The sequence below is a fragment of the Bacillus sp. AFS031507 genome, from assembly GCF_002584635.1.
Classification (GTDB): domain Bacteria; phylum Bacillota; class Bacilli; order Bacillales; family Cytobacillaceae; genus Neobacillus.
This window is the reverse complement of the sequence record NZ_NUOW01000015.1, coordinates 173,014-230,684: the sequence shown is the minus strand read 5'-3', so window position 1 is coordinate 230,684 and position 57,671 is coordinate 173,014. Positions and strand designations below refer to the sequence as shown.

The 57,671-nt window shown below is 39.4% G+C and carries 57 protein-coding genes, 1 tRNA gene, 1 riboswitch and 2 other annotated features (2 of these 61 only partly in view); of the genes, 6 read left to right on the top strand and 52 right to left on the bottom strand.

Going from position 1 to position 57,671, the window contains the following annotated elements; all coding sequences use genetic code 11:
• The 11 genes from lonB to COE25_RS16765 form a co-directional block, all read right to left on the bottom strand.
• Positions 1–1,643, bottom strand: the 5' portion of a protein-coding gene (gene lonB, locus COE25_RS16815) for an ATP-dependent protease LonB (protein WP_088089167.1). Its footprint begins 25 nt before the window's first position; only the first 1,643 of its 1,668 coding nucleotides appear in the window; its start codon is at positions 1,641–1,643; the stop codon falls past the left edge of the window.
• Between the two features lie 150 nt (positions 1,644–1,793).
• On the bottom strand, positions 1,794–3,053 hold the full coding sequence (gene clpX, locus COE25_RS16810) for an ATP-dependent protease ATP-binding subunit ClpX (RefSeq protein WP_088089168.1): 1,260 nt from the start codon (positions 3,051–3,053) through the stop codon (positions 1,794–1,796).
• 397 nt (positions 3,054–3,450) lie between these two features.
• Positions 3,451–4,728 (bottom strand): trigger factor, encoded by a 1,278-nt coding sequence (tig, locus tag COE25_RS16805; RefSeq protein WP_088089169.1) that lies wholly within the window; start codon positions 4,726–4,728, stop codon positions 3,451–3,453.
• Positions 4,729–4,886: 158 nt separating this feature from the next.
• Complete coding sequence (locus tag COE25_RS16800; protein ID WP_098933396.1) at positions 4,887–5,936, bottom strand: tetratricopeptide repeat protein; 1,050 nt, start codon at positions 5,934–5,936, stop codon at positions 4,887–4,889.
• Positions 5,937–6,269: 333 nt separating this feature from the next.
• Positions 6,270–6,343, bottom strand: a tRNA-Arg gene (locus tag COE25_RS16795).
• A gap of 110 nt (positions 6,344–6,453) precedes the next feature.
• Complete coding sequence (locus COE25_RS16790) at positions 6,454–6,969, bottom strand: metallophosphoesterase family protein (protein WP_088089171.1); 516 nt, start codon at positions 6,967–6,969, stop codon at positions 6,454–6,456.
• A complete protein-coding gene (locus tag COE25_RS16785; RefSeq protein ID WP_098933395.1) occupies positions 6,969–7,577 on the bottom strand; it encodes an XTP/dITP diphosphatase in 609 nt (202 codons plus the stop codon). Before COE25_RS16785 ends, COE25_RS16790 begins: the two co-directional genes overlap by 1 nt.
• A 13-nt stretch (positions 7,578–7,590) precedes the next feature.
• Entirely contained in the window at positions 7,591–8,346 is a 756-nt protein-coding gene (gene rph / locus COE25_RS16780; RefSeq protein ID WP_098933394.1) for a ribonuclease PH, read from the bottom strand.
• A 133-nt stretch (positions 8,347–8,479) separates the two neighbouring features.
• On the bottom strand, positions 8,480–9,532 hold the full coding sequence (locus COE25_RS16775) for a GerMN domain-containing protein (protein ID WP_098933393.1): 1,053 nt from the start codon (positions 9,530–9,532) through the stop codon (positions 8,480–8,482).
• A 225-nt stretch (positions 9,533–9,757) separates the two neighbouring features.
• Entirely contained in the window at positions 9,758–10,552 is a 795-nt protein-coding gene (racE, locus tag COE25_RS16770; RefSeq protein WP_098933392.1) for a glutamate racemase, read from the bottom strand.
• A gap of 14 nt (positions 10,553–10,566) precedes the next feature.
• A complete protein-coding gene (locus COE25_RS16765; RefSeq protein ID WP_088089176.1) occupies positions 10,567–11,016 on the bottom strand; it encodes a MarR family winged helix-turn-helix transcriptional regulator in 450 nt (149 codons plus the stop codon).
• A gap of 208 nt (positions 11,017–11,224) precedes the next feature.
• Between COE25_RS16765 and COE25_RS16760 the strand changes: the two genes are divergently transcribed.
• Positions 11,225–11,527, top strand: a complete 303-nt coding sequence (locus COE25_RS16760) for a HesB/YadR/YfhF family protein (RefSeq protein ID WP_088089177.1) — start codon at positions 11,225–11,227, stop codon at positions 11,525–11,527.
• Positions 11,528–11,605: 78 nt separating this feature from the next.
• Here COE25_RS16760 and COE25_RS16755 read toward each other — a convergent pair whose 3' ends face one another.
• From COE25_RS16755 to COE25_RS16725, 7 genes are all read right to left on the bottom strand, one after another.
• Complete coding sequence (locus tag COE25_RS16755) at positions 11,606–12,751, bottom strand: ATP-binding protein (protein WP_098933391.1); 1,146 nt, start codon at positions 12,749–12,751, stop codon at positions 11,606–11,608.
• A gap of 105 nt (positions 12,752–12,856) precedes the next feature.
• Complete coding sequence (locus COE25_RS16750) at positions 12,857–13,558, bottom strand: DUF2294 domain-containing protein (protein WP_256942462.1); 702 nt, start codon at positions 13,556–13,558, stop codon at positions 12,857–12,859.
• Between the two features lie 503 nt (positions 13,559–14,061).
• Entirely contained in the window at positions 14,062–14,286 is a 225-nt protein-coding gene (gerE, locus tag COE25_RS16745) for a spore germination transcription factor GerE (RefSeq protein WP_026563391.1), read from the bottom strand.
• Between the two features lie 142 nt (positions 14,287–14,428).
• Positions 14,429–15,010: a class D sortase gene (locus COE25_RS16740; protein WP_098933390.1), complete on the bottom strand. Its 582-nt coding sequence runs from the start codon at positions 15,008–15,010 to the stop codon at positions 14,429–14,431.
• Between the two features lie 175 nt (positions 15,011–15,185).
• Complete coding sequence (gene sdhB, locus COE25_RS16735; protein WP_088089180.1) at positions 15,186–15,947, bottom strand: succinate dehydrogenase iron-sulfur subunit; 762 nt, start codon at positions 15,945–15,947, stop codon at positions 15,186–15,188.
• 15 nt (positions 15,948–15,962) lie between these two features.
• Positions 15,963–17,711, bottom strand: coding sequence for a succinate dehydrogenase flavoprotein subunit (gene sdhA / locus COE25_RS16730; protein ID WP_098933389.1), 1,749 nt, complete (start codon positions 17,709–17,711; stop codon positions 15,963–15,965).
• A 57-nt stretch (positions 17,712–17,768) separates the two neighbouring features.
• Positions 17,769–18,377: a succinate dehydrogenase cytochrome b558 subunit gene (locus tag COE25_RS16725; protein WP_088089182.1), complete on the bottom strand. Its 609-nt coding sequence runs from the start codon at positions 18,375–18,377 to the stop codon at positions 17,769–17,771.
• A 441-nt stretch (positions 18,378–18,818) separates the two neighbouring features.
• Between COE25_RS16725 and COE25_RS16720 the strand changes: the two genes are divergently transcribed.
• Positions 18,819–19,262, top strand: coding sequence for a YslB family protein (locus tag COE25_RS16720; RefSeq protein ID WP_098933388.1), 444 nt, complete (start codon positions 18,819–18,821; stop codon positions 19,260–19,262).
• A 49-nt stretch (positions 19,263–19,311) separates the two neighbouring features.
• On the opposite strand, the gene COE25_RS16715 is transcribed toward COE25_RS16720, so the two are convergent.
• From COE25_RS16715 to zapA, 13 genes are all read right to left on the bottom strand, one after another.
• Positions 19,312–20,529 carry an aspartate kinase gene (locus tag COE25_RS16715; protein WP_098933387.1) on the bottom strand — a complete coding sequence of 406 codons (1,218 nt, stop codon included), beginning with the start codon at positions 20,527–20,529 and terminating at the stop codon, positions 19,312–19,314.
• A gap of 111 nt (positions 20,530–20,640) precedes the next feature.
• Positions 20,641–20,818: riboswitch (Lysine riboswitch) on the bottom strand.
• Positions 20,819–20,888: 70 nt separating this feature from the next.
• Entirely contained in the window at positions 20,889–22,661 is a 1,773-nt protein-coding gene (gene uvrC, locus COE25_RS16710) for an excinuclease ABC subunit UvrC (RefSeq protein ID WP_088089185.1), read from the bottom strand.
• Positions 22,662–22,803: 142 nt separating this feature from the next.
• Complete coding sequence (trxA, locus tag COE25_RS16705) at positions 22,804–23,118, bottom strand: thioredoxin (RefSeq protein ID WP_098933386.1); 315 nt, start codon at positions 23,116–23,118, stop codon at positions 22,804–22,806.
• A 283-nt stretch (positions 23,119–23,401) separates the two neighbouring features.
• A complete protein-coding gene (locus COE25_RS16700; protein WP_098933385.1) occupies positions 23,402–24,379 on the bottom strand; it encodes an electron transfer flavoprotein subunit alpha/FixB family protein in 978 nt (325 codons plus the stop codon).
• A 38-nt stretch (positions 24,380–24,417) separates the two neighbouring features.
• The gene (locus tag COE25_RS16695) at positions 24,418–25,191 is read right to left on the bottom strand and encodes an electron transfer flavoprotein subunit beta/FixA family protein (RefSeq protein ID WP_098933384.1); all 774 of its coding nucleotides are present in this window, start codon (positions 25,189–25,191) and stop codon (positions 24,418–24,420) included.
• Positions 25,192–25,294: 103 nt separating this feature from the next.
• Complete coding sequence (locus tag COE25_RS16690; RefSeq protein ID WP_098933383.1) at positions 25,295–26,068, bottom strand: enoyl-CoA hydratase; 774 nt, start codon at positions 26,066–26,068, stop codon at positions 25,295–25,297.
• 25 nt (positions 26,069–26,093) lie between these two features.
• Entirely contained in the window at positions 26,094–26,678 is a 585-nt protein-coding gene (locus COE25_RS16685; RefSeq protein ID WP_098933382.1) for a fatty acid metabolism transcriptional regulator FadR, read from the bottom strand.
• Positions 26,679–26,874: 196 nt separating this feature from the next.
• Positions 26,875–28,581 (bottom strand): AMP-binding protein, encoded by a 1,707-nt coding sequence (locus COE25_RS16680; RefSeq protein ID WP_088089191.1) that lies wholly within the window; start codon positions 28,579–28,581, stop codon positions 26,875–26,877.
• A 265-nt stretch (positions 28,582–28,846) separates the two neighbouring features.
• On the bottom strand, positions 28,847–29,254 hold the full coding sequence (locus COE25_RS16675) for a DUF350 domain-containing protein (protein WP_088089192.1): 408 nt from the start codon (positions 29,252–29,254) through the stop codon (positions 28,847–28,849).
• 19 nt (positions 29,255–29,273) lie between these two features.
• Positions 29,274–31,631: an endonuclease MutS2 gene (locus COE25_RS16670; protein ID WP_098933381.1), complete on the bottom strand. Its 2,358-nt coding sequence runs from the start codon at positions 31,629–31,631 to the stop codon at positions 29,274–29,276.
• 13 nt (positions 31,632–31,644) lie between these two features.
• The gene (gene polX, locus COE25_RS16665; RefSeq protein WP_098933380.1) at positions 31,645–33,363 is read right to left on the bottom strand and encodes a DNA polymerase/3'-5' exonuclease PolX; all 1,719 of its coding nucleotides are present in this window, start codon (positions 33,361–33,363) and stop codon (positions 31,645–31,647) included.
• Positions 33,364–33,438: 75 nt separating this feature from the next.
• Positions 33,439–33,993, bottom strand: coding sequence for a CvpA family protein (locus COE25_RS16660; RefSeq protein ID WP_088089195.1), 555 nt, complete (start codon positions 33,991–33,993; stop codon positions 33,439–33,441).
• A 5-nt stretch (positions 33,994–33,998) separates the two neighbouring features.
• Complete coding sequence (zapA, locus tag COE25_RS16655) at positions 33,999–34,259, bottom strand: cell division protein ZapA (protein ID WP_088089196.1); 261 nt, start codon at positions 34,257–34,259, stop codon at positions 33,999–34,001.
• A gap of 107 nt (positions 34,260–34,366) precedes the next feature.
• Between zapA and rnhC the strand changes: the two genes are divergently transcribed.
• Together rnhC and COE25_RS16645 are read left to right on the top strand one after the other, a co-directional pair.
• The gene (rnhC, locus tag COE25_RS16650) at positions 34,367–35,314 is read left to right on the top strand and encodes a ribonuclease HIII (protein WP_088089197.1); all 948 of its coding nucleotides are present in this window, start codon (positions 34,367–34,369) and stop codon (positions 35,312–35,314) included.
• A gap of 113 nt (positions 35,315–35,427) precedes the next feature.
• On the top strand, positions 35,428–35,718 hold the full coding sequence (locus COE25_RS16645) for a 4a-hydroxytetrahydrobiopterin dehydratase (RefSeq protein ID WP_088089198.1): 291 nt from the start codon (positions 35,428–35,430) through the stop codon (positions 35,716–35,718).
• A gap of 215 nt (positions 35,719–35,933) precedes the next feature.
• Here COE25_RS16645 and COE25_RS16640 read toward each other — a convergent pair whose 3' ends face one another.
• The 4 genes from COE25_RS16640 to COE25_RS16625 all read right to left on the bottom strand — a co-directional run bounded on the left by COE25_RS16640 (position 35,934) and on the right by COE25_RS16625 (position 41,951).
• Complete coding sequence (locus COE25_RS16640) at positions 35,934–36,908, bottom strand: nuclease-related domain-containing protein (protein ID WP_180247519.1); 975 nt, start codon at positions 36,906–36,908, stop codon at positions 35,934–35,936.
• Between the two features lie 267 nt (positions 36,909–37,175).
• Positions 37,176–39,590: a phenylalanine--tRNA ligase subunit beta gene (gene pheT / locus COE25_RS16635; RefSeq protein WP_098933378.1), complete on the bottom strand. Its 2,415-nt coding sequence runs from the start codon at positions 39,588–39,590 to the stop codon at positions 37,176–37,178.
• 51 nt (positions 39,591–39,641) lie between these two features.
• A complete protein-coding gene (gene pheS / locus COE25_RS16630; RefSeq protein WP_088089201.1) occupies positions 39,642–40,679 on the bottom strand; it encodes a phenylalanine--tRNA ligase subunit alpha in 1,038 nt (345 codons plus the stop codon).
• 522 nt (positions 40,680–41,201) lie between these two features.
• Complete coding sequence (locus COE25_RS16625; RefSeq protein WP_088089202.1) at positions 41,202–41,951, bottom strand: TrmH family RNA methyltransferase; 750 nt, start codon at positions 41,949–41,951, stop codon at positions 41,202–41,204.
• Between the two features lie 119 nt (positions 41,952–42,070).
• On the opposite strand from COE25_RS16625, the gene sspI reads away from it, so the two are divergent.
• Complete coding sequence (sspI, locus tag COE25_RS16620; RefSeq protein ID WP_088089203.1) at positions 42,071–42,277, top strand: small acid-soluble spore protein SspI; 207 nt, start codon at positions 42,071–42,073, stop codon at positions 42,275–42,277.
• 358 nt (positions 42,278–42,635) lie between these two features.
• Here the strand turns inward: sspI and COE25_RS16615 are convergent, their stop codons facing one another.
• Positions 42,636–43,721 (bottom strand): M42 family metallopeptidase, encoded by a 1,086-nt coding sequence (locus COE25_RS16615; protein ID WP_088089204.1) that lies wholly within the window; start codon positions 43,719–43,721, stop codon positions 42,636–42,638.
• A gap of 71 nt (positions 43,722–43,792) precedes the next feature.
• Entirely contained in the window at positions 43,793–44,284 is a 492-nt protein-coding gene (locus COE25_RS16610; RefSeq protein WP_098933377.1) for a dUTP diphosphatase, read from the bottom strand.
• Between the two features lie 104 nt (positions 44,285–44,388).
• Here COE25_RS16610 and COE25_RS16605 point away from each other — a divergent pair, with 104 nt between their 5' ends.
• Positions 44,389–44,766, top strand: a complete 378-nt coding sequence (locus COE25_RS16605) for a sigma-w pathway protein ysdB (RefSeq protein ID WP_098933376.1) — start codon at positions 44,389–44,391, stop codon at positions 44,764–44,766.
• Between the two features lie 18 nt (positions 44,767–44,784).
• On the opposite strand, the gene COE25_RS16600 is transcribed toward COE25_RS16605, so the two are convergent.
• The 15 genes from COE25_RS16600 to mutM all read right to left on the bottom strand — a co-directional run.
• Positions 44,785–45,045: a DUF1294 domain-containing protein gene (locus COE25_RS16600; protein WP_098933375.1), complete on the bottom strand. Its 261-nt coding sequence runs from the start codon at positions 45,043–45,045 to the stop codon at positions 44,785–44,787.
• Positions 45,046–45,143: 98 nt separating this feature from the next.
• A complete protein-coding gene (gene rplT / locus COE25_RS16595; protein WP_066258061.1) occupies positions 45,144–45,503 on the bottom strand; it encodes a 50S ribosomal protein L20 in 360 nt (119 codons plus the stop codon).
• 38 nt (positions 45,504–45,541) lie between these two features.
• Entirely contained in the window at positions 45,542–45,742 is a 201-nt protein-coding gene (gene rpmI / locus COE25_RS16590) for a 50S ribosomal protein L35 (RefSeq protein ID WP_066258063.1), read from the bottom strand.
• A gap of 17 nt (positions 45,743–45,759) precedes the next feature.
• On the bottom strand, positions 45,760–46,278 hold the full coding sequence (infC, locus tag COE25_RS16585) for a translation initiation factor IF-3 (protein ID WP_168246258.1): 519 nt from the start codon (positions 46,276–46,278) through the stop codon (positions 45,760–45,762).
• Between the two features lie 134 nt (positions 46,279–46,412).
• Positions 46,413–46,545 (bottom strand) — a sequence feature (ribosomal protein L20 leader region).
• Positions 46,546–46,719: 174 nt separating this feature from the next.
• On the bottom strand, positions 46,720–48,654 hold the full coding sequence (gene thrS, locus COE25_RS16580; protein ID WP_098933374.1) for a threonine--tRNA ligase: 1,935 nt from the start codon (positions 48,652–48,654) through the stop codon (positions 46,720–46,722).
• A gap of 274 nt (positions 48,655–48,928) precedes the next feature.
• Positions 48,929–49,176 (bottom strand) — a binding site (T-box leader).
• A gap of 96 nt (positions 49,177–49,272) precedes the next feature.
• Entirely contained in the window at positions 49,273–50,151 is an 879-nt protein-coding gene (gene ytxC / locus COE25_RS16575; protein ID WP_098933373.1) for a sporulation protein YtxC, read from the bottom strand.
• A 148-nt stretch (positions 50,152–50,299) separates the two neighbouring features.
• Positions 50,300–51,229 carry a primosomal protein DnaI gene (gene dnaI, locus COE25_RS16570; protein ID WP_098933372.1) on the bottom strand — a complete coding sequence of 310 codons (930 nt, stop codon included), beginning with the start codon at positions 51,227–51,229 and terminating at the stop codon, positions 50,300–50,302.
• A 13-nt stretch (positions 51,230–51,242) separates the two neighbouring features.
• Positions 51,243–52,631, bottom strand: coding sequence for a replication initiation and membrane attachment family protein (locus COE25_RS16565; protein ID WP_088089212.1), 1,389 nt, complete (start codon positions 52,629–52,631; stop codon positions 51,243–51,245).
• A gap of 55 nt (positions 52,632–52,686) precedes the next feature.
• Complete coding sequence (gene nrdR / locus COE25_RS16560) at positions 52,687–53,148, bottom strand: transcriptional regulator NrdR (protein WP_098933371.1); 462 nt, start codon at positions 53,146–53,148, stop codon at positions 52,687–52,689.
• Positions 53,149–53,238: 90 nt separating this feature from the next.
• Complete coding sequence (locus COE25_RS16555; protein ID WP_088089214.1) at positions 53,239–53,634, bottom strand: hypothetical protein; 396 nt, start codon at positions 53,632–53,634, stop codon at positions 53,239–53,241.
• Positions 53,635–53,744: 110 nt separating this feature from the next.
• Positions 53,745–54,119, bottom strand: coding sequence for an adenosylmethionine decarboxylase (gene speD, locus COE25_RS16550; protein WP_088089215.1), 375 nt, complete (start codon positions 54,117–54,119; stop codon positions 53,745–53,747).
• 343 nt (positions 54,120–54,462) lie between these two features.
• Positions 54,463–55,494, bottom strand: a complete 1,032-nt coding sequence (locus COE25_RS16545; protein WP_098933370.1) for a glyceraldehyde-3-phosphate dehydrogenase — start codon at positions 55,492–55,494, stop codon at positions 54,463–54,465.
• A gap of 168 nt (positions 55,495–55,662) precedes the next feature.
• On the bottom strand, positions 55,663–56,280 hold the full coding sequence (gene coaE, locus COE25_RS16540; protein WP_098933369.1) for a dephospho-CoA kinase: 618 nt from the start codon (positions 56,278–56,280) through the stop codon (positions 55,663–55,665).
• 19 nt (positions 56,281–56,299) lie between these two features.
• On the bottom strand, positions 56,300–56,935 hold the full coding sequence (ytaF, locus tag COE25_RS16535; RefSeq protein ID WP_088089218.1) for a sporulation membrane protein YtaF: 636 nt from the start codon (positions 56,933–56,935) through the stop codon (positions 56,300–56,302).
• 104 nt (positions 56,936–57,039) lie between these two features.
• On the bottom strand, positions 57,040–57,671 hold the 3' portion of the coding sequence (mutM, locus tag COE25_RS16530) for a DNA-formamidopyrimidine glycosylase (RefSeq protein WP_098933368.1). It continues 196 nt past the right edge of the window; only the last 632 of its 828 coding nucleotides appear in the window; its start codon lies off the right edge, out of view; its stop codon occupies positions 57,040–57,042.

Sequence of the window (57,671 nt, the reverse complement as noted above, 5' to 3'; positions counted from 1 at the left end):
TCAATCGATGCAGGGATTGCATCCATTTTCTGATAGTCATTTACTAGGGCAATCTCAAATACTTCGTGTAGATGGGTAACGGGAATAATATTGATCCCGTCAATTTCTTTAAGGATTGTCTGCATGTTTTCTTCTGGGATGATCACCGTTTTTACTCCTGCTTTTTTCGCAGCCTTCACCTTTGGATAGACACCGCCAATCGGCTTTACATTTCCATGAATGCTTATTTCTCCTGTCATTGCCACGGTGTTATCGATTGGAATTTTATAAATAGCGGAATAAATCCCCGTCGCCATTGCGATTCCGGCGGATGGTCCATCAATGGGAACACCACCTGGGAAATTCACATGGATATCATAGTCATTTGCTGGTACACCCATTGATCGTAAAACAGTAATCACGTTTTCAATCGAACCGCGAGCCATACTCTTCCGACGAATCGATTTCCCTTGTCCGCCAATACTTTCTTCATCTACGATTCCAGTAATATTGATCGATCCTTTATCTTTTGCTGGGATCACAGTCACTTCTATTTCTAGTAATGCACCTGAATTCGGACCATAGACTGCCAGTCCATTGATAAGTCCGACATGAGAAATATCATTAATCCTTCTTTCCATTCTTGGTGACATTTGACTAGCATGAATGACCCACTCAATATCTTCATCCTTGATAAAATTACGGTCTTCCGTAATCGCTAATCCTGCCGCGATTTGAATCAAATTCACCGTTTCACGGCCATTTCTTGCATAGTTTGCGATGGTATTCACACCAAGTTCGCTTATTTGAAGGTTAACTTTTTTCGCGGCATTATTGGCAATTTCCACAATTTCTTCCTGATTTAAGTCCCTAAAGAATACCTCCATACAGCGCGATCGAATCGCAGGCGGGATTTCACTCGGCGTTCTTGTTGTCGCGCCGATTAAACGGAAATCAGCTGGAAGTCCATTTTTAAAAATATCATGGATATGCGTTGGGATTTGGTTATTTTCTTCGTGGTAATACGCACTTTCCAGGAAGACCTTGCGATCCTCTAATACTTTTAACAGCTTATTCATTTGAATCGGATGTAATTCTCCGATTTCATCGATAAACAAGACACCGCCATGGGCGTTGGTAACTGCCCCTTGCTTCGGCTGTGGAATTCCTGCTTGTCCCATGGCTCCAGCACCTTGATAGATTGGGTCATGAACGGAACCAATTAAGGGGTCGGCTATACCTCTTTCATCAAATCGTGCCGTTGTTGCGTCTAGTTCGATAAACACAGATTCAGGTTTAAATGGTGATTTACGATTTTTTTTCGCTTCTTCTAATACGAGGCGTGCAGCTGCTGTTTTTCCAATTCCTGGCGGTCCATAAATGATCACATGCTGCGGGTTTGGTCCACATAGTGCTGCTTTTAATGATTTGATTCCATCTTCTTGGCCGACAATGTCTTGAAAGCTTGTAGGCCGAACTTTTTCAGCTAATGGTTCTGTAAGTGAAATGGATCTCATTTTGCGAAGCTGCTCCATTTCCTTCCGGGATTCCCGATCAATGGATACTTTTTGTGTCCGCTGATTCCTCAGCAAATTCCAAAAATACAGCCCAATGATGATTCCGAAAAATAGCTGTATAAATAAGGCAATCCCCGTCCAACTCATACATTTCCCTCCTGCATTTCAACTTATTACTAAATATATATTAATAAGTATTTCCTGCAGGCGGGTGGAATAAACCACAAATTGTAAGAAACTGTTCGGAGAGACGATATAACTAGAAAAGACCCGGCCTAAGCCGAGTCTTCGATAATTTTATGCAGATTTTTCTTCAGCAACAACAGTTCCATCTTCTAAAAGAAGTTTTGGAACACTATTGTTAATGACCGTTTCTTTAGTAATGACACACTTTGTAATGTCATCACGTGAAGGAAGGTCAAACATAACATCGAGCATAATTCCTTCAATAATCGAACGTAAACCACGGGCGCCGGTTTTGCGTTCAATTGCCTTTTTGGCAATTTCAGTCAATGCGCCTTCTTCAAATTGAAGTTCAACCTCGTCGATTTCAAGCATTTTTTGATATTGTTTAACAAGCGCATTTTTTGGTTTAGTTAAAATTTCAATTAATGCTGCTTCGTCTAATTGCTCAAGACTTGCGATTACAGGAAGACGCCCAATAAATTCAGGAATTAATCCAAAACGTAATAAGTCTTCAGGTAATACTTTTGAAAGAAGTTCTTTCTGTCCCACTTCCTGCTGCTTAATATCTGAACCAAAACCAATTACTTTTTGGCCTAAACGACGCTTAATAATCGGTTCAATCCCGTCAAATGCTCCGCCGCAGATAAATAGAATATTCGTTGTATCGATTTGGATAAATTCTTGATGCGGGTGTTTTCTTCCCCCTTGTGGTGGAACACTTGCAACCGTACCTTCAAGAATTTTTAATAATGCTTGTTGAACACCTTCACCAGAAACATCCCTTGTAATCGAAGGATTTTCGGATTTACGTGCGATCTTATCAATTTCATCAATATAAATAATTCCTTTTTCTGCTTTTTCAACATCATAATCAGCAGATTGAATTAATTTTAATAAAATGTTTTCAACATCTTCCCCAACATATCCAGCTTCGGTAAGGGAAGTTGCATCCGCAATCGCAAAAGGTACATTCAGAATACGTGCCAGTGTTTGGGCTAGTAAAGTTTTACCGCTTCCTGTTGGTCCAATCATACAAATATTACTCTTTGCAAGCTCAACATCATCTATTTTGCTATTAGAATTGATGCGCTTATAGTGATTGTAAACTGCAACAGAAAGAGACTTCTTTGCTTGATCTTGACCAATAACATATTCATCAAGAATTTCACAAATTTCTTTTGGCTTTGGTACATCTTTAAATTCTACTTCTTCTTCTGTTCCAAGTTCTTCCTCAACGATTTCGGTGCAAAGTTCAATACATTCGTCACATATGTAAACTCCTGGCCCGGCAACCAGTTTACGAACTTGGTCCTGCGTTTTACCACAGAAGGAACACTTTAATTGTCCTTTTTCATCATTAAATTTAAACAATCCTTTCACCCCTTAAAACGTGTTAAAATCCTAGTGGTTCTTGCGAATCACACAACCAAAATTCGAGTCTTTTTCTAATAATTGAATAGTATGTATGAAGCATTGTAACACATAAAGCCAATGGACTGGAAATAAAAAGCTTAGGGTAAATATGTTTTTCAGAACTCTCATTTTGTAAAGTGTGATTCATTTTAAAAACTTATGTACTCATTAATCTTAACCAATATGAGGAAAATAAATCTCAAACCTGTCTGGAAATTATTTATTGTTTATTCGCTATGTCTAACTTGTTTTCCTGCCCATTGTTAAAAATGTTCCCACTTCTTATTATAATATGTAATTGAAAAATGTATAAAACAAGGCACGATTCAAATCGTGCCTTGCAATATTTTAAACATTACTTCTTGTTTTCAACAATAAAGTCAACTGCTTTTTTAAGTTTAAGGTCTGATTTGATACCTTCAAGTCCGCCTAATGCTTGTTTAATGCTATCAACGGTCATGTTGTACATTCCAGCCATATTCTCAAGTTCTGCATCAACTTCTTCGTCAGTTACTTCAAGGTTTTCAGCCTTAGCAATCGCTTCTAATGTTAAGTTCGTACGAACGCGAATTACAGCTTCTTCTTTCATTTGCTCACGTAAAGCATTTTCGTCTTGACCTGAGAATTGGAAGTAAAGTTCAAGGTTCATACCTTGCATTTGTAAGCGTTGTTCGAATTCTTGAAGCATACGATTTACTTCGCTGTTGACCATTACATCTGGAATTTCCACTTCTGCATTTGCAGCAGCTTTTTCAACAACTGTATCACGTAAATGATGCTCAGCTTCGTGCTTTTTGCTGTTTTCTAAACGAGTTTTGATTTTCTCTTTAAGTGCGTCTAATGTTTCAACTTCATCATCCACATCTTTAGCAAACTCGTCATCTAATGCAGGAAGTTCTTTACCTTTAATCTCATGAATCGTTACTTTGAATACTGCAGGTTTACCAGCAAGCTCAGCTGCATGATATTCTTCAGGGAATGTTACTTCCACGTCTTTAGATTCGCCAGTAGCTAAACCTACTAATTGCTCTTCAAAGCCAGGGATGAAAGATCCTGAACCAATTTCAAGTGAATGGTTTTCAGCTTTTCCACCTTCGAACGCTTCGCCATCAACGAATCCTTCGAAATCTAGAACTACAGTATCACCATTTTCAATTGTGCCTTCTTCTTTAACTACAAGCTCAGCTTGACGCTCTTGAAGAGTTTTTAGTTCGTTAGCAACGTCTTCGTCAGTAACGTTTGTATCGAGTGCTTCTACTTCTAAGCCTTTGTATTCGCCTAATGTTACTTCAGGCTTTACTTGAACAGTAGCTTTGAAGATAAGTTCTTTGCCTTTTTCCATTTGCTCGATGTCGATATCTGGACGGTCGATTGGCTCGATGCCTGTTTCGTCAATTGCACTTCCGTATGCTTCTGGAAGAAGAATATCTAATGCATCTTGATAAAGTGATTCTACACCAAAACGCTTTTCAAACATTTGACGAGGCATTTTTCCTTTACGGAAGCCTGGAACATTTACTTGCTTAACAACTTTGTTAAAAGCCGCAGTTAGTCCTTCATTTACTTTTTCCGCACTTACTTCAACCGTAAGAACGCCACGGTTACCTTCTAATTTTTCCCATTTTGTTGACATACATTTTCCCTCCAACAATCTATTCTCATATCATTCGTAACGAATTTGAGTTTGGAAATAACTTGTCCATCAAGCTATTATCCTTCTTTTAAATGTGTTTTTTACACAATGCAACCACTACATTATAACATAGGTTTGTTTTCTTTCAACAGCGAAGCCTATATATTAGGATAAGAAATTTTCTCAATTACCTCAATCATCGCGATAGCTTCTTCTATTTCCTCCACTTGAACTTCATATTCTCCGGACAAGTAATGTAGCTCTGTGTCCATGCCAAGGTAATATTCGGCCAAGTGGTGAAAAGCTGCAGCCCAAGCAGCAGTGCTTTTCGGCTGCAATTCGAGAGGATAGCTTATAAAAAAATTTCGCTCTGCCATTCTGAAGCTGTTTTCAAAAAGAACGGGATTTTCACTTTCCAATCGAGCCTCTAATAAGGCCTTTACCTCTTTCAATCTTGGTTCTTCCCTAACTTCTGGAAGATGTGTTGGAATAACTTTTTTCTCCATCTCAAATTTCATGACAGATAATTCTCTATCAATTTCCTGTTCTTTTAAAAGAGATAACAGGATTGTTTTAAGGAATGGATGACCTGCTTCTGCTGCTAAATATTCGGCAATCTCAGGGAGATAGGGGCGAATGTTTTTCTCAGCCAAGCTCGAAACGAGGAGCATTTGTTCGTTTAGATTATCAATCGAAAAAAGGTTTAATTCATAAACGTTTGTTTTCTCAGGGGTGATGTCATATGTATTTGATTCTGTGTCTGGATCTGGGTCTGGTTGACGGTTTTCTGCCATTCTCCGGCTGAATTGCAGGATGGTTAAAAAGTGGTCATATTTTTCAGGCGGAATCTCTTTTTCTTCTAATAAGACTTCAATTGTTGCTACAATTTCCTGGTATTCATGAAGCTGGATCAGGACCGTCAAATAGAGATCGACCATTTGCAAATAGTCCCCAATTCCTTTATGAAGCATTTCTTTGGCAAGTGCTTTTGCTTTTTGAAAAGAAGATGCTTCAAAATAAGCCAGAACCAAACCAATCAAGATTTCGTCATTGTCAGGATCATGTTCTCTGGCTTCTTCCAAAAGGTTTATCGCTTCGTTGAATTTTTTCTTTTCAAGGTTTTCCAGACCTTTGTCAGTTAATCTTTTTTCAAGTCCGGGAAAAAAGATCACATTATCTATTCTTTTCACAGGTTCCCGTTTTTTCATAAAATCCGTCCTTATGATAGTCTTGGAAAATAGTTTAGCATAAATAGAGGGCAAAAAAAAACTCACCAGCAATGGTGACTGATTTCTATTCGTTGAATTTGAATATACGTGACCTTAAACTTGGTCTCATCACCCTTACGGTTACATAGATCCCCTTTATGTGACCGGAATCTAAGTCCCATCACCTTTACAGTCACATAGAGCTCCTTTAAGTGACCGTAAACATAGCTGCAACACTTTACGGTCATATAGAACTATAAATTTGTTTTAACAACTAATAAACAGAAAAAAACTCACTTATAAAAGTGAGTTTTTTTCTACTATGTAGTATAGCGTCCCAGGAGAGATTCGAACTCCCGACCCACGCCTTAGAAGGGCGTTGCTCTATCCAGCTGAGCTACTGGGACATATAAGTTGTTTAAGACAAGATTTATTATATTACCGTAATAACAAAAAGTCAACAGACTTTCTATTATTTTTTTAAAAAAATAAAAGGGAGAGGAAATCTCCCTCTCATTTATCGAAGGGCAAATTCACGGGCAAGCTCTGGAATTTCCCGTCCATCCGCTTCAAACACTGACATCTTAACTTTCTCATCCTGCAAATCAAGAATAACATAGGTTTTTTCTAAGCGTTCCCTTGGCAAACGAATGCTACCTGGATTTAAAAATAAGGTACCATCTATCACTTCCGCACCAAGGACATGCGAGTGGCCAAAACAGACGATATCGGCGTTTACTTCCTGTGCTTTATATTTAATATTCATCAAAGAAGATTTTACTGAATAAAGATGCCCATGAGTAACGAAGAATTTCTTCCCCGCCGCCTCGACTATTGTCTCTAACGGATATCCGCTGCCGAAATCACAATTTCCCCTTACCGTTATATAACCAGATATCGCTTGATCATCAGGCATCAATTCCGAATCGCCACAATGGATCATTAAATCAACATCTTCAGAATGCCTTTCTCTTAAAACATTGAGTTCTTTCGTCAACCCATGGCTATCACTAACCACTAAAACCTTGCTCATTACTTCTCCGCTCTTTCTAAAATAGAATCCAAGACCACATCGAGCTTCTTCAACGCATTCGCACGATGGCTGATTTTATTTTTTTCATCTGATGATAATTCGGCCATGGCTAGACCTTTCTCAGGCACATAAAAAACAGGATCATAGCCAAATCCATTGGTACCTCTTTGTTCTTCAAGAATACGACCTTCACAGGTGCCTGACACCGTTATGGTTTCTTGACCTGGAACGGCGACAGCTAAAGCACAGTAAAATCGTGCGGAACGCTTTTCCTGTGGAAGTCCTTTTAATTCTGACATGACTTTATCTGTATTGTTCTGGTCATTTTTTTGTTCCCCAGCATAGCGTGCTGAATAGATTCCTGGTCTTCCTTCAAGCGCGTCCACCATTAAGCCAGAATCGTCGCCAATCACCATTTTACCAAGTGCTTGGGAGACAGCTTCCGCCTTCAAGATCGCATTTTCTTCAAAGGTTGAGCCCGTTTCGTCTACGTCCGGGATTTCAGGAAAATCAAGCAAGGTTCGGACTTCGATCCCTCTTGATGCAAAGATATGCTCAAATTCCCTCGCCTTTCCAGGATTTTTCGTCGCAATAATAACTTCTTTCACTCACAATCGCCCCTTATTTTTGTCTTCGTGATTCGATTTTTCGGGTAATCTCTTCACCTAGAACCTCTTTTTGTCGTTCAAATAGGTCCGTAAGCCCAGTTTGAGCAGCACTAAGCAGACCTTGAAGCTGCTCGTAGGAGAATGTTGATTCCTCGCCCGTTCCCTGCAGTTCAACAAATTCGCCAGTTCCAGTCATGACCACATTCATATCGACCTGTGCCTTAGAATCTTCGGCATAATTTAAGTCAAGAACAGTTTGGTTATTTTGTAAAATCCCCACACTTGTTGCCGCTAAATAATCCGTAATTGGAAACCTTGCAAACGACTTTTTCTCTGCTAAAGAATTTAAAGCGAGGGTCATCGCCACAAATGCACCGGTGATCGAGGCTGTGCGTGTCCCGCCATCCGCTTGGATCACGTCACAATCGATCCAAACGGTTTTTTCACCTAACGCCCCTAAATCGACAACTGCTCTAAGGGCACGCCCGATTAATCGTTGAATTTCCATTGTCCGGCCAGAGACCTTCCCTTTTGATGATTCGCGTATGTTTCTTGTTTCTGTCGCCCTTGGCAGCATCGAATACTCGGCAGTAATCCAGCCTTTGCCTTCCCCTCTCATAAAATGAGGAACTCTCTCTTCAATACTTGCAGCACAAATTACTTTCGTATTACCAACAGAAATTAGGACAGAACCTTCAGGGTGCATTAAATAATTTGGTTCAATATGTATGGGCCTTAGTTGGAGCGGCTCTCTTCCATCAAAACGCACAAATACTACCTCCTTCAACTTTGAAAAGCATTTTTAAATTGGTACATGAATTTTACTTATACCAAATAAAGAAGAGGCGGGCTTAAAGCCAACCTCTTTCTTGGTCACTATATAGTATAACAAATATTTTTTTTTAAAAACTACCTGTATTGACTTTTTCTGGTCGAGTTACTGGTTCAGTTAATTTTTTGCCACTGTCATTTTTGATGTCTGCCTTGCCATTTACTTGAACAGCTACTTTTTCAACACCCTCTTGTTCCGTTAAGGAAAGCACGAGTGCATCTAGTAAATTTTGTGATATTTCCTTTTCTTCAAAGCTTCCAAAAATATTCTCATTAAAGTTCAAGGTTACTTGTCCGTCCTCGTACTTTGGCGCCTCTAGGAGTTTAACATCTGACATAAATTCAGATACCAGTGGTGATTTCTCACTAGGTCCTTTTATTAATTCATTGACGACAGCTACATAGGGATCTTTCTCAGTGTTGCTAACCCGGCGCGTCACAGGTACATAATAGTAGGAACCTTCTTCACCACCAATAAAATAGACAGTTACTGGTTTGGTATTGGTGATATCAGTTACATCCGCTGTATCATAGTTGATACCGGTGGCTCTTGAGAGGTTTTCACTTATTGGTGTTCCATTAACAGGCATTTCCGTTAAATCATGACCGTTCATTTTTAGCTTAACGGTTTTAACATTATCAAACTGAGTCAGCGTCCAAGTGACCGATTGGAGGATCTTCATCTCATCTTCAGCTTGGTAATTCTTAAACTCTTTTGAAAAATTAACCGTGGCGACGCCATCTTTATCAATATTCACAGACAGATCCGTATCCTCTGGGAGGACTGCTCGAAAATCATTTGGTAGTTGATCTGTAACAGGTCCATTCGCCACTAAATATTCAAGGGCCTGTTTAGCAACTGATGTTGTTTTCGGTAGGTCCAATGTTTGCGGTACAACATAGCCATCTTTATCAACCAGATAAAGCTCCGTTTTGACTGTGTTTTCTTGCTTAGCCGTTTCTTTAGCCGTCGGTTCCTTACTGGTTGTTTTATCTGCAATCGTCGTACTCTTTGGTGGATCAATTTTCTTTTGTGTTTCCGACCCTAATAATCCACAACCTGACAGTAGAACTGTTGAAGTAAGCACAGTCGACATAAGGATCTTTGCTTTATTTTTAGACATAACTATTTCCCCCTAAGACAGTTTGTACTAACATGTATACGAGCCTAGAGAGAAATTAGACCGACTTACACAAGAAAAATAGAACAATATTTTAAAAAATAAAATAAATTGTAAAAATGGTAAAATGGTGTCAGGCACCACTCGCGCACAAATGTCCACGAGTGGTGGACATCATCGTTTATTCAGCAAAAAAAAAAACGAGCCTCTATTTAAAGAAGGCTCGACTTATAACTTGATCTTTTGCACATTGTTAATTGGATTCCCCAGCCATTGTGAGGCGATTTTCGAAAATATCCGCCTTGAACCGGTTGTGTAAAATTCATGCTCTGGTTCTTCTTCACACGAATCAAGTAACCCATTATATTGGAGGATTGCACTTATTTCCCGAGCGGTTTCATCACCAGAGCTAATTACGCTTACAGACTCACCCATGACATTTTTTATGACGGGCTCAAGCAACGGGTAATGGGTGCAGCCTAAAATAAGGGTATCCAGGTTCTGATTCTGCATCGTCCTTAAGGCATCGTCGACAATTCTTTCCGCAATCGGCCCACCAAATTCATCACTCTCTACAAGAGGGACAAATTTTGGACAAGCATGTGCTTTGACAAAAAGCCGGCTATTTAATGATTTCAAGGCTCTTTCATAAGCACCACTTTTTACTGTACCCTCTGTGCCGATAATTCCGACACGGTAGTTTTTTGTCTTTTTGATTGCCGCCCGTGCTCCAGGATTAATTACCCCTAAGACCGGGATGGACAATTCCTTACGAATCTCGTCTAGTGCCGCAGCTGTTGCCGTATTACAGGCAATAACGAGCATCTTAATCTTCTTTTCTAATAAAAAAGAGGTCATTTCCCAAGTGAACCTCTTTACTTCCTTTGTTGTTCTCGGACCATATGGGCAACGTGCGGTATCCCCCAAATAGATGATTTTCTCATTTGGAAGCTGTCTGATTACCTCTTTGGCAACAGTTAATCCGCCAACGCCGGAATCAATAACACCAATTGCTTGTTTCAAACTTATCGCCTCTTTTAACGCATTTCCTGATGCAATTTCGTTAAGCTTTTTTGAAGAAGTTGAATTTCTTCAGATGAGAAATTGACCAACACTTCTTCTAAATAGACTTTACGCTTTTTAATCACTTCATCAATGATTCGCTTGCCCTCTTCAAGTAGATGAATTCTGACAACACGACGATCGTTTGGATTTTTTACCCGCTCTACAAGTAAATTTTTCTCCATTCGATCAACAAGATCTGTCGTCGTACTGCATGCCAAATACATCTTATTAGAGAGCTCCCCGATTGTCATATCACCATCTTCAAAGAGCCACTGCAATGCAATGAATTGCGGTGGAGTAATCGTATAATTACTTAGCATTTCTCTTCCTTTTTGCTTGATGATCCCAGAGATGTAGCGTAAATCCTTCTCAATATTGGCAACAATGTCACCATTTGCTTCTTGTGAATTTTCGTGTTTCATCTCATAACACTCCTATATAAAGCTTCTCTTCTCCTCAAGACCATATCTATTTAAACATATTGTTCAAAAATTAAATATCTAAATACTTACCTTATTTTCTACTTTTTTCGCTAAAAATTCAAGTTGAAACTATTAGAAATATTAGTTTGAGACACTTTGGAGTATAATAAAATAGAAATTAGAATAATCAACCAAAGGTGAGAAAAGAATGGAAATTGTAATCAGCAAGACAGCACTAAAGTGGTTTAAAGACGAAGTAGAGTTAAAAACAGGAGATAAGGTGAAGTTTTATCCAAAGGTCTATGGAAACAGTCCTGTGCAAGAAGGTTTCTCGCTCGGTTTCACAGTAGATAACGAGCCAATCGATATGATAACTAAATTCGAATCAGAGGGCATGTGGTTTTATGTTGAAGAAAGGGACTTGTGGTTTTTTAATGGACATGATTTACAGGTCAATTACAACGAAAAAACAGATGAATTAGAATATAGTTATACCAAGTCACCGGAATAATAGAATACTCAACAAAAATAGGAAGGTTGTTCTCAGCCCTCCTATTTTAGTCTTTATTAAAACTCCTGCCTATTTTATTTACCATTTTTTCAAAAAACCCCTCCCCCTCTGTTTTGTCCTTTCAATCTTATCTCCATTAATCGGCAGTATCACTTCGATTAGAGTTCCTTTTTCATCGCTCCAAAAATGAACGGTCCCATGGTGATTTTCAACAATTTGTTTGGAATTCATAATTCCTAATCCAGTGCCGCTCTCTTTTGTTGTAAAAAATGGTTCCCCGACTCGTTTTAATACATGTTGCGTCATTCCACTTCCTGTATCTTTAATTAGCATTTTTACTTGATTAAAATCGTGCTTCTTCAGCTCAATAGTGATCACTCCGCCATTCGGCATCGCTTCAATCGCATTTTTTAAAAAATTTATAAGCACTTGTTTTAATTGATTTTTATCGCCGTTGATGATTAATTTTCCACAATCATTAACAAATTCAATCTGCACATTATTCATAATTGCCTGGGTATCAATCAGCGTTTTCACATCTTCAATCAATGTTTGTAAAAGCACAGGCTCAAACTTTAGATCTTGTGGTTTTGCGAGTATCAATAACTCACTGAGAATGAGTTCTATTCTATCAATTTCCGATTGGATAATATCAAAGTAAGATTTATGGTCATTTAGCTTTGTTTCTATTAATTGAAGAAACCCTTTAATCGCAGTGAGTGGATTTCGTACTTCATGGGCAATCCCTGCTGCCAGTTGGCCAGCTACATTTAATTTCTCAGCATTTAGTAATAGTTCTAGTGTTTTTTTTCGATCAGTTATATCCCTGATAATAACATGCCTTGCTGGTTTATTTTGAAATATCGTGGGAATTCCTTTTACCTCCGCCTCAAACACAGTGCCATCTAACCTGATCAATTTATATTCAAAAAAGTCTGTTGCATCCCCACGCGTAACTATTTCCACCCGTTCTTTAATACGCACATGATAATCAGGATGAATGAGATCGACTATTTTCTTTTGTTGAATTTCTTCTTTGTTTGATGCTCCAAATAACTTTGCACCCGTTTCATTTATAAAAAGAATGTCATCTTCATAGGCAATGATTACGGCGTCAGGTGAATTGTCAACTAAATCCCGATAGGATTCTTCACGTTTTTCTAATTCCTCTTCTATATTCGTTTTAATTGATCCATTATTAGCTGCTTTTATTGAACTGCCCATCTCTATTTATCTATTCCTTCCACCATAAAATAAAAGCCAAGATAGGAGTCATCCCATCTTGGCTTATGTCTAGCTCAATTGAAATTGTCTAGTTCACTTCCGCCTTTATGCAGTTGGTGATAATATTAGTACGATTACACTTTTATCGCGATAAAAATCCCAATCCACAAATACATCATTCACTTTCGTTTGTAGAATCGATTCAAAATTACTGCTACTATGTAATAATCGCTTCTCTAGATTCCGTTTCGCAATCCTTAATATCTCAAAGTTCCCTAAACGAATTAACTCCTTCTCAATTGGCACAAGAATTCCATTTCGAATAACAACCAGCGTTCTTTCATTTAATAAATAGGAAACGACCTCTTCAGGCGTTTTTTCCGCTTGAAGGCTTATTCTATTAATTTCTTGGTGAAGAGATTCTTGACCATGATAATTATAGGTTTTTTCATTGTTAATTTCGATTTCAGTCGAGGTAGAGCCTATACAAACAAATAATCCACTTTTATTGTGTAAACCCCAATCATAATAAAACTCATTAACTTCTATACTTGTCAGAATTTTAATATAGGCTTTAAACTCAGGGATTAATTTTTGCATCAACAAATCTCTTGTTGTTTGGATCATTGCTTCTTGTTGCTGCCCTAACAAAACAGTTTCAGAAGGCGAAATAAAGTTACGTAAATAAACAGTCAGTATCGTGTGATTATAGGAAACATAAACAGATTCGGGACCTTTCCCGAAGTTTTCACGGAGTGTTCTCCCTATATAACCCGCCAGTTCTGTTTGCACTTGTTTGTATTCCAAGAAAAACATCCTTTTATGAGATAAAAGCATTATTTCTTTTATCCTAGGTTTATTTTAAATGTCTATAAATAGATTATCAATTTATTTATGAAAATTTATTCGCAATTTTTGTAACAAATTTACTTTTCATTGACAATTTCGCACCGAATTCGTGATTTGTTATCACACACAATCCGAATAAAATTATTTCCTAGATTAACAATAATCTTAGTGTTACTTTTTAACACGAATCTTCAATGTGGAGGGATATACTTTGAATATTCTCTTTAGCTTATTCTCAACCTTGATTATTATGGGGATTAGAGCAGCATTCTTATTTTGTCAAACTACTTCTCGGCTAAAATTTTGGTTTAGAATGCCTGCTTTCAAGTAAGCATAAAAGTTTTTTTCAAGTATCGCTGATCTGCATTGCAGACAAAAGGGTAAGCATTTCGTTTGCTTACCTTTTTTATGGCTATCTATTCAAAATTAAACCGGCCTCCCCAAGAGGATGCCGGTCATAATTAAAGTTCTAGCTCTCCCATTCGAAGGAGCTCTACAACTGCTTGAGAACGCCCCTTTACACCAAGCTTTTGCATGGCATTTGAAATGTGATTCCGAACCGTTTTTTCGCTTATAAATAATTCACCAGCGATTTCTTTCGTTGTTTTGTCTTGTACTAATAACTCGAATACTTCTCTTTCTCGTTTGGTGAGTAACGGCTTGTGATTATAAACATTCTCCTTCAAGTACTGTAACCCTCCTTGCCTTCGCCAGTATGAACACGGGGTGGGTATATATTTAGTCAACATATCTTATGTGAACAGTTCTAATGTAGTGACTATATTTACAAACAGATGATTCGTTTTTATAAAAAAAAACTCCTAGCGATTAGGAGTTTTTGGGCTTTGCATAAATAATGTATCGTTTTGGGGCATTTCCTATATAACTAAACGGGTAACAGGTTGTTAAGATTAGTTCCTCTTTATTATGTTGGAGCGTAATAATGCTCGTATCATCAGACTTAACAATTTTGGTATCAATTATTTCATAAGTATAGGATCCATACGGCATTTCCATCTTCAGTGAATCGCCAATCTCAAGTTCCCCTAATTTACGAAACACGGTGTCTCGATGTCCGGAAAGAACAATTTGTCCTTGATCACCAGGGTAATAGGCTCCTTTATAATGGCCGACACCTTTTTCGAGATCATCGGGATCGGTTCCTTCGATGATTGCTAACTCTGCTTTGATCTTTGGAATGGCTAAAAGACCGACTGTCTCCCCCATTTCTGGCCGCTTGCTGTTTACATCCCTCTTTTTAGGGGCATCCTCAGGCTGGTCTGCAATTAGTTCCTTAGCCTGCTTGAGTGAAGCATGTGTTTGCTTTTTCACATCTATAAATTGCCAAAGCCCAATACCTACTAAAATTAATCCTGTAAGAATAATTAACAGCGGAAATTTAGATTTCACCTGTATGTACCTTCCTTTTTCAACGAACTAACGTTATTAATAAGAGTATAACAAATCACTACCGAAAGAACCATTGCAATTATTGCCCCTATACGACAAAAAAACCTTCTTTTCGATGATAGAAAAGAAGGTTTTTTCAATTACATTTAAATTAAACGAAAAGTCTTCCGCAATTCTATGCGTTGTCACTTCCAAAGAAGCTTCTGAAGGCTTGAATGGTTGTATCACGGTTTAATGCAGCAATCGAGGTAGTCAACGGAATCCCTTTCGGACAAGATTGAACACAGTTCTGTGAGTTACCACAGTTTGCAAGTCCGCCGTCGCCCATAATCGCTTCAAGTCTTTCTGCCTTATTCATTGCACCAGTTGGATGGGCATTGAAAAGACGAACTTGAGAAAGCGGCTGTGCCCCAATAAAGTTTGATTTGCTGTTTACGTTCGGGCATGCCTCAAGGCAAACACCACATGTCATACATTTTGAAAGCTCATAAGCCCATTGACGTTTTGTCTCAGGCATACGTGGACCTGGGCCCAAATCATAGGTACCATCAATCGGGATCCATGCTTTCACTTTCTTTAAGGCATCAAACATTCTGCTCCGGTCAACCTGCAAGTCACGTACCACTGGGAAAGTTTTCATCGGAGCTAATCGAATCGGCTGCTCCAATTGGTCGACAAGTGCTGAACAGGATTGACGAGGCTTCCCGTTGATGACCATTGAACATGCACCGCAAACTTCTTCAAGACAGTTCATATCCCAAGTAACTGGGGTCGAATCTTGTCCTTTTGTGTTTACAGGGTTTTTACGAATTTCCATTAACGCCGAGATGACATTCATATTCGGACGATAAGGAACCTCAAATTCCTCCTCGTAAGGAGCAGTATTTTCGTTATCCTGACGTGAAATAATAAATTTAACCTTTTTAGCTTCAGACATTCTTCCTACTCCCCCTTAACTTTTTGCGTAATTGCGTTCGCGTGGCTTGATCAATGAAACATCAACATCTTCATAATGGAAAGCCGGTGCTGATGAACTGTCAACAAATTTCGCCATTGTCGTTTTTAAGAATTCCTCATCATTACGTTTAGGGAAGTCAGGCTTATAATGAGCACCACGGCTCTCATTCCGGTTGTATGCACCAATTGTAATAACACGAGCCAATTGCAGCATGTTTTGAAGTTGACGAGTAAAGGCTGCCCCTTGGTTGCTCCATTTGGATGTATCATTAATATTGATGTTTTGGTAACGTTCTAGAAGTTCCTGAATTTTCTCATCTGTCTTTAATAGCCTGTCGTTATGACGAACAACCGTCACATTATCTGTCATCCATTCCCCAAGCTCTTTATGAAGAACATAAGCATTTTCATTTCCATTTAGGGACATAATTGAATTCCACTTATCTTCTTGTTCTTTAACATGTCGGTCAAATACGCTAGAAGAAACTGCATCGGAACTCTTCTCCAAGCCTTTGATATATTTAACTACGTTTGGTCCTACAACCATTCCGCCATAAATGGCTGAAAGCAAGGAATTGGCACCTAAACGGTTCGCACCATGCTGAGAATAATCACATTCACCCGCTGCAAATAGACCAGGGATGCTTGTCATTTGGTCATAATCAACCCAAAGTCCACCCATTGAATAGTGAACAGCAGGGAAGATTTTCATTGGAACTTTACGGGGATCATCACCCATGAATTTTTCATAAATTTCAATAATCCCGCCAAGTTTAATATCTAATTCATGTGGATCCTTATGAGAAAGATCGAGGTATACCATGTTTTCGCCATTGACTCCGAGTTTTTGATTAACACAAACGTCAAAAATTTCGCGAGTGGCGATATCACGTGGTACCAGGTTTCCGTAAGCTGGATATTTCTCCTCTAAGAAATACCATGGTTTCCCATCCTTATATGTCCAGATACGGCCACCCTCACCACGAGCAGATTCACTCATGAGGCGAAGCTTATCGTCACCAGGAATGGCTGTTGGATGGATTTGGATCATTTCACCGTTAGCGTAATAAGCACCTTGCTGATACACAATCGATGCTGCTGAACCTGTATTAATAACTGAGTTTGTAGATTTTCCAAAGATAATACCAGGGCCGCCGGTTGCCATGATGACGGCATCTCCTGAGAATGACTTAATTTCCATTGTTTTTAAATTTTGAGCCACAATTCCACGGCACACACCATCGTCATCAACGACAGAACCTAGGAATTCCCAGCCTTCGTATTTCGTTACCAAACCAGCTACTTCTTCGCGGCGAACCTGTTCGTCTAAAGCATAAAGCAACTGTTGACCAGTCGTAGCGCCTGCAAATGCTGTCCGGTGAAATTGTGTTCCCCCGAAACGGCGGAAGTCCAATAGTCCTTCTGGTGTACGGTTAAACATAACGCCCATACGGTCCATTAAGTGAATAATACCTGGTGCTGCATCACACATCGCCTTTACTGGCGGCTGGTTAGCCAAGAAGTCCCCGCCATAAACGGTGTCATCAAAGTGAATCCATGTCGAATCGCCTTCACCTTTGGTATTTACTGCTCCATTAATACCACCCTGGGCACAAACCGAGTGAGAGCGTTTAACTGGAACAAGAGAAAACAACTCTACAGGTGTTCCTGTTTCTGCAACCTTAATCGTTGCCATTAAGCCAGCTAAACCGCCGCCGACAATAATTACCTTACCTTTACTCATTCGTGACTCACTCCCTTAATCCAAAATCCAATATTATTCCGATCAATCATTAATTGGTTATACAAAAGCTAATAAAGTCGTTACTCCAACATAGGAAAGAGCTAAGAAAATAACGATTGTCACGTATGTAGAAATAACTTGAGAACGTGGAGATACTGTGATGCCCCAGCTAACAAAGAATGACCACAATCCGTTTGCAAAGTGGAAAATTGCTGAAATAATCCCGATGACATAAAACGCAAACATGAACGGTGATGAAAGAATATCTTGCATCATTTGAAAGTTAACTTCATTTCCAAACGCCGCTGCTACTCTTGTTTCCCATACATGCCATGTGATAAAAATAAGTGTAATCACACCAGACACACGTTGAAGCATAAACATCCAATTTCTAAAGAATCCATATTGGCTTGCATTGTTTTTGGCTGTAAAAGCAATATACAGCCCGTAGATTGCATGGAATAAAATTGGTAAATAAATAATTACAGTTTCTAACACATAGCGAAAAGGAAGATTTCCCATAAAATTCGCAGCTTTGTTGAAGGATTCTACCCCAACTGTCGCATAGTGGTTTACAATCAGATGCTGGATGACAAAGATTCCGATTGGAATAACCCCAAGCAACGAATGCAATCTCCGATAAACAAACTCTCGATTACCTGCCATAAATTTACCCTCCTATAATGTTTAAAAAAAATGATGTTCAGTTTCTAGCATTTAAATCCCCTTATATGAAACCTAGCATCAGTGTGACAATAATGTGACATGTCCATTTTACTCCCATCATCTTAGAGCGTCAAGAAAACGGATACACAATTCTATCATAGATATTAAAATTTTTAAAATATATTGAAATTATAATAGATTTGTTAATCTCAATAATAATTTGGATTAATATTAAAAATAAATAGATAATTACAATTAATTACCAGGATATAACGGTTGTTATTTTTACCATATCGGGAATTATAATTATCATAGAAAAAAAGGCAAGATATTGCAAAATAACAAAAAAACTAATGTAAATTGATTCGTTTTATCTAGAAAAACTGTACTGACACCTAACAAAAAGCGTATATAATAGAATGATAGAAAGAGGGGAAGCTTGTGAACGATAGTACAGTTGTTGTTGAGACTATAGATACCGATGAACCAAAATCCATATCTCTTTTCGGGTATGAATTAATCAGAGAAATTCTTTTACCTGAGATTTTAGGAAAAGATACACCTGAAATTTTATATTGGGCCGGAAAAAGCCTCGCACGTAAATTTCCACTAACTGATATTGCTCAGATTATGGAGTTTTTCGCCAAAGCCTCTTGGGGCCACCTTGAAATAATAAAAGAAAATAAAACTGAGATCCAATTTGAACTAATGAGTCCAGTTATTGTCCCGCGTGTGAAATCAAAAGCTGAGCACTTTTTCCAACTCGAAGCCGGCTTCCTTGCCCAACAAATTGAACTACAAAAAGAAGCCAATGCAGAAACCTTTGAACATCCTGTAAAGAAATCAAATAAAGTCCTTTTCACTGTTAAATGGGAAAAGAACTAAACGTGGGAATGGGGTGTCAGGCACCGCTTCGGTGCCTGACACCCTTTTTTTATTTGTTTGCCAGTTCGAAGGCTTCGTGTAAGGCTTCTACTGCTTTTAACATATTTTTTTCTTCTACTACTGCTGATACTTTGATTTCGGATGTGCTGACCATTTTAATTTGGATGTTGTTTGCAGCGAGTACCTCAAACATTTTTGCTGCTACGCCAGGATTAGAAATCATTCCTGAGCCAACAATTGACACCTTCGCTAATTTATTTTCCGCATCAATCTGCTCATAAGCAAGCACCGCTTTATTGTCTTCTAATACCTTTAATGTTTCTAATAAATCATTAGTATGGATAGAGAAAGACAAATTAGCCGTATCGCCCTCTGTAGTACTTTGAATAATAATGTCAACATTCAGGTGATTTTCCGCTAGTGTTGAAAAGATGGTAGATAGACTTGTTAATGAATTCGCCAATCCTAATACTGTTACTTTTGTTATTTCGTCTTCAAATGCGACACCGCGGACTACTAAGTTTTGTTCCATTGCTGCTTCCTCCTCAATAACTGTTCCTTCTACTCTCTCCATGCTCGAGCGAACCTCAAGCCGAACCTGATAGTTTTTAGCAAATTCTACTGCTCTTGGATGGAGCACGCCAGCACCTAAATTAGCTAACTCTAGCATTTCATCGTACGATACAGATAATAATTTACGAGCATTCTTGATATATCTTGGATCCGTGGTGTAAACCCCAGTAACATCGGTATAAATATCGCATTTATCTGCCTTTAAGGCTGCCGCTAATGCCACAGCTGTCGTATCAGAACCACCACGACCGAGCGTCGTAATTGCGCCTTCTTCCGTGATTCCTTGGAATCCTGCCACAATGACAACCTTACCCGTTGCGAGCTCCGTTTCAATTGCAGACGTTTTAATATTCGAAATGCGGGCATTTCCATGGACAGGTTCTGTGATGATTCCTGCCTGCCAGCCTGTAAAAGAAACGGCATCAAGCCCTTGCTGATTTAAGGCCATTGACAATAACGCAATGGTTACCTGTTCTCCTGTTGATAACAGCATGTCCATTTCCCGCTTATTAGGCTGTGCGGAAATTTCTTTTGCTAATCCGACAAGTGTATCCGTTGATTTTCCCATCGCAGAAACAACAACGACTACATTGTTGCCACGGTCTGTCTCTTCTTTTACACAGGATGCTACATTTAGTATTCTTTCTACATTAGCAACGGAGGTTCCCCCGAATTTTTGTACAATAATCCCCATGATTGTTTTCTCCTTCTTTCTAGTAAACACGTGTAAATTTTTCCAAATAAAAAAGCAATGAGAAGAGCCTCTCATTGCTTTAGAACACGAAAAAATATTCTCGCACCTACAATGTAAGATAGCTCTCCAAGACATTCGTCCTGACAATCCGGCATTTATTCAATACAGGACCAGCAAAGAAAGAAATGAGATTTTCTTTACTTCGGCGAACATTCCCTTTCATGATCCGTCTTAGAAGCTCATCCTTCTCAGAACCATTACTCTTGAAGCTCGCACCTCTACCTTCACTTTAATACGTAAAAGTGATAGTAAATTAAATTTTCACTTATTATAGCATGTTCTATTTTTTCTTACAATCACTAGGATTGAAGTTTTTTAATTAATTCTTCGGCTACGTTCATAGGAATTCCGATATTTGTAAATTCCTCCATACTAGCCTCTTTCATTTTTTTCACAGAGCCAAATTGTTTTAGCAATAGCTTTTTCCTTTTCTCACCGATTCCAGGAATATCGTCGAGCAAGGATTGAAAGGCACTTTTTCCACGAAGCTGACGATGAAACGTAATGGCAAAGCGATGGACCTCATCTTGAATTCTTTGCAGTAAATAAAACTCCTGGCTGTTTCGGCCTAATGGAACAATTCCCAAAGGATTGCCGTACAGCAATTGGGAAGTTTTGTGTTTATCATCTTTGACGAGTCCCGATAGTGGAATATCCAATCCTAACTCATTTTCCAAAACATCTCTTACGGCTTCAACATGGCCTTTACCACCATCGATGATGATTAAATCTGGGAGGGGAAGTTCTTCTTTTAAGGCGCGTGAATACCTTCTTCTTGTCACTTCTCGCATGGATTCATAATCATCAGGTCCTTGAACGGTTTTAATCTTATATTTCCTGTATTCCCGATGATTTGCCTTTCCATCAATGAAAACGACCATGGCTGATACTGGGTCTGTCCCTTGGATGTTGGAGTTATCGAATGCTTCAATCCGGTGCGGCGTATAAATTCCCAGTAATTCACCCAAGTTCTCGACAGCCTTAATGGTGCGGTCTTCATCCTTCTCGATCAAGGAAAACTTTTCATTTAAGGCTATTTTTGCATTTTTGATCGCCAATTGGACAATATCCTTTTTCTGCCCCCGTTGTGGCTGGAGCACTTTTACTTCAAGTAGTTGTTCCGCCAGACTCAAATCGACTTCATCTTGAATCAGAATTTCCTTCGGCTTGAAGTGATTAGCTTTCGAATAAAATTGTCCGAGGAAAGTTAGTATTTCTTCCTCTGGTTCATTATAGAAGGGGAACATGGAGACGTCCCGCTCAATTAGTTTCCCTTGGCGGACAAAAAAGACTTGCACACACATCCAGCCTTTATCGACTGCATAACCAAATACATCACGATCCGTAAAATCGTTCATGGTAATTTTCTGTTTTTCCATGATCGTTTCGATATGGATGATTTTATCACGGAACTCTTTCGCTCGTTCGAAGTCTAACTCTTCAGCAGCAGCTGACATTTTTTCCTGAAGCTCTTTTTTTATTTCCTTATAACCACCATTCAAAAAGCGGGTAATTTCATCCGTCATTTGTTTATACTGTTGTTCCTGAATTTCATTGACACATGGTGCCAGGCACTGCCCTAAATGGTAGTACAAGCAGACCCGGTCAGGCAGGGTTGAGCATTTTCGCAGCGGATATATTCGGTCAAGAAGCTTTTTGGTTTCATTGGCAGCCGTCGCATTTGGGTACGGACCAAAGTATTTACCTTTGTCCTTTTTTACTTTTCTTGTAATGATGAGTTTCGGATGCTTTTCAGCTGTCAGCTTAATGAATGGATAGGTTTTATCATCCTTCAGCATGATATTGTATTTCGGATCGTATTTTTTAATTAGGTTGAGTTCAAGTAGAAGTGCTTCAATATTTGAAGAGGTTACAATATATTCAAAGTCCTCAATCTCATTGACTAGTCTAAGCGTCTTTCCATCGTGTGACCCAGTGAAATAAGAACGTACACGATTCTTTAATACTTTTGCCTTCCCCACATAAATAATCGTACCCTGACGGTCTTTCATTAAGTAGCAGCCCGGTTGATCCGGCAACAGCGTCAGTTTTTGCTTGATTATTTCATTCATTCCGGCCACTCCACTCTCGTCTATATATATAGTGTCTGTTAAAATTTTAAAGGAAAAGGCTCATAAATGAAAGTGGTAGTCATTTGCAAAAAAGAAAAACCTTAGCTGGATTGGCTCCGACTAAGGTTTTGTCTTTCTATACTTACACGTGTTTTTCTAAAACACTTGCTAATGCATCTTTTGGTTGGAAGCCGACTACTTTGTCTACCACTTCGCCATTTTTCATTACTAATAATGTTGGAATGCTCATAACACCGAAATTTGCTGCAGTTTGCGGGTTATCATCCACATCAAGTTTAGTGATTTTAACTTTTTCGCCCATTTCTAAGTCAAGTTCTTCAAGAACTGGAGCTATCATTTTACAAGGTCCGCACCATGGTGCCCAAAAATCTACGAGAACAAGGCCTGAACCTGTTTCAGCAGAAAAGTTTTGATCTGTTAAGTGTGAAATTGTCATTTATATTGCCCTCCTAATGATTACTGAATTACTTACCGAAAGTATAACATCGTTTGGAAAATCAAGCTAATAAATTGCTTCATCGATCATTTTCCCCTGATTCACTTCAAATTATCCCTAAAAAAAGCGAGCGGAACCACTTCCGCTCGCCTTAATATTGTCTAGCTACAGCGCCTAGGGGCTCGGGGTCATAAGCCAATCCGTCAAGAAGGTTAAAGTGCAACCTTCTCGCCGGCTCGTCTTATGCCTGTCGCCCCTGGACAAGGCGCTTCCGCTTTTCTTATTATGAGTGTACCTTTAATTTTTTAAACTCTTCAGTTAGTAATGGAACCACTTCAAACAAGTCGCCTACGATTCCGTAATCAGCTACTTTGAAGATATTAGCCTCTGGATCTTTGTTAATGGCCACAATTACTTTTGAGTTAGACATACCGGCTAAGTGCTGAATTGCTCCAGAAATACCGCAGGCAATGTAAAGGTCTGGTGTGACTACCTTACCAGTTTGACCAATTTGTAAAGAGTAATCGCAATAGTCGGCATCACAGGCACCACGTGAAGCGCCTACCGCTCCGCCAAGGACATTCGCAAGTTCTTTAAGCGGTTCAAAACCATCCGCACTCTTAACACCGCGTCCTCCTGAGATAACCACTTTTGCTTCACTTAGGTCTACACCTTCGCTTGCTTTTCTAACGACTTCTTTAATAATGGCACGTAAGTCTTTGATGTCTACAGAAAGGGTAGAAACCTCGCCGCTTCTGCTTTCATCTTTTTCCAATGGCGCAATATTATTTGGACGGACCGTTGCAAAAATTAAGCCATCCGTTATAATTTTCTTTTCAAATGCTTTCCCAGAATAGATGGGTCTTGTGAACACGACATTTCCACCTGCAACCTCAACAGCAGTCGCATCTGATATTAAACCTGATGCTAATTTTCCAGCAATTCTTGGAGATAGGTCTTTGCCAAGTGAGGTATGACCTAACACTAACCCTTCTGGTTTTTCTTGGTCAAGCACTGCTAAAAGCGCCTGAGCGTATCCATCTGAAGTATATAGATTTAATTTTTCATCTTCAACAACTACTACGCGGTCGGCTCCGTTGTGGATCAACTCCACACCTAAAGCGCTTACAGAAGTACCTACTAAAATACCAACCACTTCTCCGCCCTCAGCAACCGTTTTTGCTGCTGCAATCGCTTCGAAAGATACATTACGTAATGAACCGTCACGCACTTCTCCTAATACTAAAACTTTTCTTGACATTCCATATACCTCCTGAAAACATATTTGTTAAAAATCGATTAAATTACTTTTGCTTCGGTATGAAGAAGATGAACAAGTTCTTTTACTTGATCATTCAAATCACCGGCTAAAACTCTGCCAGCTTCTTTTTTAGGCGGCAAATAAATTTCGATTGTTTTTGTTTTTGCTTCCACATCGTCTTCTTCCAGATCAAGGTCGTCTAATTCTAATTCCTCAAGCGGCTTCTTCTTTGCCTTCATGATCCCAGGTAATGAAGGATAGCGCGGCTCATTTAGACCTTGTTGTGCAGTTACTAATAGAGGAAGGCTCGTTTCAATAACTTCGGAATCGCCTTCAACATCTCTGGTAACGGTTACATTTTTACCGTCGATTTCTAACTTTGTGATTGTTGTTACGTAAGGGATGTTAAGTAGTTCCGCGACACGTGGTCCGACCTGACCTGTGCCACCATCAATCGCCACATTTCCGCCAATGATTAAATCAGCATCTTTATCCTTTAAATATTCAGCAAGGATTTTTGCTGTGGTAAATTGATCCCCATTCTCCACATCATCTTCTGTATTAATAAGGACCGCTTTGTCAGCGCCCATCGCAAGTGCTGTACGTAATTGCTTTTCAGACTCTTCCGTTCCAACAGTAATGACAGTTACTTCTCCGCCCTTAGCATCGCGAACTTGGATGGCTTCTTCAATCGCATATTCGTCATAAGGATTGATAATAAATTCAGCACCGTCCTCATTGATTTTCCCGCCGCTAATCGTAATTTTTTCTTCAGTATCAAAGGTTCTTTTCAGTAATACATAGATATTCATGGTTTCCCTCCTAATAAGATTTCGAGCATTCGCTCAGTTTGAAAGATTAAGAAAATTTTCTAGAAAAAAGGGCTTCCTTTACAATTATACTACAAAGATAAGTTTATTCACCTTTAAATTGTGGTTCCCTTTTTTCAATAAAAGCTTGAATGCCTTCTTTACCATCGCTAGAGACAAAAACTTGACCAAATAACTCAGATTCTCTTTTCGAACCTTCATAGAACTCTTCTGTTTTTGCATAATTTAATAATTCGATGGCAGCTTTAATAGAGCCTGGACTTTTCTTAGCGATTTTTCCAGCGAGCTTATACGCCTGCTCTAATACTTCCGCCTCTACATAGGCATGATTCGCTAAGCCATATTGTACGGCCTCAACACCTGTAATGGGCTCAGATGTGAACAGCATTTCAGCAGCTCTTGCCACACCTACATATTTCGGCAGACGTTGTGTACCGGCAAATCCGGGAATTAAGCCGAGTTGCAGTTCCGGAAGGCCGAGTTTTGCGGTTTCACTGACAAGGCGAATGTGACAAGCCATGGCAAGTTCAAGACCACCGCCAAGCGCCGCACCATGGATTGCCGCAATAATCGGTTTTGGAAATTTTTCCATCCGGTCAAATAAATCCTGTCCAAACTTACCAAGATTTGAAAAACCTTCAGATGAAGAAACCGTTGTAAATTCTTTAATATCGGCCCCAGCCGAGAAGAACCGCCCTTCCCCGTGAATGACAAGGACTCTAATTTCACTGTTTGGTTCGATTTCATCTAGCACTGTCGACAATTCCCTTAACAGACCTGAAGAAAGGGCATTTGCCGGTGGACGCGCAATCGTGATCGTGGCAATACTGTCTTGATAAGACCATTTTAAGTATTCCAAACTAACTCCCCCTATTTTTATAATTCTACCGGCTTCCGCAGCCATTGATCAAGAGGCGATGGACTGGAGACGCCAGTGCAAGCAAATCATACTTTTCCTCATTCATCACCCACGATGTAACGGTTTCATCGATTGTACCGAATATCATTTGCCGGGCGAGACGAATATCGAGGTCGATTGAAAACTCTCCTGTTTCTTTACCTTCAATAACAATCTTTTCGATTACCTTTAGGTAACCTTTTAGAACATCATTAATTCGGAGTCGCAATTCCTTATTGGATTGCCGTAACTCCAGCTGTGTTACGATCGCCATGTGATGGTCGTCAGAAAGCATACTAAAGTGAGCTTCTATCATCATTAATAATTTCTCTGCCGCCGTCCCTTTTCCTGCTATCATTGTATCTATTTTTTCAATAAAACTTCCCATTTTTTCTTCAAAGAGAGAGATAAGGATGTCTTCCTTGTTTTTAAAATAAAGATAAATGGTTCCATCAGCCACTCTTGCCTGTTTGGCAATTTTTGAAACCTGGGCTTGGTGATAGCCATTTTCTGCGATCACAATCACCGCAGCATCAATAATCTGCATGTATTTTGGTTTATTTTTTTTCAACTATATCCCTCCTTTGAAGAAAATTATGTTAAAGTTTATACTGTTGATCTTAACTAAATAAAAGAAAATATGAATGAATATTCATTCATATTTTCATAATAGTTATTATTCGTATATCTGTCAAGATATACTATATACCTTTTTCATATTCCCAACATAGGGACAGGCTTAAACTGTCAAAAAAAAGAGGAAGCACTTATGCGTGTTTTTGGGTTTCTTCTTCTATTTTTTGTTTCTCTTCTTCCACAAGCATCCTTCTTAATATTTTCCCTACAGCTGTTTTAGGCAATTCTTTTCTAAATTCATATAATCTCGGGGCTTTATATGCAGCAAGATATTTTCTTGAAAATTGGTTCATTTCATCTGCGGTAACCGATGAACCTTCTTTTAAGACAATATATGCTTTTACCGTTTCTCCTCGGTACTGGTCAGGAATACCTGCTACCACTGCTTCAAGAACATCTGGATGTTCATATAATACTTCCTCTATCTCTCTAGGATATATATTGTAACCTCCTGCAATAATCATGTCCTTTTTGCGGTCCACCACATAAAAGTATCCTTGTTCATCTATATAACCAAGGTCACCTGTATACAGCCAACCATCATGCAAGACTTCCTTAGTATCTTCTGGACGATTCCAATAGCCTTTCATGATTTGCGGACCTTTTATGGCAAATTCGCCTATTTCCTTTACTGGGACGGGTTCACCGGTTTCGATCGATACGATCTTTACCTCAGTATCAGGCCAAGGCACACCAATACTTCCCTTCATCCTTGGTACATCCCATAAAAAGTTCGCATGTGTTACAGGAGATGCTTCCGTTAAACCATAACCTTCAACTAGTTTCCCTCCTGTTACGGCCTCAAACTGCTCTTGTACTTCAATTGGCAACGCAGCTGAACCACTTATACAAGAATGAATTGATGATAAATCATATTTTTTTAGATCAGGGTAATTCAATATTCCAATATAAATCGTCGGTGCACCTGGAAACAGAGTCGGGCGCTGTTTTTGAATGGTTTTTAATGTGGTCTCTACATCGAATTTAGGTAATAATATCATTTTATTTGCCTGCATCACTGATAAAATAAGAACCGTTGTCATTCCATAGACGTGGAAAAACGGGATGATCCCGAGAACTGATTCCTCACCTGGCTTGGATTTGTAAAGCCATGCCTGGCACATCTTTGTATTGGCAATTAAATTTTTATGTGTTAACATAACTCCTTTTGGAAATCCTGTCGTCCCTCCTGTATATTGAAGGAGTGCTACATCTTCCTCAGTGTTGAAATCATAATTCCTCACTTTTTGAGGCTTCATTTTTAATATTTCCGAAAGTAAATGCGTGCTTCCTTTGTGTTGAACATTAACGACAATTCCATATTGTTTTTTCTGGATGTAGGGATAAATTAGATTTTTAGGGAATGGTAAGTAGTTCTTGATAGCGGTTACAATTACATGCTGTAATTCTGTTTGCGGCATCACTTTAGATACGCGTGGGTAGAGGATGTCGAGTGTGATGATGGCCTTTGCGCCAGAATCTTTCATCTGGTATTCAAGTTCACGTTCCGTATATAATGGGTTGGTTTGAACAACAATTCCGCCTGCCATTAATATCGCAAAATAACTAATTACAGCCTGAGGAGTGTTTGGAAGCATAATAGCAACCCGGTCCCCTTTGGAAATGCCTAGGTTACCCTGCAGATAGCCAGCAAAATTCATTACTTCTTCATAAAGCTTCATGTAGGTAATTTCTTTTCCCATAAAATGAATGGCCACTTTTTCTGGAAATTTTCGAGCAGAATTCACTAAGTATTGCTGTACTGGCTCTGAGGTGTATTCCAGTGTGGCGGGAATTTCTTTTGGGTACAGGGCCAGCCACGGTTTTGATTCATACATAATATCCCCCTTTTCTATATGGATAATTATAAAAATTCACACTTCTCTTTTATTATAGTACAGTATTATACAATTAACAATGAAGTTGTAAGAAAAGCGGAGGCTTCCGTTTAGCGGTGTAAGAATAAAAAAATCACCGCTGAAATGTCTCAGCGATGATTTTGAGTTACGCAAAAAATAACATATAGATCAAGCCGATTAGCAAAAATAGGCCGCATAATCCAAGAAGTACTTTAGCTAAGGTCTCCACTTTTTTATTCTCCCCTTATGTAATTCCTGCACCGATTACAATCGATAAGCCAATTGAAATAACCATCGAAATAAAACCAACTGCGCGGTTATCCTTTTGGATTTCTTCGTCAATTTTGAATTTTGGCGTTAAAAATTCAAAGATAAAATAACCGACTACTAATAGTATAAAGCCATAGATCCCCCAACCAACCATTGAAAGCAGCGAATTATTCTGCTCAATCGTATAGCGAAAGATATTGGCAACGCCCAAAATTTTCCCTCCGGTTGCCATCGCCACAGCCACATTACCTTTTTTGATTTCTTCCCAATTTTTATATTTGGTTACCATTTCAAAAATAGCTAAAAAGACAACCAAGCATAATATCACGACGCTATAATAAGCAGCTATTTGGATATATTCATTCTCCCAAAACTGGTCCATTGCCAAAACTCCCCGGACATTATTTAAACTCAACGATGGTTACGCCTGATCCGCCTTCGCCGGCTTCCCCAAACCGAATTTTTTTAACTTGACGATGGTTTCTTAAGTATTCCTGAACTCCCTGTCTTAATGCACCAGTCCCTTTCCCGTGGATAATCGAAACACGCGGATAACTGGATAGCAGAGCATCATCAATATATTTTTCCACCTTAAGGAGAGCATCTTCATACCTTTCCCCGCGTAGATCTAACTCCAGTTTAACAAATGAATCCCGACCTTTTACAATCGCCATCGGCTTGGTTTCTACTTGTTTCGGGGTACTCATATATTCGATGTCTTTTTCTTTTACTTTCATTTTGAGAATTCCGATTTGAACCTGCCATTCATTTGAAGAAACTCTGTTAACCAGCGTGCCTTTTTGACCAAAGGTAAGCACTTTCACCTCGTCACCAGGCATATAGGTATGCTTTTTCACTTTATTATTTGCGAGCTTGGCTGATTTTGGTACTTCCGGTGCTGCTCCTTCTAGACGCCGCTTTGCATCAATTAATTCATGCTCCTTAATTTCTGCGTGCTTTTCTGTTCTCATTTTACGCAGGTCGCGGATTACCTTGTCGGCCTCACTTTTCGCCTCTTCCACTATTTCCCCAGCTTTTTCTGCTGCCTTTTCGAGCATAGAGTCTTTTTTCTCGTAAAACTCCATCAGTTGGTTTTGCAGGTCTTGATGAAGCTTTTCAGCAGATTTTAAATAATCGCGGGCTTCCTCCTGCTCTTTTTCTGCCAGCCGTTTACTATCTTCCAAGGATGCAATCATCTTATCGATTTGGTTCGTATCTTCACTCACATGGGAACGTGCAGCCAGAATGACCCGTTCATTTAGGCCCAGCCGTTTCGAGATTTCAAAGGCATTACTCCGGCCTGGGACTCCCAGCAGTAGTTTATATGTTGGGCTTAATGTCTCAACATTAAACTCGACACTGGCATTCAACACACCCTCACGATTATAACCATATGCCTTTAACTCCGGATAGTGGGTCGTAGCAATCACCCTTGCGCCCCGTTTGTGGACCTCATCTAAAATCGAAATAGCCAAGGCCGCGCCTTCCTGTGGATCCGTTCCCGCACCTAGCTCGTCAAATAACACAAGGCTATTAAAATCCACTCTATTTAAGATTTCGACGATATTAACCATATGGGAGGAAAATGTACTTAAGCTTTGTTCAATCGACTGTTCATCTCCAATATCAGCGTACACAGCATCAAAGACGGCAAGCTCTGAACCGTCATAGGCAGGAACCTGCAATCCCGCCTGAGCCATTAAAGTACACAAACCAAGTGTTTTTAACGTGACAGTTTTACCACCCGTATTCGGGCCAGTAATCACAATAGTTGTGAAGTCTTTCCCAAGCATAATATCGTTAGCAACCACTTCATCGATCGGAATGAGCGGGTGCCTTGCCTTATATAAAACAATTCTCCCCTCATTATTCATAATCGGCATCGATGCTTTTATTCGTTTCCCATATCTTGCCTTTGCAAAAATAAAGTCTAAATTAGCCAAGACTTCCACGATCACTTTGAGTTCGGTCTCATGCTCGGCTGCTTCAGCAGATAGTGCTGTTAGAATTCGATCGATTTCAAGCTGTTCCTTGACACGAATATCCTGCAGTTGATTATTTAACTGGACAATGACTTGGGGTTCAATAAAAAGTGTTTGTCCGGATGCACTTTGGTCATGAATAATTCCGCCGTAGTGACCGCGATACTCCTGTTTAACAGGAATAACAAAGCGGTCATTACGAATAGTGACTATGGCGTCGGAAAGCATTTTGCTGGCATTTGATGACCGAATCATACTTTCAAGTTTTTCCCGCACCCGTGACTCATTGGACCTGAGTTGATGCCTTAATGAACGAAGCAGGTCACTTGCGCTGTCTAACACCTCACCGCTTTCATCAATCGCTTGTTTGATCGATTGCTCGAGGTTTGTAAGTGGAATAATCCGCTCTGCTTGTTCAGATAAAATCGGGATTTCTGTTCTTTCGTCAGCGAAATCCTCAATAAATCGTTTCATTTGCCGGCTGGCATGGATGGTGCTAGCAATTTGGACCAGTTCATGCGGACTTAACACACCGCCAATTACGGAACGTTTGATGTGTGCAAGAATATCATGGACACCTGAGAGTGGAACATTTCCTTTTACACGAAACACAGTTGCCGCCTCATCTGTTTCTGCTTGAAGTTTGACCACTTCATCAAAATCAGTGGAGGGGACTAAGTCCTTTATTTTTTTTCTTCCAAGTGACGAAGCAGCATGTTCTAAAAGCTGCTCTTTTACCTTGGTAAATTCTAATACCTTTAAAGCTTTTTCTTGCATGGAGATAACCTCCTTATCCTCGATTATGCAAAAATTCTAGCAGGTCATTTTTATCAAGTGCATTTATTACGGATGATTTTTTGATCCAGCCTTTTTTAGCTGCAGATACACCGATTTCCATATGCTTTAATGTATCCATTTTATGTGCATCGGTATTGATGAGAATATTCACCCCTGCATCCTGTGCTCTTCGTAAATATTCAGCTGCAAGGTCAAGACGGTTTGGATTGGCGTTTAATTCAAGCGCCGTATTGGTTTCTTTGGCGAGTTGGATAAGTAAATCTATATCGACTTCGTACCCTTCGCGGCGGCCAATTTTTCTTCCGGTTGGATGGGCAATTAAATCCACATGAGCATTTGTCAACGCGTTTTTAAGCCGCTCCATAATTTTTTCCTTTGATTGAGTAAAAGCAGAATGTATGGAGGCAATAACGAAATCCATTTCAGCTAGGAATTCATCGTCATAGTCGAGCGTTCCATCTGGAAGAATATCCATCTCCACACCTGCTAGAATAAGAAAATCGTCGTACTTTTCATTTAATTTTTTAATTTCTTCTCTTTGTTTTAAAAGTCTTTCACGAGTTAGACCATTAGCCACCTTTAAATACTGTGAATGGTCAGTAATCGCCATATATTGATATCCTCTAGCCCGGCAAGCCTCAGCCATTTGTTCGATTGAATGGGCACCGTCACTCCAGGTGGAATGCATATGAAGATCACCCTTAATATCTTCGAGCTCAATTAATTCCTCAGTAGCAGAGAACGTTTCTACTTCCCTACCGTCCTCTCTAATTTCCGGAGGAATGAACGGAAGATCAAAATGTTTGAAAAATTCTTCTTCAGATGAGAACGTACGAATTTCTCCCGTCTCCACGTTTTCCACGCCATACTCACTGATTTTTTCACCGCGTTCTTTCGCCAATTGTCGCATCCGGACATTATGTTCTTTTGATCCGGTAAAATGGTGCAAGGTGGTTGTAAATTCTTCCGGCTTAACCAGACGGAAATCAACGGAAATATCATAATCATATCCAAAAACTACCGAAACCTTGGTATCGCCCGCACCAATCACTTCTTTAATATTTGGCAATTCCAATAGATGCCCGCGCACTCGTTCTGGTTCATTAGTGGCGATAATAAAATCAAGGTCTTTGATCGTCTCTCTCATCCGGCGCAAACTTCCGGCACGTGAAAACCGATGAATATCTGGTAATTCGGTTAAGGTTGCTTCAATTTGCTCCGCAATCGGAAGCATATATGCTAACGGCAATCGATCCGGTCTTGAGCCGACATTGGCAATCGCACTTAGGATTTTTTCTTCTGTTTTTTTACCAAAACCAGCAAGCGCTTGTACTTGCCCTGCTTCACAAGCTTCTTTTAAACTGGAAACATCAACGACCTTTAATTCTTTGTATAGTTTAGCAATTTTCTTTCCGCCAAGCCCTGGAAGCTGCAATAACGGGATTAGTCCTGTTGGGACTTCCTCCTTCAACTCCTTTAATACCGAAGAAGTACCATCCTTTATGTATTCATCAATGACAGCGGCCGTGCCTTTACCGATTCCAGATATGGAGGTAAAGTCTTCAATCTCTGTTACGTCGCGTTCGTCGGTTTCCAATGCGTTAGCCGCTTTCCGAAAGGCTGAAACCTTGAAAGGGTTTTCCCCCTTTAACTCCATATAGACCGCTATCGTTTCTAGCAAACGAATGATTTCTTTTTTATTAACTTCCATTTAATTATCCACCTACCTACTATTTAGCATTTTCATTTTATCCTACTTTAAGGCATGAATAGAAAAACTTCTCTGCTACAGAGAAGTTAAAGCAGCTGTATATTCAATCCACATGCTCTTAATTTGCTGTGAAAGGATAGGAGTGTGATTCACAATTGCTTTTGCCATAATCGAATGATCCAAAGCATTTTGTAAAAATTCAATTGGTACCAGGGCTGAAATATATAATAAAATAAAAATAACTAAATATACTTCAATGAAACCAAAAAGGCCTCCTGCCCAAACATTTAACTGCCTAAGTACTGGCAAATGGGCAATAAAGTCTAGCATTGAACCAATAATTTGCAGTAACACCTTTACAGCAAAAAAGATAATAACAAAGGCGATCGCTCGGTAAAAAGCTGCCTCCATATTACTGCTATCAGTTAGAAGTTTTAATGTAGCAATATTTCCAAAGTTTGGATAAGGAATCCATAATGTTAACTTGGGTGCTAACTGTTCGTAGTATGAATTTGCTACTACATATGCAATAATAAAACCTATTAAATGAACAAGCTGCAGAATTAAGCCTCTTTTTAGGCCTACAAAGAATCCAATAATTAAAAAGATGATAATTGCTAAATCCAACATATTTTTTAGTCCTTTTCTTTTAGTAGTTCTGATTGAAGCCGATCTAATTGGTCTTTCATTTTGAGATAATCATTGACTGCATTTACGGCTGTTAAAACGGCGAGTTTACTTGCGTCTAAATTTGGATTCTTAGAACTGATTTCGCGCATTTTATTGTCAACTAATGAAGCCACATGCCTGATGTGGCTTGGACTTTCCGTGCCCATAATAACGTAAGCTTGACCGTGTATATCTACGGTTGTTCTATTTTTTTGATTATTTGACAACGTCCTGCCTCCATTCAGAGAATCCTACTCTATATCATAACATGAACCGTTATCTGTGGAAAAGTTAAAGCATATTTTATATTATTTAGAAATGTGGTGTTTGTAGTATGGGTAATGTTGTATTGAATTTAGAAATGAATAAGATAATGGAAATGAGAAACTTTTACGGGAAAAATTTATTAGATAAAAACATCCCTGGAAGTGTGTTTGCTGCGAAAACGTCTGCCTGCATGATCACAGCTTATAAATCAGGTAAAGTTTTATTTCAGGGAAATGATAGTGAAAAAGAGGCAGGTCGATGGGGCAGTACAAGCGCGTCCTCGAAAAAGCCGAGCTCTTCCCATTCGAAATCTGTTGCGAAGGGTGACCTTCCAACCGGCATCGGTCAAATGTCCGCTATTGGTTCCGATGAAGTCGGTACAGGAGACTTCTTCGGGCCGATTACAGTGGTGGCAGCCTACGTGAAAAAGGAAAATATCCCTTTATTAAAAGAATTAGGTGTGCGCGACTCGAAGGATTTAAACGATGAAAAAATCATTGCGATTGCAAAGGTCATTAAAGATATTATCCCATTTAGTTTGATGACGTTAAAAAATGAGAAATATAATCAAGTCCAGCAGTCAGGCATGTCGCAAGGGAAAATGAAGGCGATTTTACATAATCAAGCGATTTTAAATGTGCTAGACAAAATTTCACCCGAGAAACCTGAAGCGATTCTCATCGACCAATTTGTTCAAGGCAGTACCTATTTTCAGCATTTAAAAAGCCAAAAAGCGATTGCCAAAGAGAATGTTTATTTTAGTACGAAGGCTGAAGGGATTCATTTGGCTGTCGCTGCTGCAAGTATTCTCGCCCGCTATGCCTTTATCCAATATATCGATAAACTTAGCGAGGCGGCCGGCTTTAAGATTCCAAAAGGTGCCGGGGCACAGGTGGATGTAGCAGCAGCAAAGCTGATAATGAGCAAAGGCCGGGACATCCTCCCCTCTTTTGTTAAGCTCCACTTCGCTAATTCCGACAAAGCGATGGCACTTGTTAATAAAAAACGAAATTGACATGTTTTTTGGTGTAGCTACGAATAGAATAAATATATAGAAACGGTGTTTGGAGGGTTTTAGGGTGGCAAATCGATATAATAGAAACGGTGTTTGGAGGGATAGGGATAGTGGTGGCAAATCGACTAAGTGAAGCGGAGATTACCACCGCTGTTGCGGGATTATCAGGCTGGAAACTGGACGGAAAATTCATCGTGAAAAAGTACCGCTTCCGTGAGTTTTTACAAGGCGTGGCGTTCGTGAATGTCATTGCCCAACTCTCAGAAGAAAAAAATCATCACCCATTTATTGCAATCGATTATAAATTAGTGACACTAAGACTAACCTCATGGAATGCGGGAGGATTAACCGATTTGGACATGGTCTTAGCGAAAAACTATGACTCCATTTATGAGAAAATATAATTTAATGCGGAATTTGAAAGAGGTTGCCATTTGGTGCAACCTCTTTTTGTGATTTTTAGTGATTTTTTCTTAAAAAGATGATATTTACTCCTTTTAAAAAGCACAAATTTACTAGCATAATAGGAATTTTTAATTATATCAGCGCAAAATAGAGTTTTATCAGCGATAAATCCGATATATCAGCGATTATAAATTTTTATCAGCGAAATGGAAGTTTACCATGGTAAAGTCTTCGGAAAATAAATGCGTCCCTTTTTTGTTCCCGAAAAATTCAGATTTACAGAAAGCAGTAATCTTTTTGCTGTATCATGTGATTTTATTTGCGCAAACTCCCGAAACTGCTGATTTGTAATTTTCGATTCAAAGAGGAGAAAGTAATCTCTCAGGGCATTAATATGAGCATCTTTTGAAAATTTATCGCATGAAGAGCAGTACCATTTCTTTTTCACTCGAATAAGTGGAACATAATTGCAGTCAGGGTAGCAGACACCGGTTAATAAATCCACTTTTTTAATTCCATACCTATTCAAAATATAGCTTGTCGGTACCTTATTCATTTTTATGAGGAGACGGCTCAGTTTTCGGAGATCTTTCGAATGAAGGAGAGGATTAGTATATTGTTTTTCAAAAAACTGAATTTTATTTATGAAAGCATCTGACTTACATATTCGCGGCTTCACTTTATGAGTGTTTTTCCCGTTGATGACATATGAAGCATATCCATTGCTGATAACTACTAGATAATCAACTGGAACTTTAGGAAATTTATGCTCTGCCATCAGTTTTTCTATATAATCTTTATGCCTTTCTGATTGTGCAATCGGATCAGGGTAACCTTTTTCCTTGTCATTGTTTATTTGGGCAAACTGCTCATTATCTGTATCAAATATTAATTTACCAGTCATATTTTTCACTTCAATAATTAGGGCGAATTCAGGTGTGAGGAGAAGGGTATCAATTTGGCAGTTGTAGTCACCATCAGGAAGATTTAAATCGTGGAGGATCAGGTATTTATCAATGGAAAGGAGACGTAAATAATAATCAAGACTCACCTCACCTTTGTATCCGGCATGCCTCCTCCCCAGCTCCTCTAAAATTTGTTGATACTTTGGGTAATTCAAAGGGAGACGCCGGCATAATGCCTCTAAAATTAGAATTACTAATGGAATTGTCCTTGCTTTTATGATCAAACTTAACACCCCTTTCATTTTACTAAAATAATTCTGATCAAAGAATGAAATCCCTGCCGAATTTTAGCGAAATTTGTTAATAATATTTGTCTATTTATTTTATCAGCGCTAATGATTAATTTATCAGCGAAGTTAGCCAATATATCAGCGATAACGCACCATATATCAGCGATAAATGCTATTTTATCAGCGAAACGAAATTACCGCCTCAGACATACAAAAAAAGCCAGCCCGAAAATCTACACATTCGGGCTGGCTTCTATTGATTTAGCCTCTTAAAACAGCTCCTGCCTTTTCTTTCAAAGCATTAAGCACTTTCTCATGAACCTTTGTTACCTCTTCATCAGTCAACGTACGCACTGGGTCAACATACTTCAAAGAGAACGCGATCGATTTCATGCCCTCTTCCATCTTGTCTCCCTCATATAAATCAAACACGTTAACCTCTTTTAAAAGCGGTGCACCAGTTGTTAAAATAATTTCCTTTAGGGTGCCTGACACCGTTTCTTTGTTTACCACAAGGGCAATGTCTCTTGTGATTGACGGGAAGCGCGGGATGGCTTCGTATTGTAATGCCGGAGTATCAGCTTCAAGTACTGCTTTTAGTGAAAGTTCAAATACATAGGTATCTTTCAAATCCAGGTCTTTTTGAACCGTTGGGTGGACTTGGCCGATAAAGCCGATTTTCTCACCGCTTAGGTGAATTTCCGCTGTACGTCCAGGGTGCATACCATCTATCTGCGCTTGAACAAATTGAACCTGTTCAAATAGACCAAGTTTAGCAAACAACCCTTCTAAAATGCCTTTAACAACGAAGAAGTCAACAGCCTTCTTCTCCCCTTGCCAAGAATGACTGGACCAAAGCCCGGTAACGGCTGCTGCTAAATGTTCTTTTTCTGTTGGAAGCGTGTCTGTGCCATTTGCTAAGAACACCGCACCTGTTTCATATACACCTAAACTATCGTTTTGGCGAGCACTGTTATATTTTAATACTTCCAAAAGCTGTGGCATGATGCTCAAACGAAGAATGCTGCGCTCTTCACTCATTGGCATCGAAAGACGAATCGTATCCCGCTTTTCAAGCGCAAATTGTGCTGCTTTCTCCTCGCTAGTTAGGGAATACGTTACAGCTTGGTACAAGCCGGCACCCTCAAGATATTGACGAACCACACGGCGTTTTTTCTGATACTCAGACAAACCACCTGGTGTAGATGATCCAATCGGCAAGGTTTTTGGAATATTATCATACCCAAAAAGGCGAGCTACTTCTTCCAGTAAATCTTCTTCTATTTTAATATCGCCGCGGCGTGTTGGTGCCGTTACGGTGATGGTATCTTCTTCGATACTTACACCGAATTGAAGACGATCAAAAATTTCCTTCACGTCCTTCATCACAAGGTCTGTGCCAAGAACACGATTAATTTTTTCTAAAGTTATCGAAACAACTGCCGGCTCAACCGTCATTGTGTCAGCTTCAGCAGCACCTGCTAATACTTCACCGCCCGCGTATTTTGCCATTAGATAGGCGGCACGCTCTCCAGCAGCACGAACACGATTCGGGTCGACACCTTTCTCAAATCGAGCGCTCGCTTCACTTCTTAAACCATGATCTTTCGAAGCTTTTCTGATTGTAGCCCCGTTAAAGTAAGCTGATTCAAGTAAAACAGTCGTTGTGTCTGAAGTTACTTCTGAATTGGCTCCACCCATAACTCCTGCAAGGGCAACAGGTTCAGTTCCATTCGTAATGACTAAATGATCAGCTGTAAGTGTGCGTTCTGCATCATCGAGCGTGACAAATTTCTCCCCATCTGCTGCACGGCGGACAAGGATTTCTTTGGAACCTAAGCGGTCATAATCAAACGCATGAAGCGGCTGACCGTATTCAAGAAGAATATAGTTAGTAATATCAACCACATTATTGTGTGGACGAATCCCAGCTGACATTAAGCGCGTTTGCATCCATAGCGGTGATGGACCAATTTTTACATTTTTAATGATTTTTGCCACATATAATGGGTTATCTTCTTTTGCCTCAACGACAATTTTTACATAATCAGATGCTTTTTCAGTTGCAGACTGAAGGTTCGTTTCCGGAAATTTAACCTCTCTCCCAAGGATCGCCGCCACTTCATAGGCAACTCCTAGCATGCTTAAGCAATCAGCGCGGTTTGGAGTCAAGCTCAGCTCAAGAATCTCATCGTCTCGATTTAACATTGCAAGTGCATCAACGCCCACTTCAGCATCCGCTGGAAAAACAAAGATTCCCTCAGAATATTCTTTCGGTACAACCTTTCCTTCCATCCCTAACTCAGTAAGCGAACAAATCATTCCGTTCGATTCTTCGCCGCGTAGTTTCGCCCGTTTAATTTTAAAATTACCTGGAAGAACTGCGCCAACTGTGGCCACTGCAACCTTTTGACCTTGGGCCACATTCGGAGCACCGCAAATAATTTGGACCGGTTGTTCCCCGCCGACATCAACAAGACACTTACTTAACTTATCAGCATTTGGGTGCTGCTCGCGTTCAAGGACATGACCAACGACTACGCCTTGGATGCCGTCGTTAAGGATTTCTACTCCTTCGACCTCAATACCGCTTTTTGTAATTTTTTCAGCTAATTCAGCTGCAGTTACTCCAGTTAAATCAATATAATCCTGGAGCCATTTATATGAAACGAACATGTCGTCATCCTCCTTTTATTATCCAGCTTCATCGGGTTGAAGCATTCAGTTTCACTCGTGTTTTGAAAATTGTTTTAAGAAACGAACATCATTTGTATAGAAATGTCTGATATCATCCACACCGTACTTTAACATCGCAATCCGCTCTGGTCCCATACCGAAAGCAAAGCCAGTGTATTTTTTAGAGTCATATCCAGCCATTTCAAGAACGTTAGGATGGACCATACCGGCACCGAGAATTTCGATCCAGCCTGTTCGCTTACATACGCTGCAGCCATGACCGCCGCAGATTTTACAAGAAATATCCATTTCTACTGAAGGTTCAGTAAATGGGAAAAAGCTTGGACGCAGGCGGATTTCACGATCTTCGCCGAACATTCTTTTCGCAAAAACTTCTAATGTTCCTTTCAGGTCACTCATGCGGATGTTCTCACCGACCACAAGGCCTTCGATTTGCATAAATTGATGGGAGTGTGTCGCATCATCATTATCACGACGGTACACCTTTCCTGGGCAAATAATTTTGATTGGGCCCTTACCATGGTGCTTTTCCATCGTCCGCGCTTGAACTGGTGAGGTATGGGTACGAAGCAGGATATCTTCTGTAATATAGAAAGAGTCCTGCATGTCGCGTGCCGGGTGCCCCTTCGGTAAATTAAGCGCTTCGAAGTTATAATAATCCTGCTCTACTTCAGGACCTTCCGCTACCTGATACCCCATGCCAATGAATAAATCTTCAATTTCTTCGATGATTCTTGTCAGTGGATGGTGGTTTCCAACCTTAACTGGTCGTCCCGGGAGGGTAACATCGATGCTTTCAGAAGCTAATTTTTCTAAAACAGCCGCCTCTTCTAACCCCGTTTGTTTAGCTTCAATTTTAACCGCAATCGCTTCACGGACTTCGTTCGCTAATGCTCCCATAACTGGGCGTTCCTCAGCAGAAAGCTTTCCCATTCCGCGTAGTACTTCCGTAATCGGCCCCTTTTTTCCTAGGTAGGCAACACGAATGTCATTTAATTCTTTTAAGCTTACCGACTGTTCAATTTTTTGAATAGCCTCTTCCTGCAATTCCTTTAAACGTTCTTGCATGTCAATTCCTCCTTAATATTAATCGGTTAATCGGTGTCAGGCACCAATGAAAAAACAAAAAAACCCCATCCCTGGAAAGGGACGAGGTTTATAGTTCGCGGTACCACCCTTGTAAACACGTTATGTAAAAAAACATTGTGTTCGCTTCATTTGGATAACGGCATCTGCCGGTGCATCTTTACACGAAAAGCGGAAGCGCCCTGGTCAGCCCCGACAAGCATATGACAAGCGCTTCGGAAGGCGTGCATTTTGCCTTCCGTAGTGATTGGCTTATGACCTCGAGGGGCTGGGCGATGTAGCTGGACAGTAATCTACTCTCAAGCTATTGCTATTTATTGTGGTCCCGATGCCAACTCAGGAGGTGAACTTCGCTTATCCTTTCCATAAAAGTGCTTTCAGTCGCGGCACTTTCTCCCTAAATGGTCACTAAATAAGGTACTTTTCTCCGTCATCGTTCTTTAATATTCAATATTGTTCATTATTATATAATAATTTCCCTGTAAAGGTCAAACTAGTTTCCGCCTATTTTTTCAAATAATAAAGCAGAATCCCTGTTGCTACAGCAACATTTAACGATTCACTTTTGCCGTAAATCGGGATATACAGATTGGCTGTGGTGCTTGAGAGTATGTCTTTCCCGACGCCATTCCCTTCGTTTCCGACAATCAAAGCAAAAGAATCTCCTGTGGAAATCTCAGTATAAGCAGATGCCCCTTCAAGTGCTGTACCGTATACAGGAATATTTTTTTCCTGAAGTTTGTCCATCCATTCATGAAGGTCGCCTGTTATTATCGGAATGTGAAAATGGCTTCCTTGTGCCGACCTAAGGACCTTTGAGTTGTAAATATCCACACTTCCCCGTCCTACCACAACGGCGTCGATCCCTGCTGCATCTGCTGTGCGAATCATTGTTCCGAGATTTCCTGGGTCCTGAACGGCATCGATAAATAGGAAGGTTTTGGCATCTAGCACTTCAGCATTTGCTATTCGGCAAACCCCATAAACTCCTTGTGGTGCCTCTGTATCTGTTAATGCATTCGATATCTCTTCGGTGACTTGTATTACTGGTGTCGAACCAGTATCGAAGCGGGAAGGTAAATCCACTTTTTCAGAAACGATGATTTCTACAATTTGCTCTCCTTGTTTTAGCGCTTCCTCCACTAAATGAAAACCTTCAACTAAAAAGGTTCCTGACTTATCCCGTTCTTTTTTGGTTAAAAGCTTTTTCCACTGTTTTACTTTAGGGTTATTTATCGATTCAATATATTTCAAAACCCGCTCTCCTTTTACAATAACGATGATTTTTTAATTATAGCCTAACAAAAATACATAATAAAACCAAAAGTAGAAAAACTATTTAAGAAATACAGGATAAAAAGGAGTGCATATACATGAATTTAAATTTACGTAATGCCATTGTTCACAATGTTTCGGGAAATACACAAGATCAATTAGAAGATACCATTGTTGATGCCATTCAAAATGGGGAAGAAAAAATGCTCCCAGGTCTTGGTGTTTTATTTGAAATCATTTGGAAAAATTCATCCGAAGATGAGAAAAAAGAAATGCTTACAACCCTTGAGAGTGGGTTAAAGTAAAAAATTTTACGGGTTAGAGTTGTCAATCGGGCAGATTGACAGCTTTTTTTCTGTTAAAATAAAATATTTAGCAAAATTAGATGCAATAGTAAATGAAAAACCAAGCCAAACAGTGAGACTGTGCATTTTTAATTAGAAAAATTAAGTCTATCAGCAATTTCTGACATTCAATGAGCGAATTTTTGAGTTTAATGAGCGGATTTTGACATTTAATGAGCGAATTTTTGAGTTTAATGAGCCGATTTTGACATTTAATGAGCGAATTCGGGCATTCAATGAGCGAATCCTAAAACACCTTTAAAAAGTTAATAGAACAGAAAAATCCCCGGCAAAGTTCTACCGGGGATTTCAAACATTCTTATTCAAACGTAATTTTATCAACAGTCTCTCGGTCTAAGCGCTTAATAACTTCGACAATCAACTTCACAGCGTTTTCGTAATCATCACGATGGAGCATAGCTGCATGAGAATGAATATAGCGCGTCGCAATCGTAATCGGAAGTGCCGGCACTCCATGATGTGTCAAGTGGATCGACCCTGCATCCGTACCACCGCCAGGAATGGACTCGAATTGATAGGGGATGTTCAATTCATCGGCTGTATCGGTCACTAAATCGCGTAAACCTTTATGGGCTACAAGTGAGGCATCATAGATAACAACTTGTGGTCCCTTCCCCATCTTACTCATTGCTTCTCGTTCCGAAATCCCAGGTGTATCCCCAGCAATACCGACATCAACAGCAAAGCCGATATCCGGTTTGATTTTTGCAGTGGCTGTCTTGGCACCACGCAAACCTACCTCTTCTTGAACATTACCTACCCCATAAACAACGTTCGGATGATCTACACCCTTTAATTGTTTCAGGACATCAATGGCAATTGCACAGCCAATCCGATTATCCCAAGCCTTGGCTAATAGCATTTTTTCATTGTTCATCACTGTAAATTCAAAATATGGTACAACCATATCGCCTGGACGAACGCCCCATTCAGTAGCTTCCTCGCGGCTAGATGCACCAATATCAATAAACATGTCTTTAATTTCAACCGGTTTTTTGCGAGCTTCCGCTGATAAAATATGCGGAGGCTTAGAACCGATAATTCCGGTTACATCTCCTTTTCGCGTAACAATCGTTACGCGTTGTGCAAGCATGACCTGCCCCCACCAGCCGCCAACCGTTTGAAAACGAAGGAAACCTTTGTCATCGATTTGAGTAATCATAAACCCAACTTCATCCAAGTGACCAGCCACCATGATTTTCGGGCCGCCCTCTTTACCTACCTTTTGTGCAATCAAACTGCCAAGTCCATCGGTTGTGATTTCATCAGCGAATGGAGCTATGTATTTTTCCATGACCTCACGAACTTCACGCTCATTGCCGGGAATCCCCTTGGCATCGGTTAACTCTTTTAACATCGTCAAGGTTTCATCTAGTTTTACCATTTATTAGCCCCCTTTAATGTTTGTTCGACTTTCATTATACAGAAAATAACAATAAATCCGCAATTTTTCTGCTAATAGTTATTCTGCTGTCTTAGATAATTTACTTCGTTTTTTTGGAAATATGCTCTTTCAATATCTTGATTCGTAAATCCAAGCAGCAAAGCTAATTGCAAGTAAGATTTAAATAACTTTATGTAATCATCCAAACCTTTGCTTTTTTGAAAAATACTAATCCTGTCATAGACGCTTAAAAATTGTTCTGTCACATTCACAGATGACTCCTGAACATTCAAATCAATTTTCACCGCATCAAATCCACATTCAATCCCGAGCGATAAAATAAAATGAACCCCATCAACAAATTCCTCTAAAATGACTTCTTTCAATGAAGACGGCTTAACACTCCAAAACTTAAAGCTGCGTGTTTCATTTGCCAACTCACCAATTTCAACTAGTAAGGCCAGTACCTTTCTATCAAATAAATCTTCGTCCTGCAAGTTGTGTTTTTCTTCAATATGAGTATCTAATGCTTTTTGCATGTGAAACAGTTTTTCTAGTTGCATACTTCCATCACTCCTTATGGAAAAATTATATCAAACTGAGAAATGATTGAAACTTTTTTCGGGCTGTTTCGTATAATTAGGAAAAAGATACAGGAGGCTTAGCCATGATATGGTTGCTACGCTTCGTATTGTTGTTTTTCCTATTCTTCTTATTTAGCTATGTGTTAAAATCCCTTTTTACATCGAAACGAAAACTAGAAGCTGCCCGTAAACATAAACGTTTTTTATTAATTGATGATCAGGATGTCCGAAAGAATTTCTTACTTACCTATAAAGGTGCTATATTTGCTGGTGAGAAATACATGGGTCCTGCCGACAACACCTTTGATGTCGTCTCGATCATCATCTGGCCTGAAAATGCAGGCTCGCTAAAAGGGCTAGTTAAGGATGACTTTTTTTATATGGATAAAAAAATCCTTGAGTGTTATCCGAATGCTGAAATCCATTGGAAAAGTCCGGTGAAGGAATTTTTGCAGGATTAGCCGTTTTTCATGCTCTTTTTATAGCAGAAACTTTATGAGAAGAACGAGTTCGATTACTGCTAGGACAGGAAAACCAATCTTAAACGATGGATGCTTCGTTTTATGGCGGTAAAGTTGCATCCCTGCCGTCGTACCTACAGCGCCTCCAAATAATGCCACCAGCCACAAGGTCCTTTCTCGGATTCGGTACTCATGTTTTTTTGCCCGCTTCTTATCCTCCCACATAATCACGAGTCCTGCGATATTCATGATTAGATAGGCCAATAACCATATTTTCATATCCAATACCCCCTTATAGAAAAAGCCATCCTCATCAAAGAGAATGGCCTTTACATATGTCTAGCTCCAGCGCCTAAGGGCGCTTTTAGCTTTTCTAATTACTTGTTAATGTTTTGTTTTGCAACGTTTGCTAATTCAGCAAATGCGTTTGCATCGCTTACTGCTAATTCAGCAAGCATCTTGCGGTTTACTTCGATACCAGCAAGCTTTAAGCCATGCATTAAACGGCTGTAAGAAAGACCGTTGATACGAGCTGCTGCATTGATACGAGTAATCCATAATTTGCGGAAGTCGCGTTTTTTCTGACGACGATCGCGGAAAGCATACATTAATGATTTCATAACCTGTTGGTTAGCAACTTTGTATAATGTATGTTTTGAACCGTAATAACCTTTTGCTAATTTAAGAACTTTTTTACGACGCTTGCGCGTAACTGTACCGCCTTTTACACGTGGCATGTAATTTCCCTCCAATATATAAATCGATCACTAAATTTTTACTTCATGTAAGTTAACATTTGACGAATGCGTTTGAAATCACCTTTAGAAACAAGGGATGCTTTGCGAAGCTTACGCTTTGCTTTAGTAGATTTGTTAGCAAATAAGTGGCTTGTATAAGCGTGGTCACGTTTAAGTTGACCTGAACCAGTTTTCTTGAAACGCTTTGCAGCGCCACGGTGAGTTTTCATTTTTGGCATTTGGGATATCCTCCTTATTACTTGTCGATTTTAGGTGCTAAAACCAGGAACATGCTCCGGCCATCCATTTTAGGATGGGATTCGATCGTTGCAACTTCCTTGCACGCTTCTGAAAAACGGTCTAACACACGTTGACCAATTTCTTTATGGGTAATCGCCCGGCCCTTGAAACGGATTGAAGCTTTTACCTTGTCGCCTTTTTCCAAGAACTTAATCGCATTACGTAACTTTGTATTAAAGTCATGCTCATCAATCGTTGGGCTGAGACGAACTTCTTTAGTAGTAATGATTTTTTGATTCTTCCGAGCTTCTTTTTCTTTCTTTTGCTGCTCGAATTTAAACTTGCCATAGTCCATAATTCTGCCGACTGGAGGCTTTGCATTTGGTGCTACTAGTACCAAATCAAGATTCACTCTTCCGGCAATCTCTAAGGCTTCAGTTTTGGTTTTAATCCCTAACTGTTCGCCATTTTGATCAATTAGGCGGATTTCGCGAGCGCGAATGCCCTCATTTAACAACATGTCTTTGCTAATAATTAGCCACCTCCAAGGTTTTATCACGAATACAACGTTTTGGTCAAGAAAATCATAAGGAACCCTTTTCAACCTAAACGTCTGACACCCTATTGAATCAACAGGTAGTAAAGCTTTTTAGCAGTGCTATTAAGTGAACAAACAAAAAAGTGCGGATGAATGCACCCACACTTTACAGAACATAAGTAATAAAACCAAAAAGTTCACGTAAAACCTGCCAACTGCCAATTGCGTCAATCAGGTGAGAAGCGGGTGCTTCTTCTTTTCCCAAAAACAAGTATTCAATTTTTCACCTTAGTTAATATAACATAAGCAAAGACGTAATGTCAAACAAACTATTTCCTTTGACAACGAAATTTATTTTAGCAAGAAACTGAAAATTATTCAATATATTTTTTTATTTTAAAAAAAGAAAGAGAGATTGCTCCCTCTTCCGAATAAAAATTATCCTCTTTTCACTTCAGCAACGATTGCTGCTAAAAACTCTGAAAATGGCTTTGTTTCTGAGTTTTGTTCACCATATTTACGGACATTGACAGCTTGGTCTTCGACTTCTTTATCACCAACAACCAGCATATATGGTATTTTTTGCATTTGAGCTTCGCGAATTTTATAGCCGATTTTTTCATCACGGCCATCCAATTCGACACGTAAACCTTCATTTTGAAGTTGCTCCTGAACTTGCTTAGCATAATCATAATGCGCACCAGGAGATACTGGAATAACCTGTACCTGTACTGGAGCCAGCCAAGTAGGGAAAGCGCCTTTGTATTCTTCAATTAAGAAGGCAACAAATCGTTCCATTGTTGACACAACTCCACGGTGGATAACGACTGGACGATGCTGCTTGCCGTCCTCTCCAACATATGTTAAATCAAAACGTTCCGGTAATAAGAAGTCTAATTGAACAGTGGAAAGTGTTTCTTCTTTCCCTAGAGCTGTCTTAACTTGAACGTCAAGCTTAGGACCGTAGAATGCAGCTTCTCCTTCTGCCTCATAGTAGTTAAGACCAAGATCATCCATGGCATCCTTCAGCATCGATTGTGCTTTTTCCCACATCGCGTCATCGTCAAAATACTTTTCAGTATCTTGCGGGTCACGGTATGATAAACGGAAGGAATAGTCATTAATATCAAAGTCTTTATAGACCGCTAAGATTAGGTTAACAACCCGTTTGAATTCACCTTTAATTTGGTCAGGACGAACAAAAATATGTGCATCATTTAAAGTCATTCCACGAACCCGCTGTAGTCCTGAAAGGGCACCAGACATTTCATAGCGATGCATTGTTCCAAGTTCGGCAATTCGGATTGGAAGTTCACGATAGCTGTGAATGCTGTTCTTGTACACCATCATATGATGTGGACAGTTCATTGGACGAAGAACCAATTGTTCATTGTCCATTTCCATGATCGGGAACATATCTTCCTGGTAATGATCCCAGTGACCTGAAGTCTTATATAAATCAACACTGCCCATGACCGGAGTGTACACATGGTCATAACCCAGACGTTGTTCTTTATCAACAATGTATCGTTCAACCACACGACGAATTGTTGCGCCTTTCGGAAGCCATAACGGTAATCCCTGTCCTACCAATTGGTTACTAGTGAAAAGGTTTAACTCTTTACCAATTTTACGGTGGTCACGTTCTTTCGCTTCTTCAAGCAAACGAAGATGCTCAGCTAGATCCTCTTTCTTAAAGAAGGCAGTTCCGTAAATACGCTGTAACATTTTATTTTTGCTGTCACCGCGCCAATAGGCACCCGCAATGCTTAACAATTTAAATTCTTTGATTTTTCCTGTCGATGGAACATGGACACCACGGCAAAGGTCAAAAAAGTCACCTTGCTCATAGATTGTCACTGTTTCCTCATCAGGAATCGCCTCAATTAGTTCCAGCTTGTAAGGGTCACCCGCTTCTTTAAATAGCTGAACAGCATCCGCACGACTTACTTCCTTGCGAACAACTTCAATATTTTCATTGACGATTTTCGCCATTTCCTTTTCAATCCTTGGCAGATCTTCTGGAGTTAATGATTCCTCAAGGTCCATATCATAATAAAAACCACCCTCAATAACAGGACCTACTCCTAAATTCACACCAGGATAAAGCCTTTTAACAGCCTGTGCCATTAAGTGTGCTGTACTGTGCCGTAAAATCTCTAATGCGTCTACGGAATCAGGGACGACGATTTCTATTGAACCGTCTTCATTAATTGGACGGCGAAGATCATAAAGTTGACCGTTCCATTTACCGGCAATCGCTTTTTTCTTTAGGCCGGGGCTGATGGAAGCAGCGATATCTTCCGTTGTTGTTCCACGTGGGAACTCCTTTACTGCCCCATCTGGAAACGAAATCTTAACAACGTCTGACATGGTAATTCCTCCTTTGTAATTAGAAAAGCGGAAGCGCCTTGGTCAGGGGCGATATAGGGAGATTTGTCACTGGCATGCGAAGTGCCGCCAGCGACTTAGTCTCCCTTAATGCGTACAGAAAGCGGTAGCTTTCTGTAGCCAAGCATATGACGAGCCGGCGGGAAGGTTGTTCTTTAACCTTCTCGACGGATTGGCTGTAGACCATAGTGCCCCTAGGCGCTGCAGCTAGACATTTTTCCTAGTTTTGTTGAAAAATAAAAAAACCCGTCCCTGGAATAGGGACGAGTTTTGATAAACACGTGGTTCCACCCAATTTTTCATTTTCGAATGATACACATTGAAAATGACTTTGGTCAGTTAACGGCTGTGGCCGTCAACAATTACTGACTTCACGGAAACATGAAGTGTTCACTGCTGAAGTTTAAAGGTGGTAAGTATTATTTTCGTGTTAGGAGGCTTTCAGCCCTGTCCTCCCTCTCTAGAAACCGTAAAAAATACTGTTATCCTTATCATTACTTTTGCTATGAATATTCTATGTACGTTATTATAATGACTAATTCCCTAAAAATCAAGGGACATCAACCTACAAAAACAAATTATTACAAAAATTCCTGTATCTCAAGCATGGTGTTCAGAAGAATTATTATCTGCCGCCCATTTCTTAACTTCACGGAGGGACGCAAACGATTTCACAGTTACTCTTTCTTCAAAGATGTTTTTGATTGTTCGAACTAAGGGTTCTTCTGGGTCTTTTGTATACAGAAAAATAGTTGTAGGTGCAAGCGATAAAAGTGGTGCAATGGAAGCAGAATCGACATAAACAGGATGATTAACAAGTAACTTCCGGTCAATCAATCTAATTAATTCAGCTCTTTTCATCTCTACAAACTGGTCGTTATAAAAAGTAATTTCCTCGTCAAACAATAAATGAAGAACATCCATTTTTGGTTCCCTGTTCAGTAAAAAGTCCCTGAGCATTTGCACAAACATTTGATACTCCTGCTCCATTTTATATTCATCAATAGCAATCTCAACATAACCTTCAAGTAACTGGAGGTATGGCCGCAAACGAAATTTATGAAAGGAGTCAAACGAAAAAGAAATATCATCCTGAAAGATATACTCGATGGCTGCTTTAATATTAGGCTCTTCATTTGAATCCTTCAAAAAGACAATCAGGTCTTCTCTTTGACCTTCAAGAATAGAATAGATAATTTCCATTATCTGTTGTTGTACTTCTAGATCCTCATAAAAATAACGGTTTTTTAAAATTTCCCTGAACCAATCGTCACGTTTTACGTTCGTAATAAATTCGTAAAATGCATTTTTAACCATAGTAGAAATTTCAATGGATAAGAAGCTACCTAAAAATTTTACTATATGTCGATCTTCTATTAGAAGAATAGTTTCTTTATCATAATTATTTGGTAAGTACTCCAGCAAGTGGTAATAAAACTTTTGAGCATCCAGCTTGCTTTGGAAGATGATTTCCGCCAACCAAATCCCCCCTTTAAGCCAATCTTTGTTAATATATATGGGGGACTTGGCTAAAATAGAAGTTAGCTAACAGTTGCTTTTGTTATTTACAGAAAAAAATACAAAAAAAAAGACTGCTGACCTGTTTCAGCAATCCGGAAAACACGTTTTATTCCCGTCTATTTGGACCATCGACCATCACTGGCACACTCAGGGAGCGGATTCTCTCCATGATTCGTCGGGCTTTCATTTTCTCTTCTTCGCCCCGCTGGCTGTAGGTTAGATGATGCTCCAGCTCCCCAAAATTAAAGTTTGAGGTAAAAAATGTCGGCAGACTTTCAAGCATACGGAACTGTAAAATTGGCCCTAAAACTTCATCCCTTGTCCAACTCGAGACAGCTTCCGCACCAATATCATCAAGCATTAGAATCGGTTCTCTTTTTAACGCTTCAATTTTCTCATTCAAAGTCGAATCCGCAATCGAACTTTTCATTTCCCTTAATAGTTCAGGGACATAGACAATCATCGAAGAAATCTGTTTTTTTGCCAATTCATTGGCGATTGCCCCTAATAGATAGGACTTCCCGACACCGAATTTCCCGTAAAGAAAGAGGCCCTTTGGTTTTTTACCTGCCTCATAATTCATTAAAAAGGTTGCAGCCTTATCTCCGGCATCCAGCCTGCCTGAGTCTCCTTCAAAGTCTTCAAAGGTGGCCTCAAGTATGTCTCTTGGCACATATAGACTTTTGATTAGTTTTTCATTTTTCTTTTTTTCATCTGCCATGATTTTTCGAGGACAGCGTTTATAAACAACATCAATGGAGTTTCGAGATAATACCAATTCTGGGTGATATCCCTTCATGAAATTGATGCAGCTATCCAGACTTTCACATTTGTGGCATTCCTTGCTTTGGTTCGTATACTCGTACAGTTTACTCATGCTTTTATCAATCATGGATTGATCAATCTCATTTTGATGTTCTGCTAAAAAAGCTTGAATATCCGGATTTTCAAGAACTTGCCTGCGTTGTTGTTCATATCGTTTTTGAAAGCTTTCATTAGAAGCTAATCTTTTCAATGTTCGATTGATTTTTTCCAATTTTGGTCACCCCCTATTTGCGAAACGCTTTTAACTTTTCTTCAATCGCACGCTTTTTCGCTTCAACTTCACTGTTGTTTCCTTGCGCGGGATCTTTGTCTGCATCTTTCGTACTTTCATCAAACCAGTCAGGAATTAACTCTGTCCGAATTGGTTTTTTATTAGACGACCTTGTAGTTTTTTTGCTTTCTGTTACTTTATGTTCCTCATTCTTCGCGAGCTCCATCGCTTCTTTCACCGTTTTCACTTGTTTTCTTGCCCAATGACTAGCGATTGACTCGACAAAACCCTTTGTAAATTTCATGTCCGTTTTTCTCATAACCACTTCAATTAGGACATTTACCACACCTGGGGGAAGTTTATATTTAATCATGATCTCTTCTAAGGTTTTCAAATTGGCATTCGAAGGTTCAACACCGCCTGAGATTTCTTTAAAAACGATAAGTGGCGGGGTCGTCTCATAAGAGCGAATTAATTTTTCTTCCTGTGTTTTAGGTTCGGTTATTTGAGTTTGATGAACGATTGGTTGTGTTCGGTTAATAAGACTCGGAAGTTGATCGTAATTGACAAATTGATACCAATCACGAGCCCCCTTTCTCAAGTCCTCAATATCAATTTCTTCATGCTCGTTAATAGCACCCAAGATGAAATTTTTCATTTCGATTGCATCAATTTGGTACAGAAATGCAAGATTACTAATTACACTTTTTACTTTTGGTGTTAGCGATTTTTTGGGAACAAGTGATTCATTCAGCCCTGCTGTTAACAAATCAAAATCAAACGTGTCCACACCAATTTGGATCGGACTCGGCTCATTCCGACCAATAAACTGTTGATTTTCTTCCTCTTGTAATTCTTCGGAAAGGGCTTGAATATATTGCATACTGCCAGGGGCCCCTGATGCAAACACGTCCTGAAAGGCTCTTGTAACATCTACATACTCTTCTTCCCTTGGCTTTTGTTGATCACTAAAAAAGCGCTTCAGACGAGAGAAATGGTTTTTTCCAATTTTTCGATAAAGATAAATATTTAACATCCCATCTAAAAAGAATTGCTCAGGACTTAAAGGTGGATGCAGTTCATAGATGAAGGAGCGTCCCCCTTCATCTGTTTTGACACGCGTCTTTAATAAACCAATGCCTTCAAGCTTCAATCTGGCTTCGTAAATATCCTTTAAGTTCATCTCTAAGAGATTCATCAATAAATGATGAGTGGAAGACTCAGACCAGAGCCGATTTTCCTCTAACTCCGCCCAGAGCGTCATATATAAACTAAAGCAAGTTGACCCAATCAATGGCTGATATAAAAACGTCAGCACTTTACGGTCATACTCATGCAGCAGCCCATCAGCCGCAACTATATAACGGTCGATAGGGAGAATTTCCTGCCAATGCTGCGCCATATCACTCCAACCTTTCTTGTTATAAAATCAAAAAGAGCCAAAAACTCTTTAGCTCTTAAGATTTTTCTTTTTTGATTAATTCTTTTAATTCATCAATAAAAACATTAATATCTTTAAACTGACGGTAAACAGATGCAAACCGTACATAGGCGACTTCGTCCACATGTGCCAGCCTGTCCATGACCATTTCACCGATTGATTCACTTTTTATTTCAGAAATACCCTGACTCCTCAAATCCTTTTCAACACCATGCGTTATATCTTCTAATTCCTTTAAGGCCACCGGCCGCTTCTCACATGCCTTAATCAAGCCACGTAATATTTTATCACGGCTAAACTCTTCTCGGGTACCTTCTTTCTTGACTACAATCAGCGGTATCTCTTCAATCTTCTCAAACGTAGTAAAACGATACCCACATTCTTCACATTCGCGTCTCCTCCGTGTTGCTCGACCTTCATCAACTGGGCGAGAGTCGAGGACGCGTGTACCATAATTTTGACAAGATGGGCATTTCATTGTAATCAACTCCAAATCTACACTTTACTCCCGAACAAAAACGCTTACTTTCATCTTATAAAAAAGACTATCTTTATACAAGTAGTAGTACTAGGAGTTTTTTATTCCTATAAAGGTATGTAATTGATTAATCCGCTCGTAATAATAATTAATCCGCTTTTTTAAATCGGGATAGGTGCCGAGTAAGGAAAATTTTTCAGATGAAATATTAAAGTCTACTGCTGTTTCCATTGGCTTTACTCCCACAATTGTAACAATTAGAAAGCAGGGGATTGGTTTACTGATTTCAACAGCAATTTCTCCATGTTCTTTAGAAACCGTGGTGACCCGGCAATCAGCATCTTCATGGAATAACTTTTCAACAGATGCAAATAATTGATTAAACATCGCCTTATAATAATGCGTTTTTAAGGAATCATCCTTAATCTGATCTGAAGTCTCAATTTGCTTTTTAAAACGAACAAATAGGTTACCTAACATAGCCATACTATTCCTCCCATGATGTAGCTTTGTTCTTATTGTACAACATTAGTCTAGAAAATATAAAAAGAGGTGTATGTATAAATACACCTCTAAGTTAATTGTTTTTATAGTGACTATAAAACTTTTGCCTGTTTTACATGAACAGGACCCATGCCACGCGGAATTTCAATATTTTCACGTGTTTGTGCATTTAATGCCTCAGCAATATAATCGGCCGCAACATTAGGATTCAAATCGCCGCAAGTGTATACATCTATGCTGGCATATCCATGTTCAGGGAAGCTGTGAATGGTAAGATGTGATTCAGAGATAATAACCACACCACTTACACCTTGTGGGGCAAATTTATGAAATGCTACTTCACGGATTTCCGCACCTGATCTAAGAGCTGCTTCAACAAAAGTTGTTTCAATAAAATTCATATCATTTAATTTTTCAAAGTCGCATCCCCAAAGCTCAGAGATTACGTGACGTCCCATTGTTTCCATATTCATTTTTCCCCCTTTAACCTTTTATGTTCTTTCTTGAAATCCTGTTATTGACGGTATCCGAGTAACTACCACGGGGGAAAGTTAGTCCAGAGAGGTCCTAACCCTTTAAGTAATTAATAGCTACCTGATTTCAAGAAGTTCACGATGACTAGTATACTTTGTTTATATTTTTTTTGCAACCTATCAATATAAAAAACTTTATATGTTTATTTTGTAACAAGGTTAATGGGCATGTTCCATTTTTCATTCGATAAAAACACACGAAATCAAAGCTATTTTATGCAAAAAACACCCAGATGACTCAAGCAAGGCAAAAAAAATGCTGTCTATCGACAGCATTTTATCCGACCTTTATTTGTGATGATTTTGCTATTTCCTCTGCAACATACATGGTGAGATCCACGACACGTGAAGAATACCCCCACTCATTATCATACCATGCTAAAACCTTTACTTTTCTTGTTCCCATCACCATTGTGGAAAGACCATCAATGATGGCAGAATGTTCATTGGTATTAAAGTCAACGGATACTAATGGTTCCATCGTCAAATCCAAAATGCCTTTTAATGGGCCATTTGCCGCTTCAATAAATGCGTTATTGACATCATCAAGGGTCACATCTTGCTTAAGATCAACTACTAAGTCAACAAGTGAAACGTTTGGTGTTGGCACACGAAGTGACATCCCATGTAATTTACCTTTTAAGTGTGGTAACACAAGTGAAATTGCCTTGGCCGCTCCTGTTGTTGTTGGAATGATAGATTGTCCACATGCACGAGCCCTTCGTAAATCTTTGTGAGGGTTATCGATATTTTTTTGATCATTTGTATAGGCATGAATCGTTGTCATTAATCCGCATTCAATGCCAAACTTTTCATCTAACACCTTTGCAACAGGTGCAAGGCAGTTGGTGGTACATGATGCATTAGAGATAATGTCATGATGCTTGATATCAAGCATTTCTTCATTAACACCCATTACAATTGTTACATCCTCATTTTTCCCTGGTGCAGTTAAGATCACTTTCCTGGCTCCTGCTTCTAAGTGCAGTGCCGCCGCTTCACGAGCATTAAACTTTCCTGTCGCCTCTATAACAATATCAATGCCAAACTCTCTCCAGGGAAGCTCCTCTGGATTACGACTGCTTAATAGTTTAATTCCTTTGCCATTGACGATTAACTCATCATCTAAAGGGATAACTTCTCCCTGAAATGGTCCATGATTTGTATCATATTTAAGTAAATGTGCTAATGTTTCCGCTGGATAGCTTGCATTTATGGCAACAACCTCAAGCTTATTTTCAAGGATAGCTTTTCTAAAAACCATCCTGCCAATTCTCCCAAAACCGTTTATTGCAACTCTCGTCTTCATTTTACATCCCCTTTTTTTGTATTAATGTCATACTTAATACTTGTATTGTTGTAATTAGTATAACATATTTAGGTTTAATTGTGATGAATAAATTGCGGATTTTTAAAATGTTTTACAATTCAGGCAACTTAGAAACAGAAAAAAAGAGAAGGTTGCCCTTCTCTCCCATTACTTAAGATTATTATTTATATCGATGCCAAACTGGACTAAAATTTCAAGAAGTTGTTTTTTTGTATCTGCGATCGAACCATTATTATCAATTACAGCATCCGCGAGCCTTATTTTTTCAGAAAGGGGCATCTGAGAACGAATCCTTGCTTCGGCATCCTCAACTGATAGATTATTTCTCTCGATTAATCTTTTTAATTGTGTTTCATCGTCAACATAAACAAGTAACGTTTTATCCACCATATACGTAAGTTTACTTTCAAATAATAAAGGAATATCCAGAACAACCACTTCTTCACTGTTTTTTATTGCCTGTTCGACTTGGTCCCTCATTCTTTTTCTAACCTCAGGGTGGACGATTTCGTTTAAAGTTTGCCGTTTTTCAGCGTGATGGAAAATAATTGCGCCAAGCTTTTGCCTGTCAATTTCACCATCTTCCAATAAAATATCACGGCCAAACTCTTCAATAATCCTAAAATAAGCGGATTCACCTTTCATTACCGCTAGGCGTGATTCTATATCTGCATCGACAACAGTGATATCCATTTCTTTGAAAAAGTTTGAGACTGTGCTTTTTCCACTGGCGATTCCGCCAGTTAAACCGATAACTAATGACATGGTCTTTTCCTTTCTAGATTCATAACTTCCATATTCCAATTATGATTAATAAAATCCCTGGCAAAAACGTGAACTTTTGGATCCAATCAAACTTATGAAAAAAAGTTCCGCTTTTTATCCCTAATAGAACAAATAACGAGCTCATAATCGCGACAGTAAATGCTAAATAAAAGGGAGAGAAACCAAGCATCGCTGCACCAATCCCGGCTCCAAAGGCATCCAGAGACAAGGCAAAGCCTAACATTAAAGCTTCGATCCCCGTAATCGTACCCGATTGGTCAAAGTCAGCGGACATCGGCTTTTTCAAGATGTTGATGGCTAATCCTAGGGATTTAATTTCAAAATTTACGATTGTTTTTTCATGTTCTAGTACGTCTTTTTCTTTTTCTGGTTTGAAAAATTGAAACAAAACCCATGCACCAAGAGCAATTAGAATGATTCCCCCTAGGCTTGACGTAATCCTTGGAGATAGAACTTTTTCAAGTCCATGCCCAATTGACACGGCAATCATTAAAGAAATAGCCGAGCAACTTGCAATAATAATCACTGATCGGATCGGCATGACCATTTTCCTTAGTCCATAGGTAAAACCCACGCTAAAGCTATCAAGGCTGAGAGCAAAAGCAAGTATGAGAAGTGAGAACAACTGAACCATGATGTCTAGGGCTCCTTCCTCCAAAATCATTACGATAGTATATGGCAGGAGCCTATCAAAGGTTAATATTTTCAATTCTCACTTTTTCTACTTTTGTATCCCACTTAAATCTTTTGGCACTGCGGGCAGTAATGGGTCCCTCTGCCCCCTACGGTCGTTTTTTCTAAAGGTGTTCCACATCGTTTACACTCTTCCCCTTTACGACCATATGCGTATAATTCAAGCTGAAACATACCTATTTCCCCTTGGGAGTTAACATATGAGCGGATCGTACTTCCGCCCTTTTTGACGGCTTCGCTTAAGGTCGCAACAATTTCACGGTGAAGAACGGCAAGTTCATTTTTATTTAATGTGTTAGCAATACGTTCTGGATGTATACCTGCCCGAAAAAGAGCCTCATCCACATAGATATTACCGAGCCCCACAAAAAGTTTTTGGTCCAATAGTGCTGTTTTAATTTTTCGATTCGTTTTTTCAACCCTCTTAGTCAAGTACTCTACCGTAAATTCCTCTGAAAAAGGTTCAGGGCCAAGCCCTATGAGCGGTTCCGTTAAGAATTCGTCCCCTTTTTTGTATAAGTGCATCGTTCCAAATTTCCGAACGTCCCTATACCTTAATTCTGTTCCATCTGTAAAGTGAAAGAGTACATGTGTATGTTTATCAAAGGGTTCTTCCTTAGGATAAAGCCCGTACTTTCCTTCCATTCTCAAATGCGATACTAACGCGAAATGATCCG

Excerpts from the sequence above, each read along its gene's own strand:
- tig (WP_088089169.1), bottom strand. The coding sequence starts at position 4,728 with ATGTCAACAAAATGGGAAAAATTAGAAGGTAACCGTGGCGTTCTTACG.
- COE25_RS16800 (WP_098933396.1), bottom strand. The coding sequence starts at position 5,936 with ATGAAAAAACGGGAACCTGTGAAAAGAATAGATAATGTGATCTTTTTT.
- COE25_RS16790 (WP_088089171.1), bottom strand. The coding sequence starts at position 6,969 with ATGAGCAAGGTTTTAGTGGTTAGTGATAGCCATGGGTTGACGAAAGAA.
- COE25_RS16775 (WP_098933393.1), bottom strand. The coding sequence starts at position 9,532 with ATGTCTAAAAATAAAGCAAAGATCCTTATGTCGACTGTGCTTACTTCA.
- COE25_RS16765 (WP_088089176.1), bottom strand. The coding sequence starts at position 11,016 with ATGAAACACGAAAATTCACAAGAAGCAAATGGTGACATTGTTGCCAAT.
- COE25_RS16760 (WP_088089177.1), top strand. The coding sequence starts at position 11,225 with ATGGAAATTGTAATCAGCAAGACAGCACTAAAGTGGTTTAAAGACGAA.
- COE25_RS16755 (WP_098933391.1), bottom strand. The coding sequence starts at position 12,751 with ATGGGCAGTTCAATAAAAGCAGCTAATAATGGATCAATTAAAACGAAT.
- sdhB (WP_088089180.1), bottom strand. The coding sequence starts at position 15,947 with ATGTCTGAAGCTAAAAAGGTTAAATTTATTATTTCACGTCAGGATAAC.
- sdhA (WP_098933389.1), bottom strand. The coding sequence starts at position 17,711 with ATGAGTAAAGGTAAGGTAATTATTGTCGGCGGCGGTTTAGCTGGCTTA.
- COE25_RS16725 (WP_088089182.1), bottom strand. The coding sequence starts at position 18,377 with ATGGCAGGTAATCGAGAGTTTGTTTATCGGAGATTGCATTCGTTGCTT.
- COE25_RS16715 (WP_098933387.1), bottom strand. The coding sequence starts at position 20,529 with ATGGGGATTATTGTACAAAAATTCGGGGGAACCTCCGTTGCTAATGTA.
- uvrC (WP_088089185.1), bottom strand. The coding sequence starts at position 22,661 with ATGAATGAAATAATCAAGCAAAAACTGACGCTGTTGCCGGATCAACCG.
- trxA (WP_098933386.1), bottom strand. The coding sequence starts at position 23,118 with ATGACAATTTCACACTTAACAGATCAAAACTTTTCTGCTGAAACAGGT.
- COE25_RS16700 (WP_098933385.1), bottom strand. The coding sequence starts at position 24,379 with ATGTCAAGAAAAGTTTTAGTATTAGGAGAAGTGCGTGACGGTTCATTA.
- COE25_RS16695 (WP_098933384.1), bottom strand. The coding sequence starts at position 25,191 with ATGAATATCTATGTATTACTGAAAAGAACCTTTGATACTGAAGAAAAA.
- COE25_RS16680 (WP_088089191.1), bottom strand. The coding sequence starts at position 28,581 with ATGTATGAATCAAAACCGTGGCTGGCCCTGTACCCAAAAGAAATTCCC.
- COE25_RS16675 (WP_088089192.1), bottom strand. The coding sequence starts at position 29,254 with ATGGACCAGTTTTGGGAGAATGAATATATCCAAATAGCTGCTTATTAT.
- COE25_RS16670 (WP_098933381.1), bottom strand. The coding sequence starts at position 31,631 with ATGCAAGAAAAAGCTTTAAAGGTATTAGAATTTACCAAGGTAAAAGAG.
- polX (WP_098933380.1), bottom strand. The coding sequence starts at position 33,363 with ATGGAAGTTAATAAAAAAGAAATCATTCGTTTGCTAGAAACGATAGCG.
- COE25_RS16660 (WP_088089195.1), bottom strand. The coding sequence starts at position 33,993 with ATGTTGGATTTAGCAATTATCATCTTTTTAATTATTGGATTCTTTGTA.
- rnhC (WP_088089197.1), top strand. The coding sequence starts at position 34,367 with ATGGGTAATGTTGTATTGAATTTAGAAATGAATAAGATAATGGAAATG.
- pheT (WP_098933378.1), bottom strand. The coding sequence starts at position 39,590 with ATGTTCGTTTCATATAAATGGCTCCAGGATTATATTGATTTAACTGGA.
- pheS (WP_088089201.1), bottom strand. The coding sequence starts at position 40,679 with ATGCAAGAACGTTTAAAGGAATTGCAGGAAGAGGCTATTCAAAAAATT.
- sspI (WP_088089203.1), top strand. The coding sequence starts at position 42,071 with ATGAATTTAAATTTACGTAATGCCATTGTTCACAATGTTTCGGGAAAT.
- COE25_RS16615 (WP_088089204.1), bottom strand. The coding sequence starts at position 43,721 with ATGGTAAAACTAGATGAAACCTTGACGATGTTAAAAGAGTTAACCGAT.
- COE25_RS16610 (WP_098933377.1), bottom strand. The coding sequence starts at position 44,284 with ATGCAACTAGAAAAACTGTTTCACATGCAAAAAGCATTAGATACTCAT.
- COE25_RS16605 (WP_098933376.1), top strand. The coding sequence starts at position 44,389 with ATGATATGGTTGCTACGCTTCGTATTGTTGTTTTTCCTATTCTTCTTA.
- COE25_RS16600 (WP_098933375.1), bottom strand. The coding sequence starts at position 45,045 with ATGAAAATATGGTTATTGGCCTATCTAATCATGAATATCGCAGGACTC.
- rplT (WP_066258061.1), bottom strand. The coding sequence starts at position 45,503 with ATGCCACGTGTAAAAGGCGGTACAGTTACGCGCAAGCGTCGTAAAAAA.
- rpmI (WP_066258063.1), bottom strand. The coding sequence starts at position 45,742 with ATGCCAAAAATGAAAACTCACCGTGGCGCTGCAAAGCGTTTCAAGAAA.
- thrS (WP_098933374.1), bottom strand. The coding sequence starts at position 48,654 with ATGTCAGACGTTGTTAAGATTTCGTTTCCAGATGGGGCAGTAAAGGAG.
- COE25_RS16565 (WP_088089212.1), bottom strand. The coding sequence starts at position 52,631 with ATGGCGCAGCATTGGCAGGAAATTCTCCCTATCGACCGTTATATAGTT.
- nrdR (WP_098933371.1), bottom strand. The coding sequence starts at position 53,148 with ATGAAATGCCCATCTTGTCAAAATTATGGTACACGCGTCCTCGACTCT.
- COE25_RS16555 (WP_088089214.1), bottom strand. The coding sequence starts at position 53,634 with ATGGCTATGTTAGGTAACCTATTTGTTCGTTTTAAAAAGCAAATTGAG.
- speD (WP_088089215.1), bottom strand. The coding sequence starts at position 54,119 with ATGGAAACAATGGGACGTCACGTAATCTCTGAGCTTTGGGGATGCGAC.
- COE25_RS16545 (WP_098933370.1), bottom strand. The coding sequence starts at position 55,494 with ATGAAGACGAGAGTTGCAATAAACGGTTTTGGGAGAATTGGCAGGATG.
- coaE (WP_098933369.1), bottom strand. The coding sequence starts at position 56,280 with ATGTCATTAGTTATCGGTTTAACTGGCGGAATCGCCAGTGGAAAAAGC.
- ytaF (WP_088089218.1), bottom strand. The coding sequence starts at position 56,935 with ATGGTTCAGTTGTTCTCACTTCTCATACTTGCTTTTGCTCTCAGCCTT.